The sequence below is a fragment of the Staphylococcus sp. HMSC34C02 genome, assembly GCF_001838705.1.
GTDB lineage: Bacteria > Bacillota > Bacilli > Staphylococcales > Staphylococcaceae > Staphylococcus > Staphylococcus borealis.
The window spans coordinates 1-57,098 of sequence record NZ_KV838586.1 but is presented as its reverse complement, the minus strand read 5'-3'; the positions used below and the strand labels follow the sequence as shown (position 1 = coordinate 57,098).

Genomic DNA, 57,098 nt, shown 5'->3' with positions numbered 1-57,098 from the left:
CAAAAATAAAACGAGTGGCAAAGTATCTAAAAAAGAAATGAAAAAATATATGAATAAAGAGGAGTCACTTGAGAATAACCCGTTTAAAGATGCACTGAAAAATCTAAAATTATAGTTTAAAATCGAACTTAATTAAGTTAAATATCGGAAAAGTTCGTTTTTAGTATTGTGTTTTTCGGCAAGTAATATTAAAATATTAAAGTATTTCAATTAAAGGAGTTTAAAGCCGTGAAAAAATACTTTCAATTCGACGAGTATGATACTAACTATAAGAAAGAGATCATCGGTGGTATCACAACTTTCTTATCAATGGCATACATTTTAGCTGTAAATCCTCAAGTATTAAGTTTAGCAGGTGTTAAAGGTGTATCAGGCGACATGAAAATGGATCAAGGTGCTATTTTTGTGGCAACAGCTTTAGCAGCATTTGTGGGTTCTTTATTTATGGGACTGATTGCGAAATATCCGATTGCACTTGCACCAGGGATGGGACTTAATGCATTCTTCGCATTTACGGTAGTATTAACGATGGGTATTCCTTGGCAAATAGGTTTAACAGGGGTACTATTCTCAGGAATATTCTTTGCAATTCTAACTGCAACCGGTCTTCGAGAAATAATTATTAATGCTATTCCGTATCAAATGAAAATGGCAGTATCTGCTGGGATTGGATTATTTATTACTTTTGTAGGTTTACAAAGTGCTGGTATTATTGTAAAAAATGATTCTACATTAGTTACATTAGGACATTTAACTAAAGGTCCTGTATTATTAGCAATCTTTGGTATCGCGATAACAATTATTTTATACGCTAGAAAAGTACCAGGCTCAATTTTTATTGGTATGATTATAACTGCTATCGTTGGAATGATAACAGGATTAATACATACACCTTCAGGCATAGTAGGTAAAATACCTAGCATTACACCAACATTTGGTGCAGCCTTTGAAGCATTTAAAGATCCAGGCCAATTATTTACGATTCAATTTTTAATTGTTATTTTAACATTCTTCTTTATAGACTTTTTTGATACAGCAGGAACATTGGTGGCTGTAGCAACTCAAGCGGGTATTATGAAGGAAAACAAATTACCTAGAGCAGGTAGAGCGTTATTTGCCGATTCACTCGCAACTATTGTGGGCGCGATCTTTGGTACAACAACTACAACGTCTTACATCGAATCAACGTCAGGTGTAGCGGTTGGAGCAAGAACAGGGTTTGCAAGTATAGTAACTGGATTCTGTTTCTTGTTAGCATTATTCTTCAGTCCGTTAATTGAAATTGTTACAAGTGCAGTAACAACACCTGCATTAGTAGTGGTTGGTATTTTAATGGCTGCGAATTTTGCAGAAATTAACTGGAAGAAATTTGAAGTCGCAGTGCCAGCATTTATAACAATTATTATGATGCCACTATCATATTCAATTGCAACTGGTATTGCTTGTGGATTCATATTCTATCCAATTACAATGATCATTACAAAAAAACATAAAGAAGTACATCCAATTATGTATTTCTTAATGGTACTATTCATTCTATACTTCATCTTTGTACACGGCTAAATTGTCATAAAGGGCTGTAACAAAATAATAAGATAATGCTACTTTGCAAATTAGTAGTAGTTGACTGAACTGAAAAACGCTTAAATTAAACTTTTTCAGTTCTAGTCAACCTTGAGAGCGGGACTCTAGCAAAGAGAAATTCATTATTTAATTCTACAAGTTAAGCAAGCTAGGGCGGACGATGAAATTAAAAGAATCCGTCTCACTTCTTTCCTGAGTCCGGGACATAAATAATCTAATGAAGCTATTTTGCAAATTCGCAGTAGCTGACTGAACTGAAAATGCACTTAAATCAAGCTTTTTTCAGTTCTAGTCATCCTTGCGGGGGTGGGACGACGAATTCAAAAAGAATTCTGTCCCGCTCCCGATGAAATTAAAAGAATCCGTCCCACTTCTTTCCTACGATTAGTTAAGCATTACTTAACTAGTCGTTTTAATTTATTTTTTGAATAAGATGTTAAACTGTATTTGATTGTACGTTTGGCTAATGTGGGGACATTTAATAATCGTACGATTTTTAATTCATTATCAGATAATGAATCGTTTTTAAAAGTCGATTTATACAAGCGACGACGGCAGTCTTTTGAGATTACTCATTAGGCTGCTTTTTTAGTTTGTAATAATAATCGACGACATGATTATCGTAGTTACGCTGGTCTAGGATAATATTCATCACTATCCAAAATAATGATTGTCTAGCTTTTTTATTTCCCCGCTTATTAATAGTATCCCTATAATAAGTGTTACCAGATTGATAGGGTTTGATATCAATACCTATATAAAAATAGCTGTGAAGAAATATACAGTCATAGATCTCTTCACAGCTAATCTAAGTATAGTATGTTTTAAATTACCATTTCTTGGATTGATCATCTTTATATTGTGTGTAAACGACTTTAGCATCTTTATTACGAACGTAGTTAGGTGCGTTTAAAACAACGAAAATAAAGAAAACCATTAGGAAGAATAGAATCCAATGGACAAACATACCAATAATAGGAATAAATGCGATAAAAGAACCAACAATACCTATAATAGGAATGATAGACATTGGCTTAATAGCATTTTGAGTATCTATTAATAGAATAAGGGCTAGTATAAGATATAAAAAGGCATTGACTAATAAGGGTTGCCAACCGAAGCCTAAAATAAAGCTTCCACCTAGAAATGGTATACCATAGAAAAATTCACAAATTAATAAGACGACGCTTATAATTGCAAGCGCAGTTTTAGTACCTTTCTTCAAAACATTCACCTCCGGATGTAAATAAAAGAAACAAATTCAAATTTCTACTATTATATAGAAGAAATCAAAATTCATAACAACAATTACCTATATTATAAAGTAAAAACAAAAAAAGGGAAAAAATTTACCTAAAATGGTTGATGTCCTCATCTATTTAAAGTACAATACTTAGGTATGTGTTAGACAAAGTACAAAAAGTTATAGAAAAGCCTTGATTTATCAATGTTTTTCCTGTAACATATCTAATGTTGGACTTGATGAAAGCGATGAAGCGAAAGGTTACTGACACACCCGGCCGCTTTGCCATGGCGTTGTGTGAGATAGTTTTCGTGGAGAAGTCTATCACTTAAATGTAGACGAATAAGGAGGGAAAATTATGGCAAAACAAAAAATCAGAATCAGATTAAAAGCTTACGATCACCGTGTGATTGATCAATCAGCAGAGAAAATTGTTGAAACTGCAAAACGTTCTGGTGCAGAAGTTTCTGGACCAATTCCGTTACCAACTGAAAAATCAGTTTACACAATTATCCGTGCGGTGCATAAGTACAAAGATTCACGTGAACAATTCGAACAACGTACACATAAACGTTTAATCGATATTGTTAACCCAACACCAAAAACAGTTGATGCCCTAATGGGATTAAACTTACCATCTGGTGTAGACATCGAAATTAAATTATAATAGAAAATTTTAGGAGGTGGACTTTCGATGACCAAAGGAATCTTAGGAAGAAAAATTGGGATGACACAAGTATTCGGAGAAAACGGTGAATTAATCCCAGTAACAGTAGTAGAAGCAAGTCAAAACGTAGTATTACAAAAGAAAACTGAAGAAGTAGATGGCTACAATGCTATCCAAGTAGGTTTTGAAGACAAAAAAGCATATAAAAAAGATGCTAAATCAAATAAATATGCAAATAAACCAGCTGAAGGTCACGCTAAGAAAGCAGGCACAGCACCTAAGCGCTTCATTCGTGAATTCAGAAACGTTAATGTTGATGAATACGAAGTAGGTCAAGAAGTCACAGTAGATACTTTTGAAGCAGGAGACATTATTGATGTAACTGGAACTTCAAAAGGTAAAGGTTTCCAAGGTGCAATTAAACGTCATGGCCAAGCACGTGGACCAATGGCTCACGGTTCTCATTTCCACAGAGCACCAGGTTCAGTAGGTATGGCTTCAGATGCATCAAGAGTATTCAAAGGCCAAAAAATGCCTGGACGTATGGGTGGAAACACAGTTACTGTTCAAAACTTAGAAGTAGTTCAAGTTGATACAGATAACAATGTAATTTTAGTAAAAGGTAACGTACCTGGACCAAAAAAAGGTTTCTTAGAAATCCAAACTTCAATTAAAAAAGGTAATAAATAATAAGTAGCGAAAGGAGGAAAAGCATAATGGCTAATTATGATGTTTTAAAAGTAGACGGATCTAAATCAGGTTCTGTTGAATTAAGCGATTCAGTATTCGCTATTGAACCAAATAACAGTGTTCTTTTCGAAGCAATTAATTTACAACGTGCTTCATTACGACAAGGAACTCACGCAGTTAAAAATCGTTCTGCTGTACGTGGTGGCGGACGTAAACCATGGAGACAAAAAGGTACAGGACGTGCACGTCAAGGTACTATTCGTGCCCCACAATGGCGCGGTGGTGGTATCGTATTCGGTCCAACACCAAGAAGTTATGCATACAAAATGCCTAAGAAAATGCGTCGTTTAGCATTACGTTCTGCATTATCTTTCAAAGTGAAAGAAAACAACTTCACTATCGTTGATAATTTTGGTTTTGAAGCTCCAAAAACAAAAGAATTCAAAAACGTATTAACTACACTTGAACAACCTAAAAAAGTGTTAGTAGTTACTGATAGCGAAGACGTAAACGTTGAATTATCTGCTCGTAACATCCCTGGCGTACAAGTTAGTACTGCACAAGGATTAAACGTATTAGATATCACTAGCGCTGACAGTGTTATTATTACTGAATCAGCTGCGAAAAAAGTTGAGGAGGTGCTCGGATAATGGAAGCAAGAGATGTTCTTAAGCGCCCCGTAATCACTGAAAAATCTTCTGAAGCAATGGCTGAAGATAAATACACTTTTGACGTAGATACTCGTGCTAATAAAACACAAGTTAAAATTGCAGTTGAAGAAATTTTCGACGTTAAAGTTGCAAATGTAAACATCATCAACTACAAACCTAAGAAAAAACGTATGGGCCGTTACCAAGGCTATACAAACAAAAGAAGAAAAGCGATTGTTACTTTAAAAGAAGGTTCAATTGACTTATTCAACTAAACAATAAAATAAAAGTTACCATTAAGGAGGTAAGCGACAATGGCTCTTAAAAAATATAAGCCAATTACAAATGGTCGTCGTAATATGACTAGTTTAGATTTCGCTGAAATCACGAAATCAACTCCTGAAAAGTCATTATTACAACCGCTACCGAAAAAAGCGGGTCGTAACAACCAAGGTAAATTGACAGTTCGTCACCATGGTGGAGGACACAAACGTCAATACCGTGTTATCGATTTCAAACGTAACAAAGATGGAATCACTGCAAAAGTTGATTCAATCCAATATGATCCAAACCGTTCAGCTAACATTGCTTTATTAGTATATGCTGATGGTGAAAAACGTTATATTATTGCTCCAAAAGGATTACAAGTAGGCCAAGAAGTTGAAAGTGGTGCAGATGCCGACATTAAAGTTGGTAACGCATTACCTTTACAAAACATTCCTGTTGGTACTGTAATTCACAATATCGAATTAAAACCTGGTAAAGGTGGACAATTAGCTCGTTCAGCGGGTGCAAGTTCACAAGTACTTGGTAAAGAAGGTAAATACGTATTAATCAGATTACGTTCTGGTGAAGTTCGTATGATCTTATCAACTTGCCGTGCTACAATTGGACAAGTTGGTAACTTACAACATGAATTAGTTAATGTTGGTAAAGCTGGACGTTCTAGATGGAAAGGTATCCGTCCAACAGTTCGTGGTTCAGTAATGAACCCTAACGATCACCCACACGGTGGTGGTGAAGGTCGTGCTCCAATCGGTAGACCATCTCCAATGTCACCATGGGGTAAACCAACACTTGGTAAGAAAACTCGTCGTGGTAAAAAATCATCAGACAAACTTATCGTTCGTGGACGTAAGAAAAAATAATAACAACTTATTTGGGTGTGCGGCTTAATTGCTGCACGCACACAATAAGAAGGGAGGCGCCCAAATGGCTCGTAGTATTAAAAAAGGACCTTTCGTCGATGATCATTTAATGAAAAAAGTAGAAGCTCAAGACGGAAGTGAAAAGAAACAAGTAATCAAAACATGGTCTCGTCGTTCTACAATTTTCCCAAATTTCATCGGTCATACTTTTGCAGTATACGATGGTCGTAAACATGTACCTGTTTATGTAACTGAAGATATGGTAGGTCACAAATTAGGTGAATTTGCTCCAACTCGTACATTTAAAGGACATGCTGCAGACGATAAAAAAACTAGAAGATAATAAATAGAAGTAGAGGAGGAAATCCTAATGGAAGCAAAAGCGGTTGCTAGAACAATCAGAATCGCACCTCGTAAAGTAAGATTAGTTCTTGACTTAATTAGAGGTAAAAATGCTGGAGAAGCTATTGCTATTTTAAAATTAACTAACAAAGCTTCATCACCAGTAATTGAAAAAGTATTAATGTCCGCTTTAGCAAATGCTGAACATAACTATGACATGAACACTGATGAATTAGTAGTTAAAGAAGCATATGCAAATGAAGGACCAACTTTAAAACGTTTCCGTCCACGTGCACAAGGTCGTGCAAGTGCTATCAATAAACGTACAAGCCACATTACAATCGTCGTAAGTGACGGTAAAGAAGAAGCTAAAGAAGCTTAATAACTATTTAAGGAGGGAACACTGTGGGTCAAAAAATTAATCCTATCGGACTTCGTGTCGGTATCATCCGTGACTGGGAAGCAAAATGGTATGCTGAAAAAGATTTCGCTTCACTATTACACGAAGATTTAAGAATCCGTAAATTCATTGATAACGAATTAAAAGAAGCATCAGTTTCTCACGTTGAAATCGAACGTGCTGCTAACCGTATTAACATTGCCATTCACACTGGTAAACCAGGTATGGTAATTGGTAAAGGCGGATCTGAAATTGAAAAACTTCGTAATAAATTAAACAACTTAACTGATAAAAAAGTACACATCAACGTTATCGAAATCAAGAAAATTGATATCGATGCTCGTTTAGTTGCTGAGAATATTGCACGTCAATTAGAAAACCGTGCTTCATTCCGTCGTGTACAAAAACAAGCTATTTCAAGAGCTATGAAACTTGGTGCTAAAGGTATCAAAACTCAAGTATCAGGTCGTTTAGGCGGAGCTGACATTGCTCGTGCTGAACAATATTCAGAAGGAACTGTTCCACTTCATACTTTACGTGCTGACATCGATTATGCACATGCTGAAGCAGACACTACTTACGGTAAATTAGGTGTTAAAGTATGGATTTATCGTGGTGAAGTTCTTCCTACTAAGAATACTAGTGAAGGAGGAAAATAATAATGTTACTACCAAAACGTGTTAAATATCGTCGTCAACATCGTCCTAAAACAACTGGTCGTTCTAAAGGCGGTAACTATGTAACATTTGGTGAGTATGGATTACAAGCTACTACAACATCTTGGATCACTTCTCGTCAAATCGAATCTGCTCGTATTGCTATGACACGTTACATGAAACGTGGCGGGAAAGTTTGGATTAAAATCTTCCCTCATACACCATATACTAAAAAACCTTTAGAAGTACGTATGGGTGCTGGTAAAGGTGCCGTTGAAGGCTGGATCGCTGTTGTAAAACCAGGTAGAATTTTATTCGAGGTTGCAGGCGTATCAGAAGAAGTTGCTCGTGAAGCATTACGTTTAGCAAGTCACAAACTTCCAGTAAAAACTAAGTTTGTAAAACGTGAAGAATTGGGTGGTGAAACAAATGAAAGCTAAGGAAATTAGAGACTTAACCACTTCAGAAATCGAAGAACAAATCAAATCTTCAAAAGAAGAGCTTTTTAACCTACGCTTTCAGTTAGCTACAGGTCAATTAGAGGAAACTGCACGTATTCGTACAGTTAGAAAAACGATTGCACGTCTAAAAACTGTTGCTCGTGAAAGAGAAATCGAAGAAAGTAAAGCTAATCAATAAAACATTCGAAAGAGGAGGTTACAAAAGTGAGTGAAAGAAACGATCGTAAAGTTTATGTAGGTAAAGTTGTTTCAGATAAAATGGACAAAACTATCACTGTATTAGTTGAAACTTACAAAACACACAAATTATACGGTAAACGTGTAAAATACTCTAAAAAATACAAAACTCATGATGAAAACAATTCAGCTAAATTAGGAGACATTGTTAAAATTCAAGAAACTCGTCCTTTATCAGCATCAAAACGTTTTCGTTTAGTAGAAATTGTTGAAGAGTCAGTAATTATTTAATACAAGATTAGAGATAAGGGAGGTTTAACTAATGATCCAACAAGAAACTCGTTTAAAAGTAGCAGACAACTCTGGTGCTCGTGAAGTTCTTACAATTAAAGTATTAGGTGGATCTGGTCGCAAAACAGCGAACATCGGCGATGTTATCGTATGTACTGTTAAAAATGCAACACCAGGTGGCGTTGTTAAAAAAGGTGACGTAGTCAAAGCTGTTGTCGTTAGAACTAAATCAGGCGTTCGTCGTAATGATGGTTCTTATATCAAGTTTGATGAAAATGCATGTGTCATTATTCGTGATGACAAAGGCCCACGTGGTACTCGTATCTTTGGTCCTGTTGCTCGTGAATTACGTGAAGGCAACTTCATGAAAATCGTTTCATTAGCACCAGAAGTACTTTAATTTATAAAAACCAAATCATTTAAGGAGGTGCCCACATGCATATCAAAAAAGGTGACAACGTAAAAGTTATCGCAGGTAAAGACAAAGGTAAAGAAGGTAAAGTAATCGCTACTGAACCTAAAAAAGACCGTGTCGTTGTGGAAGGTGTTAACGTAATTAAAAAACACCAAAAACCAACTCAATTAAATCCTGAAGGTGGAATCTTAGAAACAGAGGCAGCAATCCATGTTTCTAACGTACAATTATTAGACCCTAAAACAAACGAACCTACACGTGTCGGTTACAAATTTGTTGATGGTAAAAAAGTTCGTATCGCTAAAAAATCTGGCGAAGAAATCAAATCTAATAATTAATAACTAGTTGAAAGGAGGATCCACTTTGAACCGTTTAAAAGAAAGATACAATACTGAAGTTACTGAAAACTTAGTTAAAAAATTCAACTATAGTTCTGTAATGGAAGTACCAAAAATCGAAAAAATCGTTGTAAATATGGGTGTAGGTGATGCAGTTCAAAACTCTAAAGTGTTAGATAACGCTGTAGAAGAATTAGAATTAATCACTGGTCAAAAACCATTAGTAACAAAAGCTAAAAAATCAGTTGCAACATTCCGTTTACGTGAAGGTATGCCAATCGGTGCGAAAGTTACACTTCGCGGAGAAAGAATGTATGAATTCTTAGATAAATTAATCGCAGTTTCATTACCTCGTGTACGTGACTTCCAAGGTGTTTCTAAAACAGCATTCGATGGTCGTGGTAACTACACATTAGGAATTAAAGAACAATTAATTTTCCCAGAAATCGACTATGATAAAGTAAGTAAAGTAAGAGGAATGGATATTGTTATCGTAACAACTGCTAACACTGACGAGGAAGCTCGTGAATTGTTAACAAACTTCGGTATGCCATTTCGTAAATAATCTCTAAAAAGGAGGCTAATTAAGTGGCTAAAACTTCTATGGTTGCTAAGCAACAGAAAAAACAAAAATATGCAGTACGTGAATATACTCGTTGTGAACGTTGTGGTCGTCCACATTCTGTATATCGTAAATTTAAATTATGCCGTATTTGTTTCCGTGAATTAGCTTACAAAGGGCAAATCCCTGGCGTACGTAAAGCTAGCTGGTAATATATAAGAGTCTGAAAGGAGGCAACAATCAATGACAATGACAGATCCAATCGCAGATATGCTTACTCGTGTAAGAAACGCAAACATGGTGCGTCACGAGAAATTAGAATTACCTGCGTCTAACATTAAAAAACAAATTGCTGAAATCTTAAAAAGTGAAGGTTTCATTAAAAACGTAGAATACGTTGAAGATGATAAACAAGGTGTTATTCGTTTATTCTTAAAATATGGTCAAAACAATGAACGTGTTATCACAGGATTAAAACGTATTTCTAAACCAGGTTTACGTGTTTATGCTAAAGCAAACGAAGTACCTAAAGTATTAAATGGTTTAGGTATTGCATTAGTTTCAACTTCTGAAGGTGTTATCACTGACAAAGAAGCAAGAAAACGTAACGTTGGCGGAGAAATTATCGCATACGTTTGGTAATAATAAATAAGGAGGTGCCATAACATGAGTCGTGTTGGTAAGAAAATTATTGACATCCCTAGCGACGTTACAGTAACTTTTGATGGTCATACTGCTACTGTAAAAGGTCCTAAAGGTGAATTAACTAGAACATTTAACGAAAGAATGACTTTCAAACAAGAAGAAAACACTATCGAAGTTGTAAGACCTACTGAGTCTAAAGAAGATAGAACAGTTCATGGTACAACTCGTGCTTTATTAAATAATATGGTACAAGGTGTTTCTCAAGGTTTCGAAAAAACACTTGAGCTTGTTGGTGTAGGTTACCGTGCTCAAATGCAAGGTAGTGACTTAGTATTAAACGTTGGTTACTCTCACCCTGTTGAAATTAAAGCTGAAGATGGCATTACTTTCGCAGTAGAGAAAAACACAACTGTTAGAGTATCTGGTGTATCTAAAGAACAAGTTGGTGCAATCGCATCTAACATCCGTTCAGTAAGACCTCCAGAACCTTACAAAGGAAAAGGTATCCGTTACCAAGGTGAATACGTTCGCCGTAAAGAAGGTAAAACAGGTAAATAATAGATAACTCTCTTAAGAAAGGAGTAATACAATGATCAGTAAAATTGATAAAAACAAAGTGCGTTTGAAAAGACATGCTCGTGTGCGTACTAAATTATCAGGTACAGCTGAAAAACCACGTTTAAATGTATATCGTTCAAACAAACACATTTATGCACAAATTATCGATGATGTTAAAGGCGTAACTTTAGCTCAAGCTTCATCAAAAGATAAAGATATCGCAAGCGAATCAGCTTCTAAAGTAGATTTATCTACAAAAGTAGGCGAAGCAATTGCTAAAAAAGCATCAGAAAAAGGCATTAAAGAAATCGTATTTGATCGTGGCGGTTATTTATACCATGGTCGTGTAAAAGCTTTAGCAGATGCTGCTAGAGAAAGCGGATTAGAATTTTAATTTAAAGGAGGGACAAATACATGGCTCGTAGAGAAGAAGAAACGAAAGAATTTGAAGAACGCGTTGTAACAATCAATCGTGTTGCTAAAGTTGTTAAAGGTGGACGTCGTTTCCGTTTCACTGCATTAGTAGTAGTTGGAGACAAAAATGGTCGTGTAGGTTTCGGTACTGGTAAAGCTCAAGAGGTACCAGAAGCTATCAAAAAAGCTGTCGAAGCAGCTAAAAAAGATTTAGTAGTTGTTCCACGTGTTGAAGGAACTACTCCTCACACTATCACTGGTCGTTACGGTTCAGGTAGCGTATTCATGAAACCAGCTGCACCTGGTACAGGGGTAATCGCTGGTGGTCCAGTTCGTGCCGTATTAGAATTAGCAGGTATCACTGATATCTTAAGTAAATCATTAGGATCTAACACACCAATCAATATGGTTCGTGCTACTATCAATGGTTTACAAAACCTTAAAAATGCTGAAGATGTTGCTAAATTACGCGGCAAATCAGTAGAAGAATTATATAATTAAGGGGGGAAAATAGATAATGGCTAAATTACAAATTACCCTCACTCGTAGTGTTATTGGTCGTCCTGAAACACAACGTAAAACTGTTGAAGCTTTAGGTCTTAAAAAGACTAATAGTTCAGTAGTAGTTGAAGATAACCCTGCAATCCGTGGGCAAATCAACAAAGTTAGACACTTATTGACAGTAGAAGAAAAATAATTAAGGAGGTGCCTATATAATGAAATTACATGAGTTAAAAGCAGCTGAAGGTTCACGTCGTGTACGTAACCGTGTTGGCCGTGGTGCTGGTTCTGGTAATGGTAAAACTAGTGGTCGCGGACAAAAAGGTCAAAAAGCACGTTCAGGTGGTGGCGTAAGACCAGGATTTGAAGGTGGACAATTACCTTTATTCCGTCGTTTACCAAAACGTGGTTTCACTAACATTAATCGTAAAGAATATGCTATTGTTAACTTAGACCAACTTAATAAATTTGAAGATGGTACTGAAGTAACTCCAGCTTTATTAGTTGAAACTGGTGTAGTTAAGAATGAAAAATCTGGTATTAAAGTACTAGGTAACGGCTCACTTGATAAAAAATTGACAGTGAAAGCTCACAAATTCTCAGCTTCAGCAGCAGAAGCAATTGATGCAAAAGGTGGAGCACACGAGGTGATCTAATGTTTCAAACGCTTGTGAGCTTCTTTAAAACTAAAGAAGTTCGAAACAAGATTTTCTTTACCTTAGCAATGTTAATTATATTCAAAATAGGAACTTACATTCCGGCTCCAGGTGTTAACCCTGAGCCTTTTGAACAACAAGGTTCTGATCAAGGAGTCGCCGCTCTTCTTAATACGTTTGGTGGCGGAGCCTTAAAGAACTTTTCAATATTTGCTATGGGCATTATGCCCTACATCACTGCATCTATCGTAATGCAATTATTACAAATGGATATTGTTCCAAAATTCTCTGAATGGGCGAAACAAGGTGAAGTAGGTAAAAGAAAGCTTAGCAATGTAACACGTTATTTCGCTATCATTTTGGCTTTTATACAGTCAATTGGTATGGCATTCCAATTTAATAACTATTTAGGTGGTAAATTAATTATTCACCAATCTGTAATGAGTTATTTATTGATTGCCGTTGTTTTAACAGCAGGAACAGCATTTCTAATTTGGCTTGGTGACCAAATCACTCAATTTGGTGTGGGTAATGGTATTTCTATCATTATCTTTGCAGGTATCTTATCAACATTGCCGTCATCAATTATCCAATTTGTGCAACAAGCATTTGTTGGTAATGATGATACAACGTTGGCATGGTTGAAAGTGATTGGCTTAATTGTAGGATTAGTTTTACTTACAATTGGTGCGATTTATGTACTAGAAGCAAAACGTAAAATTCCTATCCAATACGCTAAAAAACAATCTGCACAAAGATTAGGATCCCAAGCAACATATCTACCTTTAAAAGTTAACTCTGCAGGGGTAATTCCAGTAATCTTTGCGATGGCATTTTTCTTATTGCCAAGAACATTAACACTGTTCTTCCCTAAAGCTGATTGGGCGCAAACTATATCTGAATATGCTAACCCTTCAAACACTTACGGCATGATTGTTTATGTAATTCTAATTATTGCATTTACGTATTTCTATGCCTTTGTTCAAGTTAATCCTGAAAAAATGGCTGACAACTTGAAGAAACAAGGTAGTTACGTTCCAGGTATCAGACCTGGCGATCAAACTAAAAAATATATTACTAAAGTACTTTATCGCTTAACTTTTGTCGGCTCTATTTTCTTAGCAGTCATTGCGATATTACCAATTCTAGCAACTAAGTTTATGAGTTTACCTCAATCGATTCAAATTGGTGGTACAAGCTTATTAATCGTAATTGGTGTAGCAATTGAAACTATGAAATCACTTGAAGCTCAAGTGAGTCAAAAAGAATATAAAGGCTTTGGTGGTAGATAATTTGTAGGAGGGCAATTTATGAATATCATTTTAATGGGTTTACCTGGCGCAGGTAAAGGTACTCAAGCGAGTGAAATTGTTAAGAAATTCCCAATACCACATATATCTACTGGTGACATGTTCAGAAAAGCGATTAAAGATGAAACAGATTTAGGAAAAGAAGCTAAATCTTACATGGATCGTGGAGAATTAGTCCCTGATGAAGTTACTGTAGGTATCGTTAAAGAAAGAATATCTGAAGACGATGCAAAAAAAGGATTCTTATTAGATGGCTTCCCAAGAACAATCGATCAAGCTGAGGCATTAAATGAAATTATGTCTGAGCTTGGTAGAAACATTGATGCGGTTATAAACATCGAAGTTCCTGAGGAAGAATTGATGAATCGTCTTACAGGTCGTCGTATCTGTGAGAAATGTGGTACGACTTATCATCTTGTATTTAATCCTCCAAAGGTTGATGGTATTTGTGATATCGATGGTGGAAAACTTTATCAACGTGAAGATGATAATCCTGAAACAGTATCTAATCGTTTAAACGTTAATGTTAAGCAGTCTAAGCCTATTTTAGAGTACTATAATGAAAAAGATGTGCTTAAAAACATTGATGGCGCGAAAGATATTGACGATGTAACCAAAGATGTCATTGATATCTTAGATCAATTAAAATAGATCAACTTAATACGGTCTAGGTTTATGTGAATTTGATTAGGTTTCTCTGGCAAGAATTAATTTTCTGAGTGTCGAATGACGATAATAATTCCCGCATTTTGTTAAACTTATTATAACTAGTCACTATATTAGATTCGTATCGTTGAAGTTGTCTATTGACGATTACCTTACTATTGTAAAAAGGGGGAAGTTAATCAATGGCGAAACAAGATGTAATTGAATTAGAAGGTACAGTATTAGATACTTTACCAAATGCTATGTTTAAAGTAGAATTAGAAAATGGTCATGAAATTTTAGCGCACGTGAGTGGTAAAATTAGAATGAATTATATTCGTATTCTACCTGGCGACAAAGTAACTGTAGAAATGTCTCCGTATGATTTATCACGCGGTAGAATTACTTATCGTTATAAATAATCGTCACTCCATAATATAGGGAGGTATAAAAATGAAAGTAAGACCATCAGTTAAACCAATTTGCGAAAAATGTAAAGTCATTAAACGTAAAGGTAAAGTAATGGTAATTTGTGACAATCCTAAGCACAAACAAAGACAAGGTTAATAAAAGAGAGGTGTAAATATATATGGCACGTATTGCAGGAGTAGATATTCCACGTGAAAAACGTATCGTTATTTCATTAACATATGTATATGGTATTGGTACTTCAACAGCTAAAAAAATCGTTGAAGAAGCTAACGTATCAGCAGACACACGTGTAAAAGATTTAACAGATGACGAATTAGGTCGTATTCGTGAAGTTGTTGACAGTTATAAAGTTGAAGGTGACTTACGTCGTGAACAAAACTTAAACATTAAACGTTTAATGGAAATTTCATCATACCGTGGTATCCGTCACCGTCGTGGTTTACCAGTTCGCGGTCAAAAAACTAAAAACAACGCACGTACGCGTAAAGGCCCAGTTAAAACTGTAGCTAACAAGAAAAAATAATAGGTAAAGGAGGCAAAATATAAATGGCACGTAAACAAGTATCTCGTAAACGTAGAGTTAAAAAGAATATTGAAAATGGTGTGGCTCACATCCGTTCAACATTCAATAATACAATCGTAACTATCACTGATGAATTTGGTAATGCTTTATCTTGGTCATCAGCTGGTGCATTAGGTTTCAAAGGATCTAAAAAATCAACTCCATTCGCAGCGCAAATGGCTTCTGAAACTGCATCAAAATCAGCAATGGAACATGGTTTAAAAACTGTTGAAGTAACAGTAAAAGGACCTGGACCAGGTCGTGAATCAGCTATCCGTGCATTACAATCAGCTGGTCTAGAAGTAACTGCAATCAGAGACGTTACTCCAGTACCACATAACGGTTGTCGTCCACCAAAACGTCGTCGCGTCTAATTTTTAATAGATTGTTATTGTTACAGGTCACTGAGCGAAACAGTTTAAAATTAAGTCGACGTAATTAAGGAGGATTTTTGTAAATGATAGAAATTGAAAAACCTAGAATTGAGACAATTGAAATTAGTGAAGATGCTAAATTCGGTAAGTTCGTTGTTGAACCACTAGAACGTGGCTACGGTACTACACTAGGAAACTCCTTACGTCGTATCCTACTATCTTCATTACCAGGTGCAGCCGTTAAGTACATTGAAATTGAAGGTGTTTTACACGAGTTCTCAGCTATAGATAATGTTGTTGAAGATGTTTCTACTATCATTATGAACATCAAAAAATTAGCACTTAAAATCTATTCTGAAGAAGATAAAACATTAGAAATCGATGTTCGAGATGAAGGCGAAGTTACTGCAAGTGACATTACTCATGATAGTGATGTGGAAGTTCTAAATCCAGAACTTAAAATCGCAACAGTGTCTAAAGGTGGACATTTAAAAATTCGTCTTGTTGCTAACAAGGGTAGAGGTTACGCATTAGCAGAACAAAATAATACTAGTGATTTACCAATCGGTGTAATTCCTGTTGATTCACTATACTCACCAGTTGAACGTGTTAACTATACAGTTGAAAATACACGTGTCGGTCAAAGTAGTGATTTTGATAAATTAACTTTAGATGTTTGGACTAATGGTTCAATCACTCCACAAGAGTCAGTATCATTAGCTGCTAAGATTTTGACTGAACATTTAAATATTTTTGTAGGTCTTACAGATGAAGCACAAAATGCTGAAATCATGATTGAAAAAGAAGAAGATCAAAAAGAAAAAGTACTTGAAATGTCTATTGAAGAATTAGACTTATCAGTACGTTCATACAACTGTTTAAAACGTGCAGGAATCAATTCAGTTCAAGAGTTAGCTGATAAATCTGAAGCTGATATGATGAAAGTTCGTAATTTAGGTCGTAAATCTCTAGAAGAAGTTAAATATAAATTAGAAGATTTAGGATTAGGATTAAGAAAAGAAGATTAATAAGTTAAAGGAGGTCAACTCATGGGTTACAGAAAATTAGGTCGTACTTCTGATCAACGTAAAGCTATGTTACGTGACTTAGCTACTTCACTTATCGTTAGTGAACGTATTGAAACTACAGAAGCTCGTGCAAAAGAAGTTCGTAGTGTTGTTGAGAAATTAATCACTTTAGGTAAAAAAGGAGATTTAGCTTCTCGTCGTAATGCTGCTAAAACATTACGTAATGTTGAAATCTTAAACGAAGATGAAACGACACAAACTGCACTTCAAAAATTATTCGGTGAAATTGCTGAACGTTATACAGAACGTCAAGGTGGTTACACTCGTATTCTTAAAGTAGGTCCTCGTCGCGGAGACGGTGCTGAATCAGTTATCATCGAATTAGTAGATTAATTCAAGATATAAATACACTAACTACTTATATGTAAAGCAAATGAGTGCAACGATAATGTTTGCCACATACAAATATTGTCTAGCTCAGAGTGCCCCATCAATTAAATAAATTTCAAAGCGTGAACTCAACTAAAATATGATGGGGTGCGCGCTTTTTTATTTTAATAGCGCATATCAGCAACCAATGATTTAAAATGTTCTTATATGATGAGATACGAACTTTTAATATTTGACTGCAAATTCACAGTAGGTGACTAAATTGAGATGGCTCAATTAAATGCTAATGACTATAGTCAACCTTAGAGAGGCGGGATATTGAATTCAATAAGAATTATATCCGGTCCTCTTTTTATATTCAGAAATGAAACAAAGTTTCATATACATGATAATCATATTCATGTAAACTATAAGAGTACAAATTTTTAGGAGGGATTCTAGTGGAGGCAAATCATACAAATATTATTGAACTTAAGCATATCGATTTTCAATATCAAGGCGATGCAGCCTTCACACTGAACGATGTATCCTTTCAAATCCCTAAAAATAAATGGACTTCTATAGTTGGTCACAATGGCTCTGGCAAATCTACAATTGCTAAACTCATTGTTGGTATTGAAACGGCTACGAATGGTACGGTATATTTTAATCAATCACCGATTATTAACGAGGAGTTTAAAAATATACGTGAACACATAGGTATTGTCTTTCAAAACCCTGAGAACCAATTTGTAGGTTCAATTGTTAAATATGATGTTGCCTTCGGTTTGGAAAATCATTCTGTTCCCACAGAAAAAATGAAAGTCATCGTTGCTCGGGCGATTAGTGATGTTGGTATGACTGATTATGCTAACTATGAGCCACATTCACTATCAGGTGGTCAAAAACAACGTGTCGCTATTGCAGGCGTGTTAGCATTAAGCCCAACCGTGATTATTTTAGATGAAGCGACGTCTATGTTGGATCCTCAAGCTAAAAAATCATTATTAAGCTTGATTCAAGATGTCAAAGCAACGAAAGATGTGACAATTATATCTATTACACATGATTTAACTGAAGCACTTGAAGGAGATCATGTGATTGTGATGAATCACGGAACAGTTTATAAAGAAGGTAGCCCTAAAGCAATTTTCAAAGATATACATATGTTACAAGAACTTGGTCTAGATTTACCTTTTTCAATGAAAATGAATCAATTGCTAGGATTTGATGATCAGTTCATAACATATGAAGGGTTGGTAGAAAAGCTATGATAATTAAGTTTAATGATGTTGCTTATACCTATCAACGAGGCACACCTTATGAGTATAATGCATTAGAACATATTAATTTAACGATTGAACAAGGAAAGTACTACGCTATTGTAGGACAAACTGGAAGTGGAAAATCAACCTTAATTCAACATTTTAATGGGTTACTAAAACCAACAAACGGTTATATAGAGCATGATCAACTGACAATTACAGCAAAGACTAAAGATAAGTGGATTAGGCCTATACGACAAAAAGTTGGCCTAGTGTTTCAATTTCCTGAATCACAATTGTTTGAGGACAATATTGAAAGAGAAATCGAGTTTGGACCTAAGAACTTTGGCATGAATGTTGAAGAAGTGAAGGAAAGAGCGTTTGATTTATTATTAGAGTTAGGTTTTCCAAGAAATGTTATGTCACTGTCACCCTTTCAAATGTCGGGGGGACAGATGCGTAAAATTGCAATTGTTTCAATTTTAGCTATGGACCCAGATGTGATTGTGTTAGATGAGCCTACAGCTGGTTTAGATCCAAAAAGTCGTCAACAAGTGATGGCGTTATTTAAAGAAATACAAATAAAGCAAAATAAAACAATCATCCTTGTGTCTCATGATATGAATGAAGTTGCAAAATACGCTGAAGAGATTATCGTGATGAATGATGGCAATATTGTTGAACAAGTGACACCTAAGGAACTGTTCAGACAAGTGAACCGATTAGAAGAATGGCATATAGCATTACCAGATGTCGTCCAATTACAACGTGATATTGAAATCAAACACGGCATTGAATTTAAGACAATCGCATTATCTGAAGATGAATTTGTAAAGATGTATCAGGAGTGGCTACAACATGAAGAATAAATTAATTATAGGTAGATACTTGCCTAATAACTCAGTTATTCACCATCTAGATCCACGGGCTAAGGTCTTATTTGTATTTATGTTTATTATTCTAATCTTTTTTGCACATTCATTTGCAACGTTTGGTTGGATTATATTATTAATATTAGTATTTATGTTTTTAGCGAAGATTAAATTTTGGTTCCTAATTAAAGGTTTGACACCGATATTTATCTTTACGTTATTTACATTTGCAATGCATATCTTTTTCACACATGGTGGCACGCGACTAGTAGATTACGGAATCATAAAAATTGATAGTGCCGGCATACTAGAAGGTATATTTATATCATTACGTCTGATTACTATCGTGATGGTTGCAACGATAATGACTTTATCTACAAGTCCGATTGATTTGACAGATGCTTTTGAAAAATTATTAACTCCATTAAAATGGTTTAAGATACCTGTACATCAACTAAGTATGATTATGTCAATCGCATTAAGATTTATTCCAACATTAATGGATGAATTAGATAAAATTATATTAGCTCAAAAATCACGTGGTTCTGAGTTGAGTTCAGGTGGACTAATGACACGTATTAAAGCATTTATACCTTTAATGATTCCGTTATTTATTTCAGCTTTTCAAAGGGCTGAGGAGTTAGCCATTGCTATGGAAGTGCGTGGTTATGATGCAAATGTAAAGCGAACAAGTTATAGAAAATTACAATGGCGAATGGCTGATACGATGTGCTTAATCAGTTTCATTCCCATAGCTGTCGTATTATTCGTATTAAAATACATTGGAGTGTAATACAGTGCGTATACTCGTTAATATTTCTTATCAAGGAAGTCAATTTCTGGGCTTCCAAATTCAGCAACAAGGAAGAACGGTCCAGCAACAATTCGAAAAAATATTAAAGCGTATGCATCGCCGCCATGTCCGAATTCATCCTTCTAGTCGCACTGACAGAGGTGTGCATGCTTATGAACAGTTTTTTCACTTTGATACTGAATTAAACATTGAACCTAAGCAATGGAAGTATGCAATGAATCGTGCGTTACCAGACGATATATATGTGAATGATGTCCAACACGTCGATGATCAATTTCATTGTCGTTACGACTGTGTTGGTAAACGATATCGTTATAGAGTCTATCAAGGATCTCATCGTAATCCTTTTGAAAGTGGGCTAAAGACATTTATCAAAGAAGATTTAGATTATTCTAAAATGAACGAAGCTGCGAAGCATTTTATTGGAACACACGATTTTACAGGATTTTGTTCTCAAAAGACTGAAGTTGAAAGTAAAGTGCGAACGTTGTATCAAAGTGAAATCATCATAACCGATGAGGGCTTTGATTATGTAGTGACTGGATCCGGTTTCTTATATAATATGGTTCGCGTGTTAGTAGCGTTTTTAATTGAAGTTGGAAAAGGTAAGCGTAACCCTAATGAAGTACCGACATTATTAAATGAAAAAAATAGAGATAATGTACCATTTACTGCTCCGGCAGAAGGGCTTTATTTAGAGAAGATATATCTCTCAGAGAAAGGCTTAACAACAGACTTTGGAGATAATATTAAAATTCATCGTAAAAAATCACTACAAAATGATTAAATTGCATTGACAAACGGAGCTATAAAATATAACATAGTTAACGGTATTGTTTTATATCCACCCCATGATAAGCCCCGGAAACTTATTGTGTTACAAGATATATAAGCAAATTATACAGGAATAAAATAAATGAACATTTACGCTTTGAAATCGTAACAGAATGAATAGATTGCAGGCCTCGTTCGTAGGTTCGACTGCGATACGTACCTGTAATCTAAAACGAAGCATTTATTTTTAGGAGGACAATTATTATGCGTCAAACATTTATGGCAAATGAATCAAACATTGAGCGCAAATGGTATGTTATTGATGCTGAAGGCCAAACATTAGGTCGTTTATCATCTGAAGTAGCATCTATCTTACGCGGTAAAAATAAAGTAACTTACACACCACACGTTGACACAGGTGATTATGTCATCATCATCAACGCTGCTAAAATCGAATTAACTGGTAAAAAAGAATCAGATAAAATCTATTACCGTCACTCAAATCACCCAGGTGGTATCAAATCAGTTACTGCTGGTGAATTAAAACGTAATAACCCAGAACGTTTACTTGAAACATCAATCAAAGGTATGTTACCAAGTTCACGTTTAGGTGAAAAACAAGGTAAAAAATTATTTGTATATGGTGGCGCTGAACATCCACACGCTGCACAACAACCAGAAAACTACGAGTTACGTGGTTAATTAGAAGGAGGAAATGACATTGGCACAAGTTGAATATAGAGGCACAGGCCGTCGTAAAAACTCAGTAGCACGTGTACGTTTAGTACCAGGTGAAGGTAATATTACAGTTAACGAACGTGACGTACGTGAGTACTTACCATTCGAATCATTAATCTTAGACTTAAACCAACCATTTGATGTTACAGAAACTAAAGGTAACTATGATGTATTAGTTAACGTACACGGTGGTGGTTTCACTGGACAAGCACAAGCTATCCGTCACGGAATCGCACGTGCATTATTAGAAGCAGATCCTGAATACAGAGGTTCATTAAAACGCGCAGGTCTATTAACTCGTGACCCACGTATGAAAGAACGTAAAAAACCAGGTCTTAAAAAAGCACGTCGTTCTCCACAATTCTCAAAACGTTAATTGCCAAAGCTGTTGCGAATTTATTCGCTTACAGATTTGGTACGCAAATTGCGTCAGCAAGTTGTGTTCCAATAGAACGAGTAAAGCACTTCTCAATTTTGAGAAGTGCTTTTTTATATGCATAAAAGGGAGTGGGATAGAATTCTTTTTAAATTCGTTGTCCCTCTCCCAACTTGCTTTGCTTGTAGAATTTCTTTAAGAAATTCTCTTTGTTGGGGCCCCGAACCCCAACCTTGCTTAGCTTGTAAAATCACTTTCGTGATTTTTTGTGTTGGGGCCCCGCCGGCAAGGATGATAGAACTGAGAAAAGCTTGATTTAAGCGCCTTCTAAGTTCAGTCAGCTACTGCGAATTTGCAAAAATAGCTTCATTATATTATTTATGTCCCAGCCTCTTTGAATTATCTTTTTAATTTTTAAATACTTCCTCAACAACTTCTGTCATATCATTATGAATGACTAAGTCTGCTTTTCTATCGTATGGTGTTTTATCTCGATTAATGATAACTAAATGATCACCAGTAAAGTTTGAGATGAATCCAGCTGCTGGTTGTACTACAAGTGATGAACCTAATACGATGACAGTGTCAGTCTTTTGGATTTTATCAAGCGCACGAAAAACAGTTGGTTGATCCAACATTTCACCATATAAGACAATGTCTGGTCGAATAACGTCACCACATGATTCACAATATCTTAATTCATGATCCATGACATAAGATTTTGTGTATTCCTCACCACACTTAATACAATAGAATCGATTGAGTGTGCCATGAATTTCATCGATATGTTGACTTCCTGCATCTTCATGTAAGCCATCAATGTTTTGAGTGATGACACCCAAAGATTTACCTTCTTTTTCTAACTCTGCAATCCATTCATGAACAATATTAGGTTTTTTATCAGCTACAAGTAAACGCTTATGATAAAAATCAATAAAGCTTTCTTTATTATCATTAAGATGGTCAATACTTAATAAATATTCTGGAGAATAGCCGTCTTTGGATATTTCATCAAATAATCCACCCATTGAGCGAAAATCTGGAATTCCACTTGCAACAGAAACACCAGCGCCAGTGAAGAAGACAATATGATTTGATTTATCTACAATTTCTTTTAACTTTTCGATCTTATTACTCATTCAAAACACTCCATATACACAAATTGATTCTAACTTTTGATAGAATTATATTTAATATTACTTATATACTTATTACAGCATACTATCAGATATACTTTCTAGAAATTGCTTTCTAAATATAAGATTTAAATGTAAGCGCATTGATAAAAATGTTAGAGTTCACTTGATTTATAGTATAAAATTAATATGTGCGAATTAATTTTAATAAATTCAAGTATCCAATGTATATCATTTACTTGAAAATGTGATGTGGGAAGTGAAGAGTTGAATGAATAAATACGATCGTTTAGATGAAATAACTAAACTCGTAAATCAAAGAGGCACTGTTAGAACTAATGAGATTGTAGAAGAATTAAATGTATCGGATATGACAGTAAGACGTGATTTAGCTGAACTTGAAGAAAAAGGATTACTTACCAAAATTCATGGGGGCGCAAGAAGTAATGCTATGTTTCAATTTAAAGAGAAGTCACATCAAGAGAAACACACACACAATATAGAAGAAAAACGAAACGTTGCACGAAAAGCCATTCATTTAATCGAAGAAAACGATACGATTTTTCTTGGACCTGGTACGACAATAGAATGTTTAGCCGAAATCATGGAGTTAAAATCACTAACAGTTATTACAAATTGTTTCCCAGTGTTCAAAATATTGTTTGAAAAAAGATCAATTGATTTTAAAGTTTATTTACTTGGTGGGGAAATGAGGGCGTTAACTGAGTCATTTGTAGGTGAAATGGCCAATGCACTGCTTAAAACAAAACGTTTTAGCAAAATGTTTTTTAGTTGTAATGGCATTAAAGATGCAGATGTTCTTACATCAACAGTCGATGAAGCGTATACCCAACAATTGGCTTTAGAGCGATCAGTTGAAAAGTACTTACTAATAGACTCATCAAAATTAGGGAAAGAAGACTTTACCCAATTGTGTAGGTTAGACGATTTAACTGCAGTCATAATTGATAAGGTCGATGTTGATAACATAGAGAAATTAAAATTACATACTGAAGTGATTGAGTAAATTACACTTTAAGCCTGATATTGTTTGAAATTAAACAATATTAGGCTTTTTTATATTTCAAAAAGATAAATAAACATAAAACAAAACATTTTTGTTTAAAACAACTAATTATCAAACAATATTCAAACATTTAATGTTGATTATTTGTTTGTTTATGTTTATAATTTAAACATAAAGAGTTGAAAGCGCTTTTTCACAATATAAAGATAGACACATATATGTGAATCAATTTATTAAAGGAGAATGGTTATGACAGTTATTATTGGTTCAGATGTAGACGGTAAACGACTCAAAGAAGTAGTCAAAGCATTTTTAAAAGAGAATAATCATGAAGTATTAGATGTAACAGAAGGTAAAGATGTTGACTTTGTTGATTCAACACTAGCCGTTGCGCAAGAAGTTCGAAAGAATGATGAGAATTTAGGCATTGCAATTGATGCTTATGGCGCAGGAAGTTTCATGGTCGCTACGAAAATCAAAGGAATGGTTGCAGCAGAAGTTTCAGATGAAAGATCTGCTTATATGACACGTGGTCATAATAATGCACGCATGATTACGATGGGGTCAGAAATTGTTGGAGATATGCTTGCTAAGCATGTTGCTAAAGAATTTGTCAATGGACACTATGACGGTGGTCGTCATCAAATCCGTGTAGATATGTTAAATAAAATGTGCTAAATAGGAGGACTTTAAAATGAAAATAGCTATTGGTTGCGATCATATTGTAACAGACACAAAAATGGCAGTTTCAAAACATTTAAAAGAACAAGGACATGAAGTAATTGATGTAGGAACATATGATTTTACAAGAACACACTATCCAATTTTTGGTAAAAAAGTGGGTGAAGCTGTAACAAGCGTTGAAGCGGATTTAGGTGTATGTATTTGTGGAACAGGTGTTGGTATTAGTAACGCTGCTAACAAAGTACCAGGCGTACGTACTGCTTTAGTTCGTGATATGACAACAGCGCTTTATTCAAAAGAGGAATTAAATGCGAATGTTGTTAGTTTTGGTGGAAAAATCGTAGGTGAATTATTCATTTTTGATATTGTAGATGCTTTCATCAAAGCGGAATATAAACCAAGCGAAGAGAATAAAAAATTAATAGCTAAAATTGAGCATTTAGAAGCACATAATGATAAACAAGCTGATCCTCATTTCTTCGATGAATTTTTAGAAAAATGGGACAAAGGTGAATATCACGATTAAGGGTGACAATCTATGATTCTAACGTTAACACTAAATCCTTCGATAGATATTTCATATTCTCTAGACCATTTTAGTCTTGATACAGTGAATCGTGTTAATAACACGATAAAAACTGCGGGGGGCAAAGGGTTAAATGTAACTCGTGTTTTATCAGAATATGGTGAAGATGTGATAGCAAGTGGTTTCTTAGGTGGCAAGTTGGGCGAATTTATAGAGCAGCAATTGAACGCCAATCAAATTAATCATCACTTTTTTAAGATTAATGAAGAAACACGAAATTGTATTGCTATTCTTCATGAGGGACAACAGACTGAGATTCTTGAACAAGGACCTTCAATCACTGAGCTAGAAGCGTCAGAATTTAAAACGCATTTGGCCAGATTATTAACAAAAGCTAACGTCATTGCGATGTCTGGTAGTTTACCAAGAGGATTGAAGTCGGATTATTATGCCGATTTAATTCAGTTAGCCGAACAGCATCAGAAATTTACTATCTTAGATAGTTCAGGTCAATCTTTGTTAGATGTTTTGCTAAGTGATTATAAACCAACTGTAATCAAACCTAACATCGATGAGTTGGCACAATTGTTACAAACGAAAGTAACCTCAGAAATTGAGTGCCTAAAAGATGCAGTTAATCAACCCATATTTGATGGTATAGCGTGGATTATCGTTTCACTAGGAAGCGAAGGTGCATTCGCCAAACATCATAACAACTACTATAAAGTAAATATTCCTCGCATAGATGTGGTGAATCCTGTTGGATCAGGTGATTCAACTGTAGCAGGTATTGCATCAGGTTTAATTCATCAAGATGAGGATGACGTACTATTAAAAAAAGCCAATGCATTTGGAATATTAAATGCAATGGAAAGTCAAACTGGACATATTGATGTACATAAATTTGACGAAATTTTCCAACAAATTGAAGTTATAGAGGTGTAATTAATGACTAAATCACAACAAAAATTAGCATCAATAGAGCAATTGAGTAATCAAGAAGGCGTTATCTCAGCTTTAGCGTTTGACCAACGTGGTGCTTTGAAAAGAATGATGGCTGAGCATCAAACAGAAGAACCAACTGTTGAACAAATTGAACAACTAAAAGTATTAGTATCTGAAGAATTAACACAATATGCTTCGTCAATTTTATTAGACCCTGAATATGGTCTTCCAGCATCTGAAGCGCGTAACAAAGACTGTGGATTATTATTAGCCTACGAAAAAACAGGTTATGACGTAAATGCTAAAGGACGTTTACCAGACTGCCTAGTTGAATGGTCAGCAAAACGTTTAAAAGAACAAGGCGCTAATGCGGTTAAATTTTTACTTTACTATGATGTTGATGATTCAGAAGACATTAATATTCAAAAGAAAGCATATATTGAAAGAATCGGATCTGAGTGTGTAGCAGAAGATATCCCATTCTTCCTAGAAGTACTTACTTATGATGATAATATTCCGGATAATAAAAGTGCTGAATTCGCGAAAGTAAAACCTCGTAAAGTCAATGAAGCTATGAAATTATTTTCCGAAGAACGATTTAATGTAGATGTACTTAAAGTTGAAGTACCGGTAAATATGAACTTTGTAGAAGGATTTACAGAAGGTGAAGTTGTTTATAGCAAAGAAGAAGCGGCGCAACATTTCCGTGATCAAGAAGGTTCAACACATTTACCATATATCTATTTAAGTGCTGGTGTTTCTGCAGAATTATTCCAAGAAACATTGAAATTTGCACATGAAGCTGGTGCGAAATTTAATGGTGTACTTTGTGGACGTGCTACTTGGTCAGGTGCAGTAAAAGTGTATATCGAAGAAGGCGAAGCAGCTGCACGTAAATGGTTACGCACTACTGGATTCAAAAATATTGATGATCTTAATAAAGTATTAGAATCAACTGCAACATCATGGAAATCAAAATAAATCATTTAAAGGGGGCACATCATAATGAATAGAGAAGAAGTGCAATTACTAGGGTTTGAAATTGTAGCATATGCTGGAGATGCACGTTCAAAATTATTAGAGGCATTAACTGCAGCTAAAAATGGTGAGTTAGATAAAGCAGACCAATTAACTGAAGAAGCAAACGAATGTATTGCAAATGCACATAAAGCGCAAACAAGTTTGTTAGCTAAGGAAGCACAAGGCGAAGATATCGCATATAGCGTTACAATGATGCACGGTCAAGACCATTTAATGACAACACTACTATTAAAAGATTTAATGAAACATCTATTAGAATTATATAGAAGAGAGAGTTGAATGCTATGAACAAATTAATTGCTTGGATTGAGAAAGGAAAACCGTTCTTTGAAAAAATATCTCGTAATATTTATTTAAGAGCTATTCGTGATGGATTTATCGCAGCAATCCCAATTATCTTATTCTCTAGTATCTTTATTTTAGTTACCTATGTTCCTAACGTGTTTGGTTTCACATGGAGTAAAACAATGGAAGGAATTCTTATGAAACCATACAACTATACGATGGGCATTGTTGGTTTTATAGTAGCAGGTACGACTGCTAAATCATTGACTGATTCGTTTAACCGGAAATTGGATAAAACAAATCAAATTAACTTTATCTCAACTATGATGGCAGCAATGTGTGGCTTTTTATTCCTAGCAGCGGATCCTGCAAAAGATGGTGGATTCTTAAGTGGATTTATGGGAACGAAAGGTTTATTAACAGCATTTCTATCAGCATTTATTACTGTGATTGTATATAACTTCTTTATCAAACGTGATATTACAATCAAAATGCCGAAAGAAGTTCCACCTAACATTTCGCAAGTGTTCAAAGATATATTTCCTCTATCAGCAGTAATCATTATTTTATATGCGTTAGATTTAATTGTGAGAGCTACTGTACATACGAATGTAGCCAATGGTGTATTAAAATTATTTGAACCATTGTTTACTGCAGCAGATGGTTGGGTTGGTGTAACTATTATCTTTGGTGCCTTTGCATTCTTCTGGTTCGTTGGTATTCACGGTCCGTCAATCGTAGAACCAGCTATAGCAGCTATCACGTATGCTAACTTAGAAGCGAACTTACATTTAATTCAAGCTGGAGAACATGCTAATAACGTTATTACACCAGGTACTCAAATGTTCGTTGTTACTATGGGGGGAACTGGTGCAACGTTAGTCGTGCCATTTATGTTTATGTGGCTAACTAAATCGAAACGTAATAAAGCGATTGGTAGAGCATCTGTAGTACCTACATTCTTTGGTGTCAATGAACCAATTTTATTTGGTGCACCATTAGTGTTAAACCCAGTGTTCTTTATTCCGTTTATCTTTGCCCCAATTGCAAACGTATGGATCTTTAAGTTCTTCGTAGATGTATTAGGAATGAACAGTTTTAGTATCTTCTTACCATGGACTACACCAGGTCCATTAGGTATCGTGATGGGTACTGGTTTTGCATTTTGGTCATTTGTACTTGCTATCGTCTTAATTGTAGTAGATGTAATTATTTACTACCCATTTGTAAAAGTGTATGATGAACAAATTTTAGAAGAAGAATTAGGAAATAAAACTGCTAATAATGAGTTGCAAAACAAAGTAGCAGCAAACTTTGATACTAAAAAAGCAGATGCCATCCTAGCATCAGCTGGTGCGACTGATACAAGTCATTCTCAAACAGGTCAAGATGAAGCATTCAATAAGAATGAAACGCAACAAAGTAACATCACAGAACAAACCAATGTACTTGTTCTATGTGCTGGTGGAGGAACTAGCGGTTTATTAGCTAACGCTTTAAATAAAGCAGCTGAAGACTATAATGTTCCTGTTAAAGCAGCAGCAGGCGGTTATGGTGCGCATATGGATATTATGAAAGATTATCAATTAATTATTTTAGCGCCTCAAGTTGCTTCAAATTATGAAGACATTAAGCAAGATACAGATCGACTAGGTATTAAATTAGCTAAAACACAGGGTGTTGAATATATTAATTTAACTCGAGATGGCAAAGCAGCATTAGACTTCGTTCAACAACAATTTGAAAAATAATTAGGAGATGAAAGTATAATGAAAAAATTACCAGAAGATTTTATATTCGGTGGTGCGACAGCGGCTTATCAAGCAGAAGGCGCGACTAAAACAGATGGAAAAGGTCGTGTAGCATGGGACACTTATCTTGAAGAAAACTATTGGTATACAGCTGAACCAGCAAGTGATTTTTACAATAAATATCCTATTGATTTAGAATTAAGTGAAAAATTTGGTGTGAATGGTATTCGTATTTCGATTGCATGGTCACGCATATTCCCTAAAGGATATGGTGAAGTTAATCCTAAAGGTGTAGAATACTATCATAATTTATTTAAAGAATGTCATAAAAGACATGTAGAGCCATTTGTAACATTGCACCACTTTGATACTCCAGAAACATTGCATAGTGATGGCGACTTTTTAAATCGTAAAACAATCGATTACTTTGTAGAGTATGCAAAATTCTGTTTCGAAGAATTTGAAGAAGTTAATTATTGGACTACATTTAATGAAATTGGGCCTATTGGTGATGGTCAATATTTAGTGGGTAAATTTCCACCAGGAATTAAGTATGACTTTGCTAAAGTGTTTCAATCACACCACAACATGATGGTCGCACATGCAAAAGCTGTGAAGTTATTTAAGGATAATGGCTATAGTGGTGAAATTGGAGTCGTACACGCATTGCCAACTAAATACCCTTATGATCCAACAAATCCAGAAGATGTTAGAGCAGCTGAATTAGAAGATATCATTCACAATAAATTTATCTTAGATGCAACTTATCTTGGTAAATATTCTCGTGAAACTATGGAAGGCGTTCAACACATTTTATCTGTTAATGGTGGTAAATTAGATATACCAGAAGAAGATTATAAAGTATTGGATGCGGCCAAAGATTTAAATGACTTCTTAGGTATCAATTACTACATGAGTGATTGGATGAGAGGTTATGAAGGTGAATCTGAAATTACGCATAATGCCACAGGTGATAAAGGTGGTTCTAAATATCAACTCAAAGGTGTAGGTCAACGTGAATTTGATGTTGACGTACCCCGGTACTGATTGGGACTGGATGATTTATCCAAAAGGATTATATGATCAAATCATGCGTGTAGTTAAAGATTATCCAAATTATCATAAAATCTACATTACTGAGAATGGACTTGGATACAAAGACCAATTTGATGAAGAACGTAAAACGGTAGATGATGACGCTCGTATAGATTATGTGAAAAAACATCTTGAAGTCATTTCTGATGCTATTCGTGATGGTGCCAATGTAAAAGGTTACTTCCTATGGTCATTAATGGACGTCTTCTCATGGTCAAATGGTTATGAAAAACGATATGGTCTATTTTATGTCGACTTTGAAACACAAGAACGTTATCCTAAGAAGAGTGCATATTGGTACAAAGAACTAGCGGAAAGTAAGGAAATTAAATAAGAGCCGGACAGAAATTAAAATAAATTCGTTGTTCCGCCTCAAAACTATTATATTCAATCAATTAGGGCAGAGAAAATGCTTATATCAAGCTGATCTCTGTCCTATTTCTTTATTAATAGTTTAATCCTATTACTACAATAAATTAGCAATTTATATTTAGTTCATTAACATGCGTATTTAAATTAACTAACTAACTTAATTTTCATATTTATAACAATATCATTTATACTTATAGAAAACCTATTGGAGTATGATATTATGAGCACTTTTAAAACCATTATTTTTAGTTTAATTATAAGCATATTGATATTTACGATAGTTGGTTGTCAAACAAATCGTAATCATTCATCTAATTATCAGAATAATAATCAAAAGCAGGTTGCAACATTGTTTATGCATGGGTATGGAGGAACGAATCATTCCGAAAAATATATGGTCAATCAAGCAGTAACTAAAGGTGTGACTAAGGATGTTGTTACAGCAAATGTTTCAACCAATGGAGAAGTTCAGTTTAGAGGCAATATCTCGAAGAGGTCAAACAATCCAATTATCAAAATATTATTTGAAGATAATAAAAATGGGGATGTAGCACAAAATGCCAAAAATATTAAAAATGTACTCACTCAAATGAAAGACAAATATCATATAGAGCATTATAATTTCGTAGCACATTCAATGGGGAATTTATCATTTGCTTACTTTATGAAATATTATGGGAATGACAATGAATTGCCTCAACTTCAAAAAGAAGTAAACATAGCTAGTACATATAATGGTGTTTTAAATTTAAATGAAAAAGTAAATGAAATATCTGTTGATAAAAATGGTAAACCGAGTAAAATGAACGCAAATTATAAAGAATTATTAGGTCTTAAAAATAGTTATAATCATAAAAATATAGAAGTGTTAAATATTTATGGTGACTTACAAGATGGTACACATTCAGATGGAAGTGTATCAAATAGTTCGTCACGCTCCTTAAAATATTTGTTAGGTGATAGCCCTAAAACTTATAGAGAATCTAAATATACAGGAAAAGAGGGAGTGGGACAGAATTCTTTTAAATTCGTTGTCCCACCCCCGCAAGGATGACTAGAACTGAGAAAAGCTCGATTTAAGCGCCTTCTCAGTTCAGTCAGCTACTGCGAAATTGCTAGATAGCATTATTATATTATTTATGTCCCAGACTGTACATCATAATAGAGAAGTATCAGATGAAATCATAAAATTTTTGTGGGAATAAAGTGTCAAAATAATAATTGTCAAATTGTAATGCCAGACACGATGATTTTATTGTGAGGTGTTAGCGATGAGTTGAATTAATTCTAGTCTAGCTTCTTCTCCAAACACATGAGGCATAATCATGATTTCATCTACATGATACGTTTCTATTAATTGAGTTAATTTTAATCGTACTTCATTAGGTAGGCCACTAATAACACGACGCTTGTTTTGTTCAATTTTTTTTAATTCACTCGAAGTATAATGACGGTGTTGCGCAGTAATAATTGATGGATAAGATTTTGGTTGATTGAGATAATTGATACGCAAAAGCCATAAATGTAGGGCATCTAATAAATCAGCAACTTTATTAGACGTTTGAGCTGTAACTACAAATGTAGACAGAATAACATAAGGCTTCTTTGATTCTGATATGTCATTCAATTGATTGTATCGATGTCGATAATAGCTGATAAGATGATTTAGCTTATCTTGTGGTTGTCCCATATATGCAATTACAAAAGGTAACCCTTTTTGCGCAGCTAATTCTGCACTGCGTTCGCTCATTCCTAAAATAAACATATCAGGTGAGTCATCAATTTGAGGTGTTGCATATATAGACATATATCGATGCGGTTCATCATATTGGTTACTAAAGTAGTGTCGCAAATCATCTATTTGATTGTCTAGAGTAGGCTTTTTGTTTTTATACTCATTAAGCGCTTCATTTACTTGCTTAAAACTTGGTGAACGACCTAAACCCATATCTATTCTGTGAGGGTGACATGCTGCCATTATTTTAAATTGTTCAGCCACTTTATAAGCACTATAATGAGGTAACATTACGCCACCACTACCAATCTTTATCGTTTGCGTATGTTCTAGTAACATCATCATTACAATTTCTGGTGCACTAGATGCGACCGAAAAAACATTATGATGTTCAGCAACCCAAAATCGTGTATAACCTAATTTCTCAGCAGTTTGAGCTAACGTTATACTATGCTTAAATGCATCATGGGCATTGCTATTTTCAAAAATTGGAACATAGTCTAAAATGCTTAATTTCAATTATAAATATGCCCCTTTCAACAGTAATAATAAGTTAGATAAATTGTATTAGTATTGTAAAATGAAGCCATCTATATTGCTATCTATTTGTTTATAATATTATACTTAGTTAAAACATTAGCATAGTTAAAGGTGGCGTTAAATCAATGAAAGTAATTGGATTTGAACAACCATTTCATTTATCAGAAGGCAATTTATTTAAAACGTACGCGTTAGATATTCCAAAACCAAAGGCACATGAATTATTAGTTAAAATACAATCTATCAGTGTTAATCCAGTAGATACGAAACAACGTTTGACGGAGGTATCAAAAGTACCTCGTGTATTAGGTTTTGACGCAGTCGGTTATGTTGAATCTATTGGAAGCGACGTTCGTATGTTTGAGGAAGGTGACATTGTATATTATTCTGGCTCACCCGATCAAAATGGATCAAACGCAACATATCAAATCATTGATGAAAGATTAGTTGCTAAGGCGCCTCAAAATATTAGCTTCGAGCAAGCTGCAAGTTTACCATTGACTGGTATAACTGCATCTGAGACATTGTTTGATGTATTTGGCATTTCACATAATCCTGAAGAAAATAAAGGGAAATCATTGTTAATCATTAATGGGGCAGGAGGTGTAGGTAGTATTGCGACACAAATTGCTAAGGCTTATGGTCTACACGTTATAACGACTGCATCACGTGACGAAACCATTCATTGGACTAAGGACATGGGTGCTGACATTGTCCTCAATCACAAAGAAGATTTAGTTAAGCAATTTAAAGCGCAAGGCATTGAATTAGTAGATTACGTCTTTTGTACATTCGATACAGATATGTATTATGACACAATGATTGAATTAGTGAAGCCAAGAGGTCATATTGCAACGATAGTAGCATTTCAAAATAAACAAGATTTAAATGCTTTGAAACCTAAAAGTTTAACTTTCTCACATGAATTTATGTTTGCAAGACCATTGAATCAAACGGATGATATGATTAGACATCATGAATACTTAGAAGATATTACTAAGAAAATTGAGCAACATGTATATAAACCAACTACAACGAGAGTAATAGAGGGCTTAACGGCTGATAATCTATATCAAGCACATCAAATATTAGAATCGAATTCAATGATTGGTAAATTAGTTATTCGTTTAACGCAATAACTTAAATATATAAATAATTTAATTGTAATAGAAATATGAATAATTGGCGTTTATTCCTGTTGAAAAAGGCAATAGGTATAAACGTCATTTTATTTTGACCAAAATTGAATTAACAATATTTGTTGAAAGGAGTATATGATGCGAAAAAAGTCGATTAGTTTAGTGTTTTGGACAGCATTAGCTATTTGTACACTATTTGTTATATACGGTGCTATTTTTCCTAAACAATTAGAGATAGGAACCCAAAACATTACTACATTTATAGCGAAGCATTTCTCATGGTACTACTTATTGCTAGTTTTACTTATATTCTTTGTCTGCGTGTATTTATTATTTTCAAGATATGCGTCGATTACACTTGGTGAAGAAGGTGAAGATCCAGAATTCTCTCTTCCATCATGGTTTGCTATGTTATTTAGTGCTGGTATGGGCATTGGATTGGTATTTTGGACTACTGCTGAACCGATCAGTCATGCGTTTACATTAACGCCTATACATAAAGCAGGTAGTCAGACGGCTATTAATGATGCCTTTCAATTTGCATTCTTCCATTGGGGTGTACATGCATGGGCTGTATATGGAATTGTGGCTTTAGTCTTTGCATACTTTAGTTTCCATAAAGGATATCCTGGCTTAGTAAGTGCAACATTAGTCCCTATATTTGGTGAAAAATCTATGAAGGGACCTTTAGGGGGCGCAATTGATGTGTTAGCAGTTATTGCAACAGTTACTGGCGTTGCAGCAACACTTGGATTTGGCGCACTTCAAATCAATGAAGGCTTAAATTTCTTGTTTAATATCCCTAATAATTTTGGCACTCAGGTTATATTAATTATTATTGCGACAGCTTTGTTTACTTGGTCAGCGTGGTCTGGTATAGATAAAGGCATTAAAACACTCAGCAACGTAAATATGCTATTAGCATTTATTGTATTAATAGGATTATTTATAGTGGGGCCAACACTTTATATCCTAAACACATTTACAAATGGATTAGGTAATTATATCTTTAATTTCTTTAATATGAGCTTACGTATTCCAATGAATGGTGGAGAAAAATTCCAATGGCTTCAAAACTGGACTATTTTCTATTGGGCCTGGTGGGTATCGTGGGCACCTTTCGTCGGTATCTTTATAGCAAGAGTTTCAAGAGGACGTACGATTAAAGAATTTATTCTCGGTGTATTATTTGTTCCAGCACTTGTATGTTTCTTTTTCTTTGCAGTTTTCGGTGCATCAGCGGTGTATTTACAAGATAAAGGTATTGCTAATATTGCAAAAGAAGCAACAGAAACAGCAACCTTCGCTACTTTAGAACATTATCCACTTGGATTTATTTTAAGTATTGTCACTTTAGTCGTGATTATGATTTTCTTTGTGACGTCAGCAGATTCAGCAACGTATGTATTAGGCATGTTAAGTTCAAAAGGTGATATTAATCCAGCTTCTTTTGTCAAAGTAAGTTGGGGTATAATACTAGCATTATTTGCCATGATTATGATTTATACCGGTGGTACGCAAGCAATTCAAAACTTACTTATTATAGCAGCTTTACCATTTTCAGTTGTCATAATATTAATGATTTGGTCATTATTTAAATCGTTAAGTATAGATCATCCAAGAACGTCTAACAAATTTCCAAATATATTACAGTATAAAACGTCGAAGCAAAAAGATATAAAAAAATAAGAATGAAATATATGTTTTCACTGTGCTAAATTTGGGAATACTCTTTGTAGAAAGTAAAAAATTAATAAATATTTAAATAATTATATTAATAATTTTGAATTAATGTTTTGAATAATATTTATAGGGTATTAATTCGTATACAATAATTCAACAATAACTTAGGAGGTGCGTACGAGGTGAAAAGACTAAAAAACTTTATCCTCGGCCTATTAATAGTTGCTATTGTTGGATTCCTATTGTTTATGTACATAAAAGATAGTCGAATAACAAAATATCAAGACTATTTCCTACAATTCAATTGGTTCCAACCACTATTAATTGGTTTGGCTGCATTACTTATATTGATAGGCTTAATATTAGTATTCAGCATATTTAAACCAACATATAGAAAACCAGGATTATACAAAGATTATGATGATGGTCATATTTATGTATCTCGTAAAGCAGTCGAAAAATCAGCTTACGATACAATTACTAAATACGATCAAGTAAGACAACCTAACGTCGTTGCGAAACTTTATAATAAGAAAAATAAATCTTATATCGATATTAAGGCTGACTTCTTAGTACCTAATGATGTACAAGTTAAGTCTTTAACTGAAAGTATTCGTTCAGACATTAAACATAATGTTGAGCATTTTACTGAATTACCAGTTAGAAAACTTGAAGTGAATGTCAGAGATCAAAAAACAGCTGGCCAACGCGTTCTGTAAGGGAGGGATAACATGGCTGATAATAATAATCAAAATGGACAAGATGGAAGTCAACAAATCATTGACTTTATTAAATCTTACAAATGGCGAATCATTGGTTTCTTTGCATTTTTAATTATAGCAATCTTATTCCTAACTTTAGGATTTTGGAAAACAATTTTAGTTATCGTATTATGTTTAATCGGAATCGGTGTTGGGTATATTAAAGACCGTACACAGGATTTCATGAATTTTTTAAATAGATGGAGTTAACCTATTTATTTGAGAACACATTATTAAAAGACTAAAAAATAATATATAGATAAAAGGAGAATGTAATATGTCAGTAGAAAACAATAATAACAAAGCTAAACAAGCGTATAACAATCAAACAGGAGTTAATGAAAAAGAAAGAGAAGAACAACAAAAACAAGCAGAACAATACAGACAACAAAATGAACAACAACAATTCGAAAACAAATTAACATTTTCAGATGAAGTTGTTGAAAAAATCGCAGGCATCGCAGCTCGTGAAGTTAAAGGTATCTTAGATATGAAAGGCGGTTTCGCTGATAACTTCACTAATGCATTTTCAAGTGGTAACAACGTAACAACAGGTGTTTCTGTTGAAGTTGGCGAAAAACAAGCAGCAATTGACTTAAAAGTAATTTTAGAATACGGTGAATCTGCACCAAAAATCTTCCGTAAAGTTACTGACTTAGTTAAAGAACAAGTTAAATACATCACTGGCTTAGAAGTAGTAGAAGTAAACATGCAAGTAGATGATGTGATGACTAAAAAAGAATGGCAACAAAAAAACGAAAAAAATAATAACAACAACAATAACAATTCTGAAAGATCAGGATTACAATAAGTATAAATTTAACCCTTTAGGTTGTGTGCACAGCCTAAAGGGTTTTTTGTATCAATTTTATTTGTTCAAACGATTTGTCATTTTATTTATGCAATGGATTACTTACTTTAATGTAAGTATAGTGATGTGCTTCATCCTCTAAACGCATTGTAGTCACGCATTTATAATCTATTACTTCATCAAATATGACTTTTTTAATTTGAGATATGCGATCTGTGTTAACGTTTGTTAATTGATTTAGAATATGATGAATGATATTTCCAACACTATTCCATAATGTAGCTTCAAACTTGTCGTCATCGATAAACTTAGAAACGGTCAATATAAGTTCACCTATATGATTTTGAACAGTCGAGTAAAATACTTTATTAAATACTGTAGTTTTAGAATCGGTTAGTATTCTAGATTTTTCGTGAAAATGCTCAGTCACATAACCAGCTTCATTTAATTGTTGTTCATCGATTCGTAAACCTTCAAAGTCACGAATATATATGGTACGCAATCGGCCATCAGTATTAAATGTTGCAATTGAATTTTGTAAATGTGCTTCTAATGCAATACCATATTTCACATATAAAGGCATGACGATACCCAACAGTTGAGAAATATAGTCGGTTAACCATTCGTGTGCTGCAACGTCTAAACTATCCTTTACATAATTCGTTTTATAGCGCTGAATTAAACTTATTATCGGCGGTTCTTCATTATTTTTATAAGTAGCCACTAAACTCGATGGAATAATAGGCACACTATCATTGTCTATTAGATTATAAATATTATCTCTAAAAAGGGTTCCTAATTGTTCACTACGATCTGTTTGTATAGCCTCAGCGTCATTTGAATTATAAAAGTGAATGCCAGCAAATTCATTTAAAATACCAGTTCTATAGTATGTGAAATCTGCATCTTGTTCTAGAATGTCATTTAAAATACGAGTCACTAAAGGACCATTGTGTGTGGTCTGTTCAGATAAAGTTCTAATTTCACCAGTAATATGGACATTAGTAGATAATTTGATATGTGGCAAAGTTACAGGATATTTTGGTATTAATGTTCTGAATGATAATCCAGCATAATATGGCAGTTCTACGTTTAATGGAATCATTAAATGATGCTTTAATTCTTCTTCGTATTGATGTAGTAATATGTTATGAAACTGCCACGGGTGGACAATCATCAATTCATAATCATCTAGATTACTAAAACCAGTACATTCATTTTCAATGCGTTGATAGAGTTCTGGAAAGTGGGATTTTAGTTCATCATTATACGTAAGCGATAACGTTTTTGTTTTAGCAATACTTTGATGAATAAGTACACATTTTAAATTAATTTCTTTATTATATTCAGAACTATATTTAATATTTTCATTAGCATTTAGCCCTTTACGTAATTTAGCACCAGGATGAAGCGGATGACCTTCAATAACAGCCTGCTCCGAACGTAAATAACTATCTTGTTCATTAAAAATAATGTCCAATAATGGTTCGTTTGCATGTTGCATCTCATAAGCTTGATAAGCAAGTGCTAACGCCATATTTGCAACACTATTCTCCATATCATCCTTAAATTGTGAACTTGCTTCATTATCTAACGCTGGTTTTTCTTTTAAAATGCTAGCTAATATTTCATTTGGATGCAATATACGACAAAATTGGTTACTATGTTTAGCGCGATAATAAAACGGGCCTTCAACATCCACACGTCCAAAAGCATGCTTACCAGTAATACGTGCAAAGATATATTTATCCTCTTGTGGAAAATACACGCGCATCATTTGGTGTTGTCCATCGATGGGACAGTCTTCGATATCATTGGACCACATGATGATACTATTTGATTGAGCGTTAACTAAATTCTCTCTGTAGAGTGATGTAATTAAACGTTGTGAGATTTTATCTCGTGCAATGAGTAACTCATTTTTAAAGTAGCTAACTAAGTGAGGTAACGCTTGTTCTAAATAGTTTAACGCGCCTAATTCTTCCTCATTTAACTGTATGTTTTTATTATGTATTGAAATTAAATTATTCATATGGCACCTCAAATTCATTTTACAAAAATCTAAAACATTTGTATAATCCATAATATCGATAATGATATTCATTATCAATTATAAATATTATTATAAATAAGTAGGTGGAATACTGTGGCGAAATTTTTCTTCTCTAGTTCCTTTTTATTATTTCTAGGGAATTGGATAGGACAAATTGGCTTGAATTGGTATGTGCTTACTAGTTATCATAACGCAGTCTATTTAGGATTGGTTAATTTTTGCCGACTCGTACCGATTTTGTTATTAAGTGTCTGGGCTGGCGCTATTGCTGACAAGTTTGACAGAGGGAAATTACTTAAAATAACTATTTCATCCTCATTTATAGTGACAGGCATACTATGTGCTTGTACTTTTCTATTAGCTAAAGTACCAATTAGTATCATTCTGATTTATGCGACGCTTAGAGGTATGATTAATGCGACAGAAACACCAATAAGACAGGCTGTATTACCTGATTTATCTAGTCGGTTAAATACGAGTCAAGCTGTTTCATATCATTCTTTCATCATCAACATTTGTCGTTCAATCGGTCCAGCGGTTGCAGGACTTATTTTATCTATTTACCATGCACCGGCTACTTTTCTTGCTCAAACGGCGTGTTACTGCATTGCGACACTTTTATGTTTACCATTAACGTTCAAGAATGAAAGTGAGATAAGTAAAGCGGGCAAGGCGTTTTCTTTTAATGTTGTTTGGGAATACTTTAAGAATAATATGCAAGCTTCAAGAATATTCATTACTTCATTAATCATAATGGCTACAGGTTTTTCATATACGACATTAGTCCCAGTATTAGTACATGATATATTTCCAGGTCGTTCAGAAATATTTGGCGTATCAATGACTTTTTGTGCCATAGGTGGTATGCTAGCAACACTTTTACTACCTATGATTTTGAAAAAGTTAAATACCGTTCATATGTATTATTTAAGTTCCTGTCTATTTGGCATAGCACTATTAGGCGTCATCATACATCAGATTATAGTCATGTTCATTTGTATGGCACTTGTAGGTTTATTTAGTCAATTCGCGAGAACGTCAAATCGAATTTACTTTCAAGAGGATATAACACCTGAGCATCGTGGAAAAATATTAAGTATCGTAATGATGGACAGAGGAATGATACCATTAGGAAGTTTACTATTAACAACTTTATCAGAAGTTATGGGTGCTATTAATACATTCATCGTAATGGGCGTATTTACTTTTATAATTGCATTCATAGCATATATGATGCAAAGACCAATTAAAGTGGAGGAGTAACATATGATTCAAAACGCATGGCAAAATGCGGACACCAACATTCAATATCGCATTTTAAATGCATTGATCAAAGAAAGCATTTGGCCTGAACAAACCATAATAACAACTCAAAATCATCAATTAACTATACAATATCATGGGTGTATACTATTTACTCATTTTAATCGTAAAAGTATGATGTCACGATATGACTTTAAAGGTCCAATTACATACCAATGTGGTAATGAAAATAAAACAATCACTGAGGTAGAGAAATTATTAAGTATTTTAAAACATCACTTTGATATTGATATACAACAACAACTTATTAATGAAATTATACATAGCAGGGATAACTTTGTTGAGATTTATAAGCAATTCGATCAACGGCAACATAACGTGCAATCAAGTATGCAGTTCTCTTGTATGCCGACCACATTAAATTTCTTTGCATGGTTACAGCATTTAAGTGATTCCAATGAGATTAATGATTTATTATATTCGGAAAGTTTAGTATTGGAAGGACATCCAACGCATCCACTTACTAAAACCAAACTGCCATTAACAATGGATGAAGTTAAAATGTATTCGCCTGAATTTGAAAAAGTCATTCCATTAAAAATAATGTTATTACAGAAAGACTGCGCTCAAGCGACAAGTATTGATGGTACTGAAGACTTTATATTAAGAGAAGTTATTCCAGAATATCAATTAAGGCTAAGAAAATATGCACAATCGATACAAATTTCATTAGAAGACTATTACGTCATATTGGTACATCCGTGGCAATACAACCATACCATTTATGACAAGTTTTCAAATTGGATAGCGCACAAATTATTAGTCACGACACCATTCGAAGTCGATTCTAAAGCCACATTATCATTTAGAACAATGTCTTTAATTAATAAACCTTATCACGTAAAACTACCTGTAAATGTACAAGCGACAAGTGCTGTCAGAACCGTTTCAAGTGTAACAACAGTAGATGGACCAAAATTGAGTAAGTCTCTACACAATGTCTTAAACCAATATTCACAACTAAACGTTGCCATCGAGCCATATGGATTGTGTGCTAAAACAAATGACGATGACGCGAGACAATTGGCATGTATCATAAGAGAAAAACCTTACATAGCAAATAATGGTGTGACAATTGTTACTGGTGCATTGGTTAACCCAAATCCAATTGATCAACACATCACAGTTGATAGTTATATTGAGTGGGTTAATGGTGAAGTAAATAAAAGTGGCATCATAACGTTTATGGAAAATTATAGTCGACAACTTATTACACCTTTACTCAATTTAATACAAGACTATGGCATAGCATTAGAAGCACATATGCAAAATACGATAGTAAATTTGGGCCCGAATTTTCAAATGAATTTTATTGTACGAGATTTAGGTGGCTCTCGTATAGACTTAAACACACTTACACATAAAATGAATAATATACAAATAACAAATCAAAGTTTATTAGCCCAAACAATTGAGGAAGTCATTGCTAAATTTCAGCATGCGGTTATACAAAATCAGTTAGCTGAATTAATATATCATTTTTCAAAAAAAGAAAATATAACAGAAGCGGAATTGTTTCATATAGTCCGAAAAGAAGTCGAAGTCGCTATTAATGATCATAAGCCACATGCCCAAGCATTAAGAGATGTGCTGTTTGGTCCAACGATTACTGTAAAAGCTTTATTGCGTATGCGCATGACCAATAGAGTGAAAAAATATTTAAATATACAACTTGAGAACCCAATTCGAAAAGAGGTGTAATAAGTGGCTCAAATCAATATAAATTTATCTAAAATTGAATATAATGCAGAAGCGTTGAGAACATTATTAGAAGAGAATGATATACATTTAACTCCAGTCATCAAATGCATTGCCGGTGACAGTCGCATTATTGAAGCATTAATTCAATCAGGAATTACGCATTTTGCAGAATCCAGACTTGAGAATATAAATGAAAACTTCAAGGATCAATGCAATTATCTACTTTTAAGACCAACATCTAAGAAACACTATACACAACTTGTCGAAACAATAAAAATAAGTATGCAAACAGAAATTGAAACGATTAGAGAAATCAATGACATCGCTAAAAGTTTAAATAAAAAACATCAAATTATGCTAATGATAGATTGGAAAGATAGACGTGAAGGCGTAATTACCTACGATGTACTAAACTATATAGAAGAAATTATAAAAATGACTCAAATTCAGTTAGTAGGTATCGCTTTTAATTTTATGTGTTTTAAATCATCCGCACCAACTGAGGACGATATATTTAAAATAAATCAATTCGTTGATGCTATTGAAAATAATTTAGGATTTAGATTGAAAGTTATATCCGGCGGTAACTCAAGCATGATTCCTCAATTAATGTATAACGATTTGGGTAGAATTAACGAATTGAGGATAGGTGAAGCCCTGTTTAGAGGTGTTGATACGACAACTTATCAATCTATTCCGATGTTATTTCAAAATGCCATTACATTAGAAGCGGAAATATTGGAGATTAAGCCACGATTATCAGACAATAACCAATGCTATCTACAAGCTATAGTAGATATAGGTTATGTTGATACAGATATTGACAAAATTAAACCGATAAAAAATGATGTTGATATTGTCGGCGCATCAAGTGACCATCTTATGATTAACTTAAATAATCAAGATTATTATAAAATTGGTGATGTTATTGAATTCTCATTGGAATATGAGGCACTTTCTCAAGTCATGTACCATAATCGTATGACAAAGAACTATTTAAAGGATCATTATATTCATTCTTTGAATAATCAAATGAATCATTCTCCAATACTGACACATAAATAATTTAATTTATTATTTGAATTAAATTGATATCGAAACATTATGTAATAGATTAATTAGCCTTTAATTTAGAATTATATTTCTGATTAATGGCTTTTTAATTTATGCTTATATACCTATATTCTATTGTTAATTAAAATTCCGATAATTTTTTATAAAAAAATTAAAAAATATCCCAAACGATATTGACATTGATAATCGTTATCAATAAACTATGTATTGTAAACCTATACATATTAAGGAGTGGAATTCATGAAAGGCTTTAAGTTTGCAGGGATAGTTGCATTACTATTTGCATTAGTATTAGTTACTGCATGTGGTAATGTTAGTAATAATGGATCAGACGATTCAAATAGTAAATCGTCATCTAAAGACGCAATTAAAATTAAACATGAATTAGGTACTACAGAAGTTCCTAAAGATGCTAAGCGTGTAGTAGCTTTGGAATTTTCATTCGTAGATGCATTGGCAGCACTTAATGTTAAACCAGTAGGGGTTGCTGATGATAATAAACCAAATCGTATTATCAAGCCATTAAAAGATAGAATTGGTGATTACAAATCAGTTGGTACACGTAAACAACCTAATTTGGAAGAAATCAGTAAATTAAAACCCGATTTAATTATTGCGGATAGTAACCGACATAAAGGTATTTACAAAGAATTAAGTAAAATTGCACCGACAATAGAATTAAAAAGTTTTGATGGTGACTATAACGATAATATAGAAGCGTTTAAAACGGTCGCTAAAGCTTTAAATAAAGAAGATGAAGGTAAAAAACGTTTAGAAGAACATAAAGAAAAATTAGCTAAATGCAAAGATGAGATTCAATTTGATAAAAATGAAAAAGTGTTACCAGCAGTAGCGTCTAAGTCTGGATTATTAGCGCATCCAAGTGAATCTTATGTAGGTCAATTCCTAACTCAACTTGGCTTTAAAGAAGCATTAAATAAAGATGTTACTAAAGGTTTAAGTAAATATTTACAAGGACCTTATTTACAACTCAATGCTGAAACGTTAAAAGATGTTAATCCAGAACGTATGTTTATAATGACTGATGGTGCAAGTCCTAAAGAACCGTCTTATCAAGAAATGAAAAAAGATCCAGTTTGGGATACATTAGATGCGGTTAAACATAATCGTGTAAGTATTGTTAGCCGAGATACTTGGGCTAGAGCTCGTGGTTTGATATCTTCTGAAGAAATGGCTAAAGAACTTGTTGAAATTTCTAAAAAAGACAAAGAAAAGTAAGGTGGCTAAGCGATGACTATTAGATCAACTGATAGTCAATCTGCTATAGATAAAGCAAATAAGAGACGCACTACACTCACATTTATTGTGAGTGGGTGCTTTCTTTTTATTTTTGCATATTTTAATTTAGCGATTGGCTCTTCTGAAATTCATGCAAAACATATTTTCGAATACTTTTTTACGTCTATGGATAATAAACAAACATTTCTTATTCATAATGTAAGAATGCCTAGAATGATTGGTGGTTTATTGATTGGTGGTGCATTGGCTTTAGCAGGTCTATTAATGCAGGCAATCACTAGAAATCCACTCGCATCGCCTCAAATATTTGGAGTTAATTCTGGCGCATCGTTTGTCATAGTACTAATTACCATATTAATACCTGCATTAGGAAATTATGCTACGTACTTAGCATTTATAGGTGCATTTATTGGAGGATTAACTGTCTATGTATTATCCGGATCTACGAAAAAAATAACACCAATAAAATTGGCCCTTGCAGGAATGGCAATTCATTTATTTTTCAGTAGTTTAACGCAAGGCATCATCATATTAAATGAAGATTCTAATACTACCGTTATGTTCTGGTTAGTAGGTTCATTGAATGGATTGAAATGGACTGCAGTCTTGTCAGTTATGCCTTGGCTCATATTAGCGCTTATCATAACGATGTTATTAGGCCGTCAATTAACCATAATGGAATTAGGAGACGATATAGCGAAAGGATTAGGCCAGAAGACTCAGCTTATCAGAATTATAGTTGGCCTACTTGTCATCGTACTAGCAGGCGCGTCTGTTTCAATAGCAGGGCCCATTGGATTCATTGGCTTAATTGTCCCTCATATAGTTAAACGCTATATAAGCAAAGATTACTTCTTAATGGTGCCATTAACATTTCTAATTGGTGCAGATTTATTATTGCTATCAGATATGTTAAGTCGACTTATAACATTCCCTTATGAATCACCAGTTGGTATTGTTACATCATTTGTTGGAGCAATCTATTTCTTATTAATAACTTTAAAAGGGGTGAAACGAATATGACAAAACGACAATTATCTATTCGTTATGCCATTGTAATTACTTGTTTAATTGCAAGTGTCTTTGTAAGTTTATGTGTTGGTTCAACAATGTATAGCCCGTTAAAAGCACTTCACAGTGTTTTAAGTTTGGATGATTTTATACTTAATGAATACCGTATTCCAAGAACGTTATTGGGGTTAGTTGTAGGAAGTAGTCTGGCTATTTCTGGAGCAGTGATACAAGGTGTAGTTAGAAATCCACTTGCATCTCCGGATGTAATCGGAATAACTAAAGGTGCAAGTTTAGCAGCAATTATTGTAATTATGTTATTTCCTTCTGCACCACTATTAGTATTACCAATTGGTTCGTTTATAGGTGCATTATTAATCAGTTTAATTTTGTCATTTTTGATTTCTAAATATAATATTAAAGGATCAACATTAGCTTTGATAGGTTTAGCTATCGGTGCGATATGTACAGCTGTGGTTCAATTTTTACTTATTAGAAATCCTATGGATGCTAATAATGCTTTAGTTTGGTTAACAGGTAGTTTATACGGTCATACCATTGATAATTTTTATTCAATCCTACCTTGGTTTATTATTACTTTACCATTCGTATTAGGTTTGAGTTATCAATTAGATATTTTAAATTTAGGCGAACATATTGCTACAGCACTTGGTGCAAGGGTACAAAGACTTAAGATGATTTTACTTATTTTATCCGTAATGTTAGCGGGTGCTTCTATCTCAGTTGTTGGTGGAATTAGCTTCCTAGGTTTAATTGCACCCCATATTGCTCGATCAATTGTAGGACAGCGATATTTTCATGTTGTAATCATGTCTGGTTTGATAGGTGCGATTTTAATTTTATTCAGTGATGGATTGGCTAGAGGTATTCACCCACCATTAGATATACCTGTTGGTGTTATCATTGCCATCATTGGTGTTCCTTATTTCTTATTTTTATTAAGAAGAATATAATGAAGTTAAAGAGCTAATTTTCTTCTAATTAAACGTGGAGATTTAGCTCTTTTCATATTGCATCTCTATTAAAAATAAGATATAGTATTAAACATATTATTCATAAAAATGCATATATTCTTATATTTATATATAATTATAAGTCTGTTAGTAATATAAATACATAATTAATGAATATAAAAACATCAATTATGAGAGAGAAAGAGGTTATAAATGGTGGAAGGATATACGAAGCAACAAATTGCTAAAGGTAGAGCGAAGTTTATAACAATGTCTATTATTGGAATTATACTTTTCTTAATTCCTATTCCGGTTACGCAAGATGGTGAAAAACAAACGACATTGCCTGTAGCGTTTTTAGCTAATTGGTTAAAAGGTCTACTTGGAGATGCAATGCCTATCATCATCATTACTATTATTACATTATCTGCAATATTAACACTTTTATATTCCACTCTATTTAGAAGTAAGGTTAAGCCTGGTGGACTATTAGATAGTGCATTTAAAGTCGGCCCAGTTTGGATGACATTAAGATTATTGGCAGTTGTCTTTGTCTGGATGACTTATTTTAAGTTAGGGTCAAAAGTGATTTATTCAGAAGATACAGGTGGATTAGTGTTTAACGACCTATTACCAACCTTAGTTGCAGTATTTTTATTCGCTGCACTATTTTTACCGTTCTTAATGGAATATGGGTTGTTGGAATTTTTAGGGCCTTTATTTAGACCAATTATGAGACCTTTATTTACATTACCTGGACGTTCGACAGTAGACAATCTTGCTTCATTTATAGGCGATGGAACTGTAGGTGTGCTGATTACAAGTCGACAATATGAAAGAGGTATTTACTCTAGAAGAGAATCAATAGTGATTTCGACTACATTTAGTGTAGTTTCTATCACTTTTGCAATTGTTATCGCAGAAACGGTTGGACTTCAACATAAGTTTTTTGCTTTTTACTTAACAGTAATCGTTTCATGTTTTGTAGCAGCTATGATTATGCCTCGTATTTGGCCATTGAACCAAATACCCGATGAATTTACGAAAGAAGTTTCTGAAAATACTAGATTAGAAAAATTACCTGAAGGTAAAACGGCGATAGGCTATGGTTTTGAAGAGGCGACAATTGTTGGTTTGAAAGCACCGGGATTTAAAGAATTTTGGAAATCAGGTTTAAAAACGGTCATAGATATGTGGTTTGTTATCCTTCCAGTTGTTATGAGTATAGGAACACTTGCAACGATGATTGCTAACTATACACCGGTATTCTCAATTATTGGACAACCATTTATTCCGATTCTTGAATTATTGCAAATACCGGAGGCAGCTAAAGCTTCTGAAACTTTATTAATTGGTTTTGCGGATATGTTCTTACCTTCCATACTCATCGCTGATGCACATAGTGAAATTACGAGATTTGTTATAGGTGCATTAAGTATTTCTCAATTAATATACTTATCAGAAGTTGGTGGTGTAATACTTGGTTCTAAAATACCAGTTAGCTTAGGTAAACTATTTATGATTTTCTTAATCAGAACTGCTATCACTTTACCGATTATTGCATTGATGGCCCACTTATTGTTATAACCACAATTTAGGCAATGAAGATTTATGTTGGGAATATTGATCCTATTCAACCAACATAACTTCATTGCCTTCTTTTTAATTTAAGGTAGCTAATACATCAGCTTTGACAATTTCACTATTTATAACTGGAGATGTTTCGGCCGATGTTTTACCTCTATTTTGATGTGCTTCTTTAAATGCATCACTTTTAGTCCATGCTTCGAAATCTTTTTCAGTTTCCCACCACGTATTGACATACATATCTTCACTGTCTTTGTCTCGTTCAACTTTCCAAACTTCAATTTTATGAAAACCTTGTAATGCTTCAATTTTTCCACCTTTAGTAAATCTTGGTGCCATTTTTTCAGCGAATCCTTTTTTTACAGTAATTCTATTTGTTACTACAAACATTTTTTAACCTCCTTATTCTTAAGCATAGTGTAATTAATAACTCGGAAAATAAAAAGTAATTAAGTATTAAATGTCTAGGTATATAAAAACTGCCAACTACATTTAATGCGTTGACAGTGAAATATTACATATAACTTTGCGAAAGAAATTGTATTATATCATTACTTAGTTAATTCATTATAAACTTTTTGGTCATTGTGCGTATAAATAATGTATTCATGATCATCTGTATCAATAATCACTCTATTCGTTTTACCAAAAGTAGAACCAATACGTGAAATGTTTTTAGAGTCTAAATCTGGAACGGCATGAATTTCTTGGTCTTGTGAGATATTTTTAATGTCACTAGTAGGGATTTTAATATCTGCTACTCTCCATTGAATTCTAACTTCATTATTATCTTTCTTTACAGTCATTGCCATTAAAGAACACATCCTTTATGTTATTTATGTCTATATCATATATCAGTATGTAATCGTTTTCAAGTATTAATGCTATACTTTTTTATTTTGTGATACACTATTTACTTCAACCGAAAATATGTTCGTATTTTAGCGCATTTTGTGTTAGAATGTTCTCTATAAAGGAGAAGGTATATGACAGGCAAAACTCACGTATCTGCTGGTTTGCTAGTGGGTGCATTAACAACCGAACACTTTCAAACTGATTTGTTCTCTACTGTTACTGTGTTATGTTTAGCAGTGGTTTCAAGTTTGCTTCCAGATATTTGTCATACTGGAAGTAAGATTGGTAGGAAATTAAAGTTGCTAAGCATAATCATTAGGCTTTTATTTGGTCACAGGACATTCACTCACTCATTATTATTTATTGGTATCATTGGATTTCTCCTTAATTTAATTCAAACTCCTATATACTATTTGGTTTCCATTATCGGTGGTATGGCGTCTCATGTTATACTAGATATGTTAACGCCAAGAGGAGTAAAGTTACTTTATCCGATTCCTCTAACTATTAAGTTCCCATTCACCTTTAAAACAGGCGGCTTAGTTGATGTATCACTGGCTACTGCATTAAGTATTGGCGCATTATACATATTATTCCAAACGTTTATTAATGATTTATTACAATATATAAGCCAGTCCATTTTAGGGTAATACTAAATTTTTATGGGTATGAATACATATTGAATTCATCACAAGGAGAGTTAAAATGTTAGATCAAAATCAATTAAAGAAATATAATCAAGAGCATTTGAGTGAATATGAAAAGCTAATGAGTAGTAATGAAAAAGAAAAATTAGAAGCTAAAGTGAATGATTTAGATTTAGAAAGTATTCAGCAATTATTTAAAGATTTATATATAAATCGTCAATCGATTTCAGACGTATCAACAGTTTCAGAAGTGAAATATCAGCGCAAGTCAGACTTGACGGATCAAGAAGTAGCTAAATATGAACATAAAGGATTAGAAGCAATAAGAAACGGTGAATTTGCAGTACTTTTGATGGCTGGCGGTCAAGGTACTCGATTAGGTTATAAAGGACCTAAAGGTTCTTTTGAAATAAAAGGTATTAGTTTATTTGAACTACAAGCACAACAATTACTTAAACTTAAAAAAGAAACGGGTCATTTAATTAATTGGTATATCATGACTAGTGATATTAATCATGAAGAAACGTTAACGTATTTTGAACAACACGATTATTTTGGCTATAATCCTGATAATATACATTTCTTCAAACAAGATAATATGGTTGCGTTAAGTGAAGAAGGACGTCTTATTCTGAATGAACAAGGTTATATTATGGAGACGCCAAATGGTAATGGCGGTGTATTTAAATCATTAGATAAGAATGGCTTTTTAGATAAAATGGCAACTGATGGTGTGAAATATATTTTCTTAAATAATATTGACAATGTATTAGTTAAAGTTTTAGATCCACTATTTGCAGGATTTACAGTAGTACATGATTGTGATGTAACATCTAAATCAATTCAACCTAAAGATGGTGAAAGTGTTGGACGTTTAGTAAATCAAAATAGTAAAGATACAGTACTTGAATACTCTGAATTAGATGAAGAAGTAGCAAATACGTTTAATAATGCAAATATTGGTATTCATGCCTTTAAAGTTGGATTTATTAAACAAGTGGTAAATAATGACTTACCATATCATTTAGCAGTGAAAAATCTAAAACAATTAGATGAAGATTTTGGTGTTGTTGAAAAACCAACTTTAAAATTTGAACTGTTCTATTTTGATATTTTTAGATATGCAACTAGTTTTAACACGTTACAAGTTAATAGAGAAGATGAATTCTCTCCACTTAAAAATAAAGAAGGTAAAGATAGTGTTGAAACTGCTACATCAGATTTAGAACGTATGAATTTAATTTAAAGGGTGGTGGTGTTAGATGTCTAACTCATCTAAGAATACAAAAAGTGCTGTTGTTGAATCTTTTAAAGACATCATCCCGCTATCTTTTGGTGAAGAAATAGGTAATGCAGTATCACATGGTGTTGCTGCGTTGATTACACTTTTTTTACTTCCTTATGCGGCAGTACATAGTTATATAGCCCATGGAACGTTGAGCTCAATCAGTGTTTCAATATTTGTAATTAGCATTTTTATGATGTTTATCTCATCTACAATATATCATTCAATGAAGAACAATACTGCACATAAATACATATTGAGAATTATAGATCATAGTATGATTTATGTTGCAATTTCTGGGACGTATACGCCCGTTCTATTAACTGTTGTAGGCGGATGGATAGGTTGGTTAGTGTTTATATTATTATGGGGTACCACAATTTGGGGTATATTATATAAATCCATCTCTGAAAAAGTGAATCCAAAGTTAAGTTTAATTGTATATCTTGTGATGGGATGGGTTGGTATTATTTTTCTTCCTATTATCATTATGCGTACGTCATGGATGTTCATTTTATTTATAGTTTTAGGCGGTTTATCATATACGATTGGGGCTTGGTTTTATGCGCAAAAAAATCGTCCTTATTTCCATATGATTTGGCATATATTTATCGTTATCGCTTCAATGTTCCACTTTATTGCAATACTTTATTTTATATAGAGAAACTAAAAAATAAGGTTGATGATTTTATCGGTCATCAGTCTTATTTTTATTTTAAAGTGATTATTATATTGCGTCTGAATAATTCTAACGATTATTCTATTAAAGAATCTAAAAAGATAAAAAGGAGGAAAATTGTTCATGAACTTAAAATCTATAGGTATTGTTGTTACATTGGTTTTAACTATGTTTATGGCTGCAATTGAAAGTTCAATTATTTCATTAGCCATGCCTACAATAAGAACAGATTTAAATGCTGGAGCATCAATATCATTAGTATTTACAGTTTATTTTATTGCGTTGGTAGTAGCTAATCCGATTGTTGGTGAATTATTAACACGTTTTAAAATTCTTTATATTGCAATGGTAGGTTTATTATTATTTGGTATAGGTAGTTTAATGTCAGGAATGAGTAGCACATTTGTTATGCTCATCATCTCAAGAATCGTCCAAGGATTAGGAGCGGGGGTTATGATGTCGTTAACTCAAATTGTTCCTAAATTAGCTTTTGAAATACCATTTAGATACAAAATTATGGGTATAGTTGGAAGTGTATGGGGGATATCTAGCATTATCGGACCATTGCTAGGTGGAGCTATTTTAGAGTTTGCAACATGGCACTGGCTATTTTTCATAAATATCCCGATAGCGGTTATTGCAATTATTTTAGCATTTATTACGTTTCATTTTCCTGAGGAAGCGGAAGTTAAAGCATCTAGCTTTGATGTCAGAGGACTTACATTATTTTATGTGTTCATAGCTTTATTTATGTTTGGTTTATTATATAAGTCATCAATAATATTAAATATGATTGCTTTAGTGTTAGCATTTATATTCATATTTATTTTATTTAAATTTGAAAGCACAATCAAAAATCCATTCATACCAATTTCAGAGTTCAATCGTTCAGTATCATTAGTATTTGTTACGGACCTCTTAATAGCGATGACTTTAATGGGATACAATTTATATATACCGATTTACTTGCAAGATCATCTGCATCTTTCTCCACTTCAAAGCGGATTGGTTATATTCCCATTGTCAGTAGCTTGGCTAGTTTTAAATTTTAATTTAGCAAAAGTTGAAGCTAATTTAACACGTAAGGCATTATACATCACTGCATTCACTTTATTATTAATCAGTAGTATCATACTAATGTTTGGTTTGAAAATGCCATTATTAATTGCAGCAACTGTAATACTCGCTGGACTAAGCTTTGGTTTTGTTTACACTAAAGATAGTGTCATCGTTCAAGAAGAAACAAATCCGAGACATATGAAGAAAATGATGTCCTTTTATGCATTAACCAAAAATTTAGGTTCATCAATAGGCTCAACTGTAATGGGCTATTTCTACGCTATGTCAACAGGATTTATAAATGGTCACTTTTATAATATTTTACTTGCAGCTGCATTAGTGAGTATCTTACTCATCATCATGTGGTCAACGCTTTATAAATCCGAGGCATAGCATATTAAAGCTTTAACATAAACTAAATGTGATGGTTTATTAAGTTCTTTTAATATCGCGCTTTAAATTTTATATTGCGTTTTATAAATGATAAAATAGCCGTGTGAAACAAAGGAGGGCAAAAAATGAAGTTTTTTAAAAATAATTATAAAAATATTTTATCTACTTTATTTGTCCTCACTATCTTTATTATTTCAGGTGCTATTTTTTTAATGTTTTTAGGATTTGGTTTATTTGGTTTAAGTCGAATCCTAATTTTTTTTAACTTAGGAGACTTTACCTATAATAAAAATTTAGTAGATAATTTAGTTTATTATGGAAGTTATATCGTTTTTGGTTACTTCATTTTATTTGCCATTGAACATTTAATGGACTACTTTAGAAAGCAATTGCCTAACAATCCATATTTTAGTGGTAGTATGTTTCATTTGATTTCTTATGTCGTAACAACGATACTCTTTTATTTTATAATTCATATACACTACGTTTATATAAAAATTGACTTTTGGGTCATCGCAGTCATCATAGGGCTATTATATATATTTAAAATTATATTTTATCCAGATAGTGAGAATCTTAATAATAAGAAAGAATAAGCATTTAGTTTGCTTGGCGTACTAAAATTTGGTTGAATATAACAATGTCTTTGAATTAAAAGGAGTTTTTATATGGCGAATATAGAAGTATCCACAAAAAAACGGAACCTCATTGTTGCAGTAATGTTATTAAGTGCATTTATAGCTATTTTAAATCAAACTTTATTAAATACTGCTTTACCGCATATTATGAGGGAACTAAATACATCTGAAAATACTGCCCAATGGTTGGTAACTGGTTTTATGTTAGTTAATGGGACAATGATTCCGTTGACTGCATACTTAATGGATAGAATTAAAACCAAGCCATTATACTTAGTTTCTATGGGAATCTTCCTTATTGGATCTATTGTTGCTGCTATTGCACCTAACTTTGGTGTTTTAATGTTTGCCAGAGTGATACAAGCGATCGGTGCTGGAATTATTATGCCGCTCATGCAGTTTACGTTATTTACTTTATTTTCTAAAGAAAAGCGTGGTTTTGCAATGGGCTTAGCTGGCTTAGTTATCCAATTTGCACCAGCGATTGGCCCTACTTTTTCAGGCTTAATTATAGATAATACGAGTTGGAGAGTACCATTCATTATCGTTGTAGGCATTGCACTTATAGGTTATATCTTTGGTGCTATTACATTATCTAGTTACAATGAAACTAAAAAAACAGCATTAGATAAACGATCAGTTATTTATTCAACGTTAGGATTTGGATTGATGCTTTATGCATTTAGTAGTGCAGGCAATCTTGGATTCACTCATCCAATTGTTATCTTCTCATTTATAATTGGAATGTTAATTGTTGTTGCGTTTGTAAGAAGACAATTATATATAACTAATCCGTTGTTAAATCTCCGAGTCTTCAAAAGTAAAATTTTCACTTTCAGTACTATTACTTCAATGATTGTCATGATGTCAATGGTAGGTCCAGCACTTTTGATTCCATTGTTCGTCCAAAACGGTCTTGGTCTAAGTGCCTTCATGTCTGGATTAGTCATAATGCCAGGGGCTATTTTAAACGGTATAATGTCTGTTTACACCGGTAAAATTTACGATAAATATGGACCTAGACTTTTAATCCTAATTGGATTTATCGTGCTCATTATAACTACTGCCTTGTTGAGTTTCTTAAAATATGATTCATCTTATACCATGTTAGTTATCGTGTATGCAATAAGAATGTTTGCTGTTTCATTATTGATGATGCCAATTAATACAGCAGGAATTAACGCACTTAAAAATGAAGACATTTCGCATGGTACTGCCATCATGAACTTTGGCCGTGTTATGGCTGGCTCACTTGGAACGGCCTTAATGGTAACTATTATGAGTATTGGGGCTAAATTACTAAGTCAAAGTTCATCTATAAGTGCCAATCATGAAATCGCACAAAGACAAAGTGTTGCAGCAGGTGTTGATTTATCATTTGCCATAGTAACTGGATTAGTGATTGTTGGTTTCATCTTCTCTCTATTTATTAAAGAAGAAAGACACTACATTAAAAAAACAACGAATACGCGTGATATATAACGATTAGATAATGATAGAAGTTAGTCTTCATATATTGAGCTAACTTCTTTTTTTATATATCTAAAAAATATATACTAATTTAGAAAGTCAATACATATTAATATTTGTTATTATATAGATATAAAGAATGCTAAGGGGGATTTACATTGTTAACGGTAGATCAAGTGAAAGAAATAGTCGGAGCATTAAAAGATCCGATAATAAATGTACCACTTAAAGAAACAGATGGCATCATCGAAGTAACTACAAAAGAAGAAATAGAACACGTTAGTGTTAAAGTGGCAATGGCGCAACTAGGTGGACAACCACAGTTAGATTTACAAATGGCAATAGTAAAAGCGCTAAAAGAAAATGGGGCTAACACTGTTGGGATACGATTTGAAGAGTTACCTGCCGAAACGGTAGAACAATATACAGGTAAAAAAGAAGAACAACCAAAAACTATAGAGGGATTATTATCTAAAGATAATCCAGTAGAATTTATAGCGATTGCTTCAGGTAAAGGTGGCGTAGGTAAATCGACAGTTGCAGTAAACCTAGCAGTTGCTTTAGCACGAGAAGGCAAACGTGTTGGTTTAGTAGACGCTGATATCTATGGATTTAGTGTACCTGATATGATGGGTATTGACGAGAAACCGGGAGTCCAAGGTAAAGAAATAATTCCCGTTGAACGTCATGGCGTAAAAGTGATATCAATGGCATTTTTCGTAGAAGAGAATGCGCCGGTTATATGGCGTGGACCAATGCTAGGCAAAATGTTAACTAATTTCTTTGTAGAAGTGAAATGGGGAGAACTTGACTATTTACTATTAGACTTGCCGCCAGGTACAGGTGATGTAGCTTTAGATGTTCATTCAATGTTACCAAGTAGTAAAGAAATCATTGTAACTACGCCTCATCCGACAGCAGCATTTGTAGCTGCAAGAGCAGGAGCGATGGCTAAACATACTGAACACTCTATCTTAGGTGTCATTGAAAATATGAGCTATTTCGAAAGTAAAGAAACTGGTAATAAAGAACATGTCTTTGGTAAAGGTGGCGGACGTAAACTAGCAGATGAATTAAATACGCAGCTACTAGGTGAATTACCATTAGAACAACCTACATGGAATCCTAAAGATTTCTCACCATCTATTTATCAAGCAGATGATCGATTAGGTAAAATTTATACGTCTATTGCTCAAAAAGTGATAGCATCTACAATTAAAAAATAAAATCCTATTTAGTGTAAAATTAGCGCATGGAAATTCAGATTTTCATGCGTTTTTCTATTGCAAAATATTTTGAATCTGATAGAATAATTTCTTGTGAGCAACAATGAAACTTGAACATAACAAAGATAAAAATTAGTTCAAAAAAAGTGTTGACTTAACTATTTAAACTTGATATTATATAAAGGTCGTCGAAAACGGAATGTTAATTCCTTACAAAGTTTGTTAAAACGGTGTAAAACTTACCATTGCAAAATAAAAAAAGATGACTTAAAATAATAAAAGTAATCAGCAAAAGTTGTTGACTTTCTAAAAAGAATGTTATACAATTAAGAAGTTGTTTTAAAAATGAACATTGAAAACTGAATGACAATATGT

General features: G+C 33.6%; 70 protein-coding genes and 2 pseudogenes (1 of these 72 running past the window's edge). 65 read left to right on the top strand and 7 right to left on the bottom strand.

From position 1 onward, the window contains the following. On the top strand, positions 1-115 hold the final stretch of the coding sequence (locus HMPREF3239_RS08015) for a DNA topoisomerase III (RefSeq protein WP_070855274.1). Its footprint begins 2,021 nt before the window's first position; only the last 115 of its 2,136 coding nucleotides appear in the window; its start codon lies beyond the left edge, outside the window; it ends in the stop codon at positions 113-115. Positions 116-228: 113 nt separating this feature from the next. Continuing rightward, positions 229-1,563, top strand: coding sequence for an NCS2 family permease (locus HMPREF3239_RS08010; RefSeq protein WP_053028558.1), 1,335 nt, complete (start codon positions 229-231; stop codon positions 1,561-1,563). Between the two features lie 517 nt (positions 1,564-2,080). On the opposite strand, the pseudogene HMPREF3239_RS12130 reads toward HMPREF3239_RS08010, so the two are convergent. Further along, positions 2,081-2,344, bottom strand: a pseudogene (locus tag HMPREF3239_RS12130) (transposase); the annotation flags it as partial. A gap of 69 nt (positions 2,345-2,413) precedes the next feature. Beyond that, positions 2,414-2,809: a hypothetical protein gene (locus tag HMPREF3239_RS08005; protein WP_070855273.1), complete on the bottom strand. Its 396-nt coding sequence runs from the start codon at positions 2,807-2,809 to the stop codon at positions 2,414-2,416. 376 nt (positions 2,810-3,185) lie between these two features. On the opposite strand from HMPREF3239_RS08005, the gene rpsJ reads away from it, so the two are divergent. The 35 genes from rpsJ (at position 3,186) to rpsI (ending at position 21,957) form a co-directional block, all read left to right on the top strand. Further along, positions 3,186-3,494, top strand: coding sequence for a 30S ribosomal protein S10 (gene rpsJ, locus HMPREF3239_RS08000; protein ID WP_015900978.1), 309 nt, complete (start codon positions 3,186-3,188; stop codon positions 3,492-3,494). A gap of 27 nt (positions 3,495-3,521) precedes the next feature. Continuing rightward, positions 3,522-4,184, top strand: a complete 663-nt coding sequence (gene rplC / locus HMPREF3239_RS07995) for a 50S ribosomal protein L3 (protein ID WP_053028556.1) — start codon at positions 3,522-3,524, stop codon at positions 4,182-4,184. Between the two features lie 26 nt (positions 4,185-4,210). Further along, the gene (gene rplD / locus HMPREF3239_RS07990) at positions 4,211-4,834 is read left to right on the top strand and encodes a 50S ribosomal protein L4 (protein ID WP_011275126.1); all 624 of its coding nucleotides are present in this window, start codon (positions 4,211-4,213) and stop codon (positions 4,832-4,834) included. Next, positions 4,834-5,109 (top strand): 50S ribosomal protein L23, encoded by a 276-nt coding sequence (gene rplW, locus HMPREF3239_RS07985; RefSeq protein ID WP_011275127.1) that lies wholly within the window; start codon positions 4,834-4,836, stop codon positions 5,107-5,109. The genes rplD and rplW overlap by 1 nt, the downstream gene beginning before the upstream one ends. Positions 5,110-5,148: 39 nt before the next feature. Next, complete coding sequence (rplB, locus tag HMPREF3239_RS07980) at positions 5,149-5,982, top strand: 50S ribosomal protein L2 (protein WP_053028554.1); 834 nt, start codon at positions 5,149-5,151, stop codon at positions 5,980-5,982. Between the two features lie 64 nt (positions 5,983-6,046). Next, positions 6,047-6,325 carry a 30S ribosomal protein S19 gene (gene rpsS, locus HMPREF3239_RS07975; RefSeq protein WP_001829710.1) on the top strand — a complete coding sequence of 93 codons (279 nt, stop codon included), beginning with the start codon at positions 6,047-6,049 and terminating at the stop codon, positions 6,323-6,325. 27 nt (positions 6,326-6,352) lie between these two features. Beyond that, complete coding sequence (gene rplV, locus HMPREF3239_RS07970) at positions 6,353-6,706, top strand: 50S ribosomal protein L22 (RefSeq protein ID WP_001829734.1); 354 nt, start codon at positions 6,353-6,355, stop codon at positions 6,704-6,706. A gap of 23 nt (positions 6,707-6,729) precedes the next feature. Beyond that, positions 6,730-7,383 (top strand): 30S ribosomal protein S3, encoded by a 654-nt coding sequence (rpsC, locus tag HMPREF3239_RS07965; protein WP_011275129.1) that lies wholly within the window; start codon positions 6,730-6,732, stop codon positions 7,381-7,383. 2 nt (positions 7,384-7,385) lie between these two features. Next, positions 7,386-7,820: a 50S ribosomal protein L16 gene (rplP, locus tag HMPREF3239_RS07960; RefSeq protein ID WP_002432945.1), complete on the top strand. Its 435-nt coding sequence runs from the start codon at positions 7,386-7,388 to the stop codon at positions 7,818-7,820. After that, on the top strand, positions 7,810-8,019 hold the full coding sequence (rpmC, locus tag HMPREF3239_RS07955) for a 50S ribosomal protein L29 (protein WP_011275130.1): 210 nt from the start codon (positions 7,810-7,812) through the stop codon (positions 8,017-8,019). Before rplP ends, rpmC begins: the two co-directional genes overlap by 11 nt. A 26-nt stretch (positions 8,020-8,045) precedes the next feature. Continuing rightward, entirely contained in the window at positions 8,046-8,309 is a 264-nt protein-coding gene (gene rpsQ / locus HMPREF3239_RS07950) for a 30S ribosomal protein S17 (protein ID WP_011275131.1), read from the top strand. A 31-nt stretch (positions 8,310-8,340) separates the two neighbouring features. Beyond that, positions 8,341-8,709, top strand: a complete 369-nt coding sequence (rplN, locus tag HMPREF3239_RS07945; RefSeq protein ID WP_002466492.1) for a 50S ribosomal protein L14 — start codon at positions 8,341-8,343, stop codon at positions 8,707-8,709. 35 nt (positions 8,710-8,744) lie between these two features. Further along, the gene (gene rplX, locus HMPREF3239_RS07940; protein ID WP_002448459.1) at positions 8,745-9,062 is read left to right on the top strand and encodes a 50S ribosomal protein L24; all 318 of its coding nucleotides are present in this window, start codon (positions 8,745-8,747) and stop codon (positions 9,060-9,062) included. A gap of 25 nt (positions 9,063-9,087) precedes the next feature. After that, the gene (gene rplE / locus HMPREF3239_RS07935) at positions 9,088-9,627 is read left to right on the top strand and encodes a 50S ribosomal protein L5 (RefSeq protein WP_011275133.1); all 540 of its coding nucleotides are present in this window, start codon (positions 9,088-9,090) and stop codon (positions 9,625-9,627) included. A 23-nt stretch (positions 9,628-9,650) separates the two neighbouring features. Further along, complete coding sequence (locus HMPREF3239_RS07930) at positions 9,651-9,836, top strand: type Z 30S ribosomal protein S14 (protein WP_001140799.1); 186 nt, start codon at positions 9,651-9,653, stop codon at positions 9,834-9,836. A 31-nt stretch (positions 9,837-9,867) separates the two neighbouring features. After that, on the top strand, positions 9,868-10,266 hold the full coding sequence (rpsH, locus tag HMPREF3239_RS07925; protein WP_011275134.1) for a 30S ribosomal protein S8: 399 nt from the start codon (positions 9,868-9,870) through the stop codon (positions 10,264-10,266). A 24-nt stretch (positions 10,267-10,290) separates the two neighbouring features. Further along, positions 10,291-10,827: a 50S ribosomal protein L6 gene (gene rplF / locus HMPREF3239_RS07920; protein ID WP_011275135.1), complete on the top strand. Its 537-nt coding sequence runs from the start codon at positions 10,291-10,293 to the stop codon at positions 10,825-10,827. Positions 10,828-10,858: 31 nt separating this feature from the next. After that, complete coding sequence (gene rplR, locus HMPREF3239_RS07915; RefSeq protein ID WP_070855272.1) at positions 10,859-11,221, top strand: 50S ribosomal protein L18; 363 nt, start codon at positions 10,859-10,861, stop codon at positions 11,219-11,221. A 20-nt stretch (positions 11,222-11,241) separates the two neighbouring features. Continuing rightward, the gene (rpsE, locus tag HMPREF3239_RS07910; RefSeq protein ID WP_011275137.1) at positions 11,242-11,742 is read left to right on the top strand and encodes a 30S ribosomal protein S5; all 501 of its coding nucleotides are present in this window, start codon (positions 11,242-11,244) and stop codon (positions 11,740-11,742) included. A gap of 16 nt (positions 11,743-11,758) precedes the next feature. Then, positions 11,759-11,938 carry a 50S ribosomal protein L30 gene (rpmD, locus tag HMPREF3239_RS07905; protein WP_011275138.1) on the top strand — a complete coding sequence of 60 codons (180 nt, stop codon included), beginning with the start codon at positions 11,759-11,761 and terminating at the stop codon, positions 11,936-11,938. A 19-nt stretch (positions 11,939-11,957) separates the two neighbouring features. Beyond that, positions 11,958-12,398 (top strand): 50S ribosomal protein L15, encoded by a 441-nt coding sequence (gene rplO, locus HMPREF3239_RS07900; RefSeq protein ID WP_053028552.1) that lies wholly within the window; start codon positions 11,958-11,960, stop codon positions 12,396-12,398. Next, a complete protein-coding gene (gene secY, locus HMPREF3239_RS07895; protein WP_053028551.1) occupies positions 12,398-13,690 on the top strand; it encodes a preprotein translocase subunit SecY in 1,293 nt (430 codons plus the stop codon). Before rplO ends, secY begins: the two co-directional genes overlap by 1 nt. A gap of 18 nt (positions 13,691-13,708) precedes the next feature. Then, a complete protein-coding gene (locus tag HMPREF3239_RS07890) occupies positions 13,709-14,359 on the top strand; it encodes an adenylate kinase (RefSeq protein ID WP_070855271.1) in 651 nt (216 codons plus the stop codon). Positions 14,360-14,556: 197 nt separating this feature from the next. Continuing rightward, the gene (gene infA / locus HMPREF3239_RS07885) at positions 14,557-14,775 is read left to right on the top strand and encodes a translation initiation factor IF-1 (RefSeq protein ID WP_001829792.1); all 219 of its coding nucleotides are present in this window, start codon (positions 14,557-14,559) and stop codon (positions 14,773-14,775) included. Positions 14,776-14,806: 31 nt separating this feature from the next. After that, positions 14,807-14,920 carry a 50S ribosomal protein L36 gene (gene rpmJ, locus HMPREF3239_RS07880; RefSeq protein ID WP_001829709.1) on the top strand — a complete coding sequence of 38 codons (114 nt, stop codon included), beginning with the start codon at positions 14,807-14,809 and terminating at the stop codon, positions 14,918-14,920. Positions 14,921-14,942: 22 nt separating this feature from the next. After that, positions 14,943-15,308: a 30S ribosomal protein S13 gene (gene rpsM / locus HMPREF3239_RS07875; RefSeq protein WP_011275142.1), complete on the top strand. Its 366-nt coding sequence runs from the start codon at positions 14,943-14,945 to the stop codon at positions 15,306-15,308. A 23-nt stretch (positions 15,309-15,331) separates the two neighbouring features. Continuing rightward, positions 15,332-15,721 carry a 30S ribosomal protein S11 gene (rpsK, locus tag HMPREF3239_RS07870; RefSeq protein WP_000101625.1) on the top strand — a complete coding sequence of 130 codons (390 nt, stop codon included), beginning with the start codon at positions 15,332-15,334 and terminating at the stop codon, positions 15,719-15,721. A gap of 83 nt (positions 15,722-15,804) precedes the next feature. Beyond that, on the top strand, positions 15,805-16,749 hold the full coding sequence (locus tag HMPREF3239_RS07865) for a DNA-directed RNA polymerase subunit alpha (protein WP_011275143.1): 945 nt from the start codon (positions 15,805-15,807) through the stop codon (positions 16,747-16,749). Positions 16,750-16,770: 21 nt separating this feature from the next. Next, positions 16,771-17,142 (top strand): 50S ribosomal protein L17, encoded by a 372-nt coding sequence (gene rplQ / locus HMPREF3239_RS07860; RefSeq protein ID WP_011275144.1) that lies wholly within the window; start codon positions 16,771-16,773, stop codon positions 17,140-17,142. Positions 17,143-17,579: 437 nt separating this feature from the next. After that, entirely contained in the window at positions 17,580-18,392 is an 813-nt protein-coding gene (locus tag HMPREF3239_RS07855) for an energy-coupling factor transporter ATPase (protein ID WP_070855270.1), read from the top strand. Then, positions 18,389-19,252, top strand: coding sequence for an energy-coupling factor transporter ATPase (locus HMPREF3239_RS07850; protein WP_070855269.1), 864 nt, complete (start codon positions 18,389-18,391; stop codon positions 19,250-19,252). The genes HMPREF3239_RS07855 and HMPREF3239_RS07850 overlap by 4 nt, the downstream gene beginning before the upstream one ends. Next, complete coding sequence (locus HMPREF3239_RS07845) at positions 19,242-20,048, top strand: energy-coupling factor transporter transmembrane component T family protein (RefSeq protein ID WP_053028547.1); 807 nt, start codon at positions 19,242-19,244, stop codon at positions 20,046-20,048. Before HMPREF3239_RS07850 ends, HMPREF3239_RS07845 begins: the two co-directional genes overlap by 11 nt. A gap of 4 nt (positions 20,049-20,052) precedes the next feature. Then, positions 20,053-20,856 carry a tRNA pseudouridine(38-40) synthase TruA gene (gene truA / locus HMPREF3239_RS07840; protein WP_070855268.1) on the top strand — a complete coding sequence of 268 codons (804 nt, stop codon included), beginning with the start codon at positions 20,053-20,055 and terminating at the stop codon, positions 20,854-20,856. 251 nt (positions 20,857-21,107) lie between these two features. Next, the gene (gene rplM / locus HMPREF3239_RS07835) at positions 21,108-21,545 is read left to right on the top strand and encodes a 50S ribosomal protein L13 (RefSeq protein ID WP_011275149.1); all 438 of its coding nucleotides are present in this window, start codon (positions 21,108-21,110) and stop codon (positions 21,543-21,545) included. A gap of 19 nt (positions 21,546-21,564) precedes the next feature. Continuing rightward, positions 21,565-21,957, top strand: coding sequence for a 30S ribosomal protein S9 (gene rpsI / locus HMPREF3239_RS07830; RefSeq protein WP_011275150.1), 393 nt, complete (start codon positions 21,565-21,567; stop codon positions 21,955-21,957). Positions 21,958-22,364: 407 nt separating this feature from the next. Here rpsI and HMPREF3239_RS07825 read toward each other — a convergent pair whose 3' ends face one another. Further along, positions 22,365-23,096 (bottom strand): NAD-dependent protein deacylase, encoded by a 732-nt coding sequence (locus HMPREF3239_RS07825; protein ID WP_070855267.1) that lies wholly within the window; start codon positions 23,094-23,096, stop codon positions 22,365-22,367. 268 nt (positions 23,097-23,364) lie between these two features. Between HMPREF3239_RS07825 and HMPREF3239_RS07820 the strand changes: the two genes are divergently transcribed. From HMPREF3239_RS07820 to HMPREF3239_RS07780, 9 genes and pseudogenes are all read left to right on the top strand, one after another. Then, positions 23,365-24,120 carry a DeoR/GlpR family DNA-binding transcription regulator gene (locus HMPREF3239_RS07820; RefSeq protein ID WP_053028544.1) on the top strand — a complete coding sequence of 252 codons (756 nt, stop codon included), beginning with the start codon at positions 23,365-23,367 and terminating at the stop codon, positions 24,118-24,120. Positions 24,121-24,369: 249 nt separating this feature from the next. Then, positions 24,370-24,798, top strand: a complete 429-nt coding sequence (gene lacA, locus HMPREF3239_RS07815) for a galactose-6-phosphate isomerase subunit LacA (protein ID WP_070855266.1) — start codon at positions 24,370-24,372, stop codon at positions 24,796-24,798. Between the two features lie 16 nt (positions 24,799-24,814). Then, entirely contained in the window at positions 24,815-25,330 is a 516-nt protein-coding gene (gene lacB, locus HMPREF3239_RS07810) for a galactose-6-phosphate isomerase subunit LacB (RefSeq protein ID WP_070855265.1), read from the top strand. 12 nt (positions 25,331-25,342) lie between these two features. Beyond that, positions 25,343-26,275 (top strand): tagatose-6-phosphate kinase, encoded by a 933-nt coding sequence (locus HMPREF3239_RS07805; protein WP_070855264.1) that lies wholly within the window; start codon positions 25,343-25,345, stop codon positions 26,273-26,275. Positions 26,276-26,278: 3 nt separating this feature from the next. Continuing rightward, complete coding sequence (gene lacD / locus HMPREF3239_RS07800; protein ID WP_070855263.1) at positions 26,279-27,256, top strand: tagatose-bisphosphate aldolase; 978 nt, start codon at positions 26,279-26,281, stop codon at positions 27,254-27,256. A gap of 24 nt (positions 27,257-27,280) precedes the next feature. After that, positions 27,281-27,595 carry a PTS lactose/cellobiose transporter subunit IIA gene (locus HMPREF3239_RS07795; RefSeq protein ID WP_053028540.1) on the top strand — a complete coding sequence of 105 codons (315 nt, stop codon included), beginning with the start codon at positions 27,281-27,283 and terminating at the stop codon, positions 27,593-27,595. Positions 27,596-27,600: 5 nt separating this feature from the next. Then, a complete protein-coding gene (locus tag HMPREF3239_RS07790; RefSeq protein ID WP_053028539.1) occupies positions 27,601-29,352 on the top strand; it encodes a lactose-specific PTS transporter subunit EIIC in 1,752 nt (583 codons plus the stop codon). Between the two features lie 15 nt (positions 29,353-29,367). Next, positions 29,368-30,781, top strand: a pseudogene (gene lacG / locus HMPREF3239_RS07785) (6-phospho-beta-galactosidase). 258 nt (positions 30,782-31,039) lie between these two features. Continuing rightward, positions 31,040-31,873, top strand: a complete 834-nt coding sequence (locus tag HMPREF3239_RS07780; RefSeq protein ID WP_070855262.1) for an alpha/beta hydrolase — start codon at positions 31,040-31,042, stop codon at positions 31,871-31,873. 198 nt (positions 31,874-32,071) lie between these two features. On the opposite strand, the gene HMPREF3239_RS07775 is transcribed toward HMPREF3239_RS07780, so the two are convergent. Beyond that, entirely contained in the window at positions 32,072-33,073 is a 1,002-nt protein-coding gene (locus HMPREF3239_RS07775; RefSeq protein ID WP_070855261.1) for an LLM class flavin-dependent oxidoreductase, read from the bottom strand. A gap of 146 nt (positions 33,074-33,219) precedes the next feature. Between HMPREF3239_RS07775 and HMPREF3239_RS07770 the strand changes: the two genes are divergently transcribed. From HMPREF3239_RS07770 to HMPREF3239_RS07750, 5 genes are all read left to right on the top strand, one after another. Beyond that, on the top strand, positions 33,220-34,233 hold the full coding sequence (locus HMPREF3239_RS07770; protein WP_070855260.1) for a zinc-binding alcohol dehydrogenase family protein: 1,014 nt from the start codon (positions 33,220-33,222) through the stop codon (positions 34,231-34,233). Between the two features lie 138 nt (positions 34,234-34,371). Beyond that, complete coding sequence (locus HMPREF3239_RS07765; RefSeq protein WP_070855259.1) at positions 34,372-35,922, top strand: BCCT family transporter; 1,551 nt, start codon at positions 34,372-34,374, stop codon at positions 35,920-35,922. A 176-nt stretch (positions 35,923-36,098) separates the two neighbouring features. Next, a complete protein-coding gene (gene amaP / locus HMPREF3239_RS07760) occupies positions 36,099-36,635 on the top strand; it encodes an alkaline shock response membrane anchor protein AmaP (RefSeq protein ID WP_053028533.1) in 537 nt (178 codons plus the stop codon). 12 nt (positions 36,636-36,647) lie between these two features. Continuing rightward, complete coding sequence (locus tag HMPREF3239_RS07755; protein ID WP_053028532.1) at positions 36,648-36,887, top strand: DUF2273 domain-containing protein; 240 nt, start codon at positions 36,648-36,650, stop codon at positions 36,885-36,887. 67 nt (positions 36,888-36,954) lie between these two features. Continuing rightward, positions 36,955-37,488: an Asp23/Gls24 family envelope stress response protein gene (locus tag HMPREF3239_RS07750; protein ID WP_053028531.1), complete on the top strand. Its 534-nt coding sequence runs from the start codon at positions 36,955-36,957 to the stop codon at positions 37,486-37,488. A gap of 82 nt (positions 37,489-37,570) precedes the next feature. On the opposite strand, the gene HMPREF3239_RS07745 is transcribed toward HMPREF3239_RS07750, so the two are convergent. Then, on the bottom strand, positions 37,571-39,520 hold the full coding sequence (locus HMPREF3239_RS07745; protein WP_070855258.1) for an IucA/IucC family protein: 1,950 nt from the start codon (positions 39,518-39,520) through the stop codon (positions 37,571-37,573). 114 nt (positions 39,521-39,634) lie between these two features. Here HMPREF3239_RS07745 and HMPREF3239_RS07740 point away from each other — a divergent pair, with 114 nt between their 5' ends. The 7 genes from HMPREF3239_RS07740 to HMPREF3239_RS07710 all read left to right on the top strand — a co-directional run bounded on the left by HMPREF3239_RS07740 (position 39,635) and on the right by HMPREF3239_RS07710 (position 48,471). Next, positions 39,635-40,804, top strand: a complete 1,170-nt coding sequence (locus HMPREF3239_RS07740) for an MFS transporter (protein WP_070855257.1) — start codon at positions 39,635-39,637, stop codon at positions 40,802-40,804. Positions 40,805-40,807: 3 nt separating this feature from the next. Further along, a complete protein-coding gene (locus tag HMPREF3239_RS07735; RefSeq protein ID WP_070855256.1) occupies positions 40,808-42,565 on the top strand; it encodes an IucA/IucC family protein in 1,758 nt (585 codons plus the stop codon). Positions 42,566-42,568: 3 nt separating this feature from the next. Continuing rightward, complete coding sequence (locus HMPREF3239_RS07730) at positions 42,569-43,630, top strand: alanine/ornithine racemase family PLP-dependent enzyme (protein ID WP_070855255.1); 1,062 nt, start codon at positions 42,569-42,571, stop codon at positions 43,628-43,630. A gap of 249 nt (positions 43,631-43,879) precedes the next feature. Then, a complete protein-coding gene (locus tag HMPREF3239_RS07725) occupies positions 43,880-44,878 on the top strand; it encodes an ABC transporter substrate-binding protein (protein ID WP_070855254.1) in 999 nt (332 codons plus the stop codon). A 12-nt stretch (positions 44,879-44,890) separates the two neighbouring features. Further along, entirely contained in the window at positions 44,891-45,922 is a 1,032-nt protein-coding gene (locus tag HMPREF3239_RS07720; protein ID WP_070855253.1) for a FecCD family ABC transporter permease, read from the top strand. Further along, positions 45,919-46,884 carry a FecCD family ABC transporter permease gene (locus HMPREF3239_RS07715; RefSeq protein WP_053028524.1) on the top strand — a complete coding sequence of 322 codons (966 nt, stop codon included), beginning with the start codon at positions 45,919-45,921 and terminating at the stop codon, positions 46,882-46,884. Before HMPREF3239_RS07720 ends, HMPREF3239_RS07715 begins: the two co-directional genes overlap by 4 nt. A gap of 213 nt (positions 46,885-47,097) precedes the next feature. Continuing rightward, a complete protein-coding gene (locus HMPREF3239_RS07710; protein WP_156305040.1) occupies positions 47,098-48,471 on the top strand; it encodes a YjiH family protein in 1,374 nt (457 codons plus the stop codon). A 75-nt stretch (positions 48,472-48,546) separates the two neighbouring features. Here the strand turns inward: HMPREF3239_RS07710 and HMPREF3239_RS07705 are convergent, their stop codons facing one another. Together HMPREF3239_RS07705 and HMPREF3239_RS07700 are read right to left on the bottom strand one after the other, a co-directional pair. Then, positions 48,547-48,861: a heme oxygenase gene (locus tag HMPREF3239_RS07705; RefSeq protein ID WP_070855252.1), complete on the bottom strand. Its 315-nt coding sequence runs from the start codon at positions 48,859-48,861 to the stop codon at positions 48,547-48,549. Positions 48,862-49,022: 161 nt separating this feature from the next. Next, positions 49,023-49,283 carry a SunI/YnzG family protein gene (locus tag HMPREF3239_RS07700; protein WP_053028522.1) on the bottom strand — a complete coding sequence of 87 codons (261 nt, stop codon included), beginning with the start codon at positions 49,281-49,283 and terminating at the stop codon, positions 49,023-49,025. 174 nt (positions 49,284-49,457) lie between these two features. Between HMPREF3239_RS07700 and HMPREF3239_RS07695 the strand changes: the two genes are divergently transcribed. The 7 genes from HMPREF3239_RS07695 to HMPREF3239_RS07665 all read left to right on the top strand — a co-directional run bounded on the left by HMPREF3239_RS07695 (position 49,458) and on the right by HMPREF3239_RS07665 (position 56,723). Further along, complete coding sequence (locus HMPREF3239_RS07695) at positions 49,458-49,976, top strand: metal-dependent hydrolase (protein WP_070855251.1); 519 nt, start codon at positions 49,458-49,460, stop codon at positions 49,974-49,976. Positions 49,977-50,031: 55 nt separating this feature from the next. Next, positions 50,032-51,219 (top strand): UTP--glucose-1-phosphate uridylyltransferase, encoded by a 1,188-nt coding sequence (locus HMPREF3239_RS07690; protein ID WP_070855250.1) that lies wholly within the window; start codon positions 50,032-50,034, stop codon positions 51,217-51,219. Positions 51,220-51,235: 16 nt separating this feature from the next. Further along, positions 51,236-51,919 carry a PAQR family membrane homeostasis protein TrhA gene (locus HMPREF3239_RS07685; protein WP_053028519.1) on the top strand — a complete coding sequence of 228 codons (684 nt, stop codon included), beginning with the start codon at positions 51,236-51,238 and terminating at the stop codon, positions 51,917-51,919. 141 nt (positions 51,920-52,060) lie between these two features. After that, positions 52,061-53,389 carry a multidrug efflux MFS transporter SdrM gene (gene sdrM / locus HMPREF3239_RS07680; protein WP_070855249.1) on the top strand — a complete coding sequence of 443 codons (1,329 nt, stop codon included), beginning with the start codon at positions 52,061-52,063 and terminating at the stop codon, positions 53,387-53,389. Between the two features lie 125 nt (positions 53,390-53,514). Then, the gene (locus HMPREF3239_RS07675) at positions 53,515-53,985 is read left to right on the top strand and encodes a SepA family multidrug efflux transporter (RefSeq protein WP_053028517.1); all 471 of its coding nucleotides are present in this window, start codon (positions 53,515-53,517) and stop codon (positions 53,983-53,985) included. 72 nt (positions 53,986-54,057) lie between these two features. Beyond that, positions 54,058-55,509 carry an MDR family MFS transporter gene (locus tag HMPREF3239_RS07670; RefSeq protein ID WP_053028516.1) on the top strand — a complete coding sequence of 484 codons (1,452 nt, stop codon included), beginning with the start codon at positions 54,058-54,060 and terminating at the stop codon, positions 55,507-55,509. Positions 55,510-55,655: 146 nt separating this feature from the next. Then, the gene (locus HMPREF3239_RS07665) at positions 55,656-56,723 is read left to right on the top strand and encodes a P-loop NTPase (protein WP_070855248.1); all 1,068 of its coding nucleotides are present in this window, start codon (positions 55,656-55,658) and stop codon (positions 56,721-56,723) included. Positions 56,724-57,098: the final 375 nt, after the last annotated feature.

Excerpts from the sequence above, each read along its gene's own strand:
- rpsJ (WP_015900978.1), top strand. The coding sequence starts at position 3,186 with ATGGCAAAACAAAAAATCAGAATCAGATTAAAAGCTTACGATCACCGT.
- rplC (WP_053028556.1), top strand. The coding sequence starts at position 3,522 with ATGACCAAAGGAATCTTAGGAAGAAAAATTGGGATGACACAAGTATTC.
- rplD (WP_011275126.1), top strand. The coding sequence starts at position 4,211 with ATGGCTAATTATGATGTTTTAAAAGTAGACGGATCTAAATCAGGTTCT.
- rplW (WP_011275127.1), top strand. The coding sequence starts at position 4,834 with ATGGAAGCAAGAGATGTTCTTAAGCGCCCCGTAATCACTGAAAAATCT.
- rplB (WP_053028554.1), top strand. The coding sequence starts at position 5,149 with ATGGCTCTTAAAAAATATAAGCCAATTACAAATGGTCGTCGTAATATG.
- rpsS (WP_001829710.1), top strand. The coding sequence starts at position 6,047 with ATGGCTCGTAGTATTAAAAAAGGACCTTTCGTCGATGATCATTTAATG.
- rplV (WP_001829734.1), top strand. The coding sequence starts at position 6,353 with ATGGAAGCAAAAGCGGTTGCTAGAACAATCAGAATCGCACCTCGTAAA.
- rplP (WP_002432945.1), top strand. The coding sequence starts at position 7,386 with ATGTTACTACCAAAACGTGTTAAATATCGTCGTCAACATCGTCCTAAA.
- rpmC (WP_011275130.1), top strand. The coding sequence starts at position 7,810 with ATGAAAGCTAAGGAAATTAGAGACTTAACCACTTCAGAAATCGAAGAA.
- rplN (WP_002466492.1), top strand. The coding sequence starts at position 8,341 with ATGATCCAACAAGAAACTCGTTTAAAAGTAGCAGACAACTCTGGTGCT.
- rplX (WP_002448459.1), top strand. The coding sequence starts at position 8,745 with ATGCATATCAAAAAAGGTGACAACGTAAAAGTTATCGCAGGTAAAGAC.
- rpsH (WP_011275134.1), top strand. The coding sequence starts at position 9,868 with ATGACAATGACAGATCCAATCGCAGATATGCTTACTCGTGTAAGAAAC.
- rplF (WP_011275135.1), top strand. The coding sequence starts at position 10,291 with ATGAGTCGTGTTGGTAAGAAAATTATTGACATCCCTAGCGACGTTACA.
- rplR (WP_070855272.1), top strand. The coding sequence starts at position 10,859 with ATGATCAGTAAAATTGATAAAAACAAAGTGCGTTTGAAAAGACATGCT.
- rpsE (WP_011275137.1), top strand. The coding sequence starts at position 11,242 with ATGGCTCGTAGAGAAGAAGAAACGAAAGAATTTGAAGAACGCGTTGTA.
- rpmD (WP_011275138.1), top strand. The coding sequence starts at position 11,759 with ATGGCTAAATTACAAATTACCCTCACTCGTAGTGTTATTGGTCGTCCT.
- rplO (WP_053028552.1), top strand. The coding sequence starts at position 11,958 with ATGAAATTACATGAGTTAAAAGCAGCTGAAGGTTCACGTCGTGTACGT.
- secY (WP_053028551.1), top strand. The coding sequence starts at position 12,398 with ATGTTTCAAACGCTTGTGAGCTTCTTTAAAACTAAAGAAGTTCGAAAC.
- HMPREF3239_RS07890 (WP_070855271.1), top strand. The coding sequence starts at position 13,709 with ATGAATATCATTTTAATGGGTTTACCTGGCGCAGGTAAAGGTACTCAA.
- infA (WP_001829792.1), top strand. The coding sequence starts at position 14,557 with ATGGCGAAACAAGATGTAATTGAATTAGAAGGTACAGTATTAGATACT.
- rpmJ (WP_001829709.1), top strand. The coding sequence starts at position 14,807 with ATGAAAGTAAGACCATCAGTTAAACCAATTTGCGAAAAATGTAAAGTC.
- rpsM (WP_011275142.1), top strand. The coding sequence starts at position 14,943 with ATGGCACGTATTGCAGGAGTAGATATTCCACGTGAAAAACGTATCGTT.
- rpsK (WP_000101625.1), top strand. The coding sequence starts at position 15,332 with ATGGCACGTAAACAAGTATCTCGTAAACGTAGAGTTAAAAAGAATATT.
- HMPREF3239_RS07865 (WP_011275143.1), top strand. The coding sequence starts at position 15,805 with ATGATAGAAATTGAAAAACCTAGAATTGAGACAATTGAAATTAGTGAA.
- rplQ (WP_011275144.1), top strand. The coding sequence starts at position 16,771 with ATGGGTTACAGAAAATTAGGTCGTACTTCTGATCAACGTAAAGCTATG.
- HMPREF3239_RS07850 (WP_070855269.1), top strand. The coding sequence starts at position 18,389 with ATGATAATTAAGTTTAATGATGTTGCTTATACCTATCAACGAGGCACA.
- HMPREF3239_RS07845 (WP_053028547.1), top strand. The coding sequence starts at position 19,242 with ATGAAGAATAAATTAATTATAGGTAGATACTTGCCTAATAACTCAGTT.
- rplM (WP_011275149.1), top strand. The coding sequence starts at position 21,108 with ATGCGTCAAACATTTATGGCAAATGAATCAAACATTGAGCGCAAATGG.
- HMPREF3239_RS07825 (WP_070855267.1), bottom strand. The coding sequence starts at position 23,096 with ATGAGTAATAAGATCGAAAAGTTAAAAGAAATTGTAGATAAATCAAAT.
- HMPREF3239_RS07820 (WP_053028544.1), top strand. The coding sequence starts at position 23,365 with ATGAATAAATACGATCGTTTAGATGAAATAACTAAACTCGTAAATCAA.
- lacA (WP_070855266.1), top strand. The coding sequence starts at position 24,370 with ATGACAGTTATTATTGGTTCAGATGTAGACGGTAAACGACTCAAAGAA.
- lacB (WP_070855265.1), top strand. The coding sequence starts at position 24,815 with ATGAAAATAGCTATTGGTTGCGATCATATTGTAACAGACACAAAAATG.
- HMPREF3239_RS07805 (WP_070855264.1), top strand. The coding sequence starts at position 25,343 with ATGATTCTAACGTTAACACTAAATCCTTCGATAGATATTTCATATTCT.
- lacD (WP_070855263.1), top strand. The coding sequence starts at position 26,279 with ATGACTAAATCACAACAAAAATTAGCATCAATAGAGCAATTGAGTAAT.
- HMPREF3239_RS07795 (WP_053028540.1), top strand. The coding sequence starts at position 27,281 with ATGAATAGAGAAGAAGTGCAATTACTAGGGTTTGAAATTGTAGCATAT.
- HMPREF3239_RS07790 (WP_053028539.1), top strand. The coding sequence starts at position 27,601 with ATGAACAAATTAATTGCTTGGATTGAGAAAGGAAAACCGTTCTTTGAA.
- HMPREF3239_RS07780 (WP_070855262.1), top strand. The coding sequence starts at position 31,040 with ATGAGCACTTTTAAAACCATTATTTTTAGTTTAATTATAAGCATATTG.
- HMPREF3239_RS07770 (WP_070855260.1), top strand. The coding sequence starts at position 33,220 with ATGAAAGTAATTGGATTTGAACAACCATTTCATTTATCAGAAGGCAAT.
- HMPREF3239_RS07765 (WP_070855259.1), top strand. The coding sequence starts at position 34,372 with ATGCGAAAAAAGTCGATTAGTTTAGTGTTTTGGACAGCATTAGCTATT.
- HMPREF3239_RS07755 (WP_053028532.1), top strand. The coding sequence starts at position 36,648 with ATGGCTGATAATAATAATCAAAATGGACAAGATGGAAGTCAACAAATC.
- HMPREF3239_RS07750 (WP_053028531.1), top strand. The coding sequence starts at position 36,955 with ATGTCAGTAGAAAACAATAATAACAAAGCTAAACAAGCGTATAACAAT.
- HMPREF3239_RS07745 (WP_070855258.1), bottom strand. The coding sequence starts at position 39,520 with ATGAATAATTTAATTTCAATACATAATAAAAACATACAGTTAAATGAG.
- HMPREF3239_RS07735 (WP_070855256.1), top strand. The coding sequence starts at position 40,808 with ATGATTCAAAACGCATGGCAAAATGCGGACACCAACATTCAATATCGC.
- HMPREF3239_RS07725 (WP_070855254.1), top strand. The coding sequence starts at position 43,880 with ATGAAAGGCTTTAAGTTTGCAGGGATAGTTGCATTACTATTTGCATTA.
- HMPREF3239_RS07720 (WP_070855253.1), top strand. The coding sequence starts at position 44,891 with ATGACTATTAGATCAACTGATAGTCAATCTGCTATAGATAAAGCAAAT.
- HMPREF3239_RS07715 (WP_053028524.1), top strand. The coding sequence starts at position 45,919 with ATGACAAAACGACAATTATCTATTCGTTATGCCATTGTAATTACTTGT.
- HMPREF3239_RS07710 (WP_156305040.1), top strand. The coding sequence starts at position 47,098 with ATGGTGGAAGGATATACGAAGCAACAAATTGCTAAAGGTAGAGCGAAG.
- HMPREF3239_RS07705 (WP_070855252.1), bottom strand. The coding sequence starts at position 48,861 with ATGTTTGTAGTAACAAATAGAATTACTGTAAAAAAAGGATTCGCTGAA.
- HMPREF3239_RS07700 (WP_053028522.1), bottom strand. The coding sequence starts at position 49,283 with ATGGCAATGACTGTAAAGAAAGATAATAATGAAGTTAGAATTCAATGG.
- HMPREF3239_RS07695 (WP_070855251.1), top strand. The coding sequence starts at position 49,458 with ATGACAGGCAAAACTCACGTATCTGCTGGTTTGCTAGTGGGTGCATTA.
- HMPREF3239_RS07690 (WP_070855250.1), top strand. The coding sequence starts at position 50,032 with ATGTTAGATCAAAATCAATTAAAGAAATATAATCAAGAGCATTTGAGT.
- HMPREF3239_RS07685 (WP_053028519.1), top strand. The coding sequence starts at position 51,236 with ATGTCTAACTCATCTAAGAATACAAAAAGTGCTGTTGTTGAATCTTTT.
- sdrM (WP_070855249.1), top strand. The coding sequence starts at position 52,061 with ATGAACTTAAAATCTATAGGTATTGTTGTTACATTGGTTTTAACTATG.
- HMPREF3239_RS07675 (WP_053028517.1), top strand. The coding sequence starts at position 53,515 with ATGAAGTTTTTTAAAAATAATTATAAAAATATTTTATCTACTTTATTT.
- HMPREF3239_RS07670 (WP_053028516.1), top strand. The coding sequence starts at position 54,058 with ATGGCGAATATAGAAGTATCCACAAAAAAACGGAACCTCATTGTTGCA.